Genomic DNA, 55548 nt, shown 5'->3' with positions numbered 1-55548 from the left:
ACCTTGAACGGGGCGCCAAGATCCGTGCCCTCCTGGGGATCGATGACCCACACCGGGGCGACGAAGCCGCTGTCCCGCACCAGCGGCTGATCCAGTTTGATCTTTCCGAAGGCCAGGTAATCGGTATGGCCGTCGACCAACAGTGAAACGTGCACCGGCTGGTTCGCGACGATCAGACCCGCATTCGCCGCGGCGGCCGTAGCGGTATACACGAGTTGAGCGAGGGCACGCCGGGCAATTCCTTCGTCCACGTTGGTGCTGAAGGCGTCGGAGGAGATGTCGACGGTGATGATGTTCTTCGCCGAAATGGCTGCGCCGAGCCTGGAAGGCTTCTTCCATGGAGTGAAGTAGTCGCCGTCCAGCGGTTTTTCGCTGGTCATGGTGAGCAGCGCGGCCTCGATCGGGTCGCCGTCGCCCGTCATGGTTAGGAACTCACGGTAGAGGTAGATTCCGGCGCCGCTATGGCCGAGCCAGTAGACAGGGAGCTTGGTCGACGTTTGGGCTGTTTCAAGCGGGGCACCGGTCACGCCGGACGTGGCGGAGCTCCCGGCGGAAGCAGGCATCGTACTGTTGGCTGGTGCCGGGGAGCTGGAGGGACTGCAGCCTGTCAGGACCAAAGCGGCGCAAAGGCCAAGGGCTGCCGGGCACCAGCGGACGCCGAAGATGAGGCGGCGCGAAAACTTCACGGCTGCGGGCAGACTGGTGGGCGCAGCTGTCCGCTCAATGGACGCAGCTGTCGGCGGATTTCTGATTTCGGGTGTCCTCTCCGCCTGTGGCCGGCCGGGATCCCGGCGTCTCCGGGCACATATTCCACCCTTACACAGCGGATGTCGCCCAACCATCAACTGCGCGGTATCCGGCGGAACTGAAACCGTATCGAAACCCTTTCGAGATCGGTCCGATACGACCTGCGTGCCGGCTGTGACCCCGTGCCGGCACTGCCCCGGTCCTCCGCAGGTCCTCGAAAGCACTGTTGCCGTAAGATGTCAGGTAGGCCATGTCAGCGGACACGGCGCAGACAATCAAGGAGAGATTCCAGGCCGGACGTGGCCTTTCGATATGACAGATTCAGCAGCAGACAGCAGCCCGTCACGGCCCTGGGCCCCCGTCGTCTCGTTTCCGCATTCGGTGGACGGAACCCGCACCGAAGTCATCTCCTTTGACTCCCCGGAACAGATGGTGCAGTCCTTGGGAACACACGATGAGGCGCTGCGGTTCGTCGAGGCCAGCTACCCGACACTGAATTTCCATGTGCGCGGCAATGAACTCTCAATTTCCGGTCCGGAGGCGGACGTGCCGCGGATCATGCGGCTCTTCGAAGAGGTCCGTGGTCTGGTGGAACGCCGGACGACGGTGACGCCGGCTGTGCTGGAGCAGTTGGTCACCATGCTGCATGCACAACCGGCCGCTTCGGCCGTGGATGTGCTGACCTATAATATTCTCTCCAGCCGCGGGCGTACCATCCGGCCAAAGACGCTGAATCAGAAGAACTATGTGGACGCCATCGACGCCAACACCGTGGTTTTTGGCATCGGCCCGGCTGGAACGGGCAAGACGTACTTGGCCATGGCCAAGGCGGTCCAGGCCCTGCAGCAAAAAGAGGTCAACCGGATCATCCTCACCAGGCCGGCCGTTGAGGCGGGTGAACGCCTGGGATTCCTGCCGGGCACGCTCAGCGACAAGATCGATCCTTATCTGCGTCCGTTGTATGACGCACTGCACGAGATGATGGATCCGGAATCCATTCCACGCCTGATGGCTGCCGGAACCATCGAGGTGGCACCCTTGGCCTATATGCGCGGGCGGACGCTCAACGATGCGTTCATCATTCTGGACGAAGCGCAGAACACGACCCCGGAACAGATGAAGATGTTCCTGACCCGGCTGGGGTTCGGCTCGAAGATGGTGGTGACCGGAGACGTGACCCAGGTGGATCTTCCCGCCGGCGCCAGCTCCGGACTGCGCATAGTGGAACAGATCCTGACTGGCATTGACGACGTGCATTTCTCCATCCTTGATGCCGCGGACGTGGTGCGGCACAAGTTGGTCGGCGACATCGTCCGGGCCTACAGCCGGTGGGATGATACGCAGCGGCTTCACAGCTCCAGCGGGGGCGGCCGGAACAATAGCGGATTTACTGATAACGCGCACACCAGGAACGGGCGGGCATGAGCATCGAGGTCAACAACGAATCAGGAGTCTCCGTGCAGGAGACCGAACTGGTCCGGCTGGCACGGTTCGTCCTGGAACGGCTGTACGTGCATCCGCAGGCCGAGCTGTCCATCATTCTGGCCGACACGGAGGCCATGGAGAAGCTGCACATCGAGTGGATGGATGAACCCGGGCCAACCGATGTGCTGTCCTTCCCGATGGATGAGCTGCGCCCGGGCACCCCCGACCGGCCGGCACCCGCGGGTCTGCTGGGCGACATTGTGATCTGCCCGCAGGTCGCTGCGGAGCAGGCAACGAGCGCGGGCCACTCCACGGCGGAGGAGCTGCTGCTGTTGACCACCCACGGCGTGCTGCATCTGCTCGGTTACGACCATGCCGAGCCGGAGGAGAAGGAAGAAATGTTCGCGCTGCAGCGTGATCTCCTCGCCGGCTTTCTGGGCAAGGAAGCCCCGCGGGAGACCATGCAGTGATCACCCTGGCGTTGACCGCTATGGGACTTGTTTTTCTGACCTTCGCGGCCGTGCTGACCGCGGCGGATGCGGCCTTTAACTATTTCCCCCGGCACGATGCGGAAACCGTAGCGGCGCACAGCCGCGGCGGTTCGCTGCGGAAAATTCTCGCCGCCCCGGTGGCGCACATGAATGCGCTGCGGTTCTGGCGCGTTTTCTTCGAAATGGCAGTCTCGGTCGCCGTCGCCGTTCTCTTTTTGAACCTGATGGAGAGCATCTGGCTCGCCGGACTCGTTGCCACGGCGGTCATGACCGTCATCGCATTCGTCTTGGTGGGTGTGTCGCCGCGACAGCTGGGCCGGCTCCACTCCGCTGCCGTAGTGGGCGGCACCGCCGGACTGGTGCGGTTTCTCTGCTGGCTGCTCGGGCCCGTGCCGGGTTGGCTGGTGCGGCTGGGGAACGTCGTCGCTCCGGGTGCCCCGATTGGCGATGATGCCTTCGTCAGCGAGGAAGAATTCCGCGAGTTCGTTGACCGCGCGAGCGATTCGGAAATGATTGAGGACAACGAAGCGGAACTGATCCAGAGCGTTTTTGACCTCGGTGATACGGTGGTCCGCTCGGTGATGGTGCCGCGGACCGACATCGTCGGCATCGACAGGGGATCCTCGCTGGCGGCGGCGATGACGCTGTTTCTGCGCTCGGGCTACTCCCGGATCCCTGTCATCGGCGAGAACACCGATCAGATTCTGGGCATCCTGTACCTCAAGGACGTGGTCGCCACCCAGCACCGGCTCCGCGAACCGGAAATCGCCCCGCCGGTGGAAGCGATCGCCCGCGGAGTGCGCTATGTGCCCGATTCCAAGCTGGTCGGCGAACTGCTCAAGGAACTGCAGGTCGAGTCGACCCACGTGGCCATCGTGGTTGACGAGTACGGCGGCACGGCCGGTCTGGTCACCCTCGAGGACCTGATCGAGGAGATCGTCGGGGAGATTGTTGACGAATATGATTCCGAAACACCCGAGGTGGATGATCTGGGAGATGGCGGGTACCTCGTCAGCGCCAGACTCGGAGTCGATGACCTGGGTGAACTTTTCGGGCTTGACTTGGACGACGACGAAGTGGACACCGTCGGCGGTCTGCTCGCCAAACATTTGGGCCGGGTCCCGATCGTGGGCAGCGAGGTCGAAGTCTCCGGTATCCGTCTCTACGCCGAGCGCTTGGAAGGCCGGCGCAACCGTGTCAGCCATATCATTGCCACGGCCTCCGTACCGGCGGACACTGACTTAGACCCACTTCTGCACGACGATGACAACAGCGCAACAGGGAGCAAAGCATGAACAAGCCGAGGAACAAGGGCCACGACGGGTCCGAAGAGCAGTACGGCGGATTCCGTGCGGGCTTTGCCGTCCTGGTGGGCCGCCCGAACGCGGGAAAATCGACCCTCACGAACGCCCTGGTCGGGCAGAAGGTGGCCATCACATCGGCCAAACCGCAGACCACCCGGCACACGATCCGCGGGATTGTGCACCGGGAGGATTTTCAGCTGATTCTGGTGGACACCCCCGGGCTGCACCGTCCGCGCACGCTGCTGGGCCAGCGGCTCAACGATTTGGTCGCGGCGACACTTTCGGAGGTGGATGCGATCGGTTTCTGCCTGCCCGCCAATGAGAAGATCGGACCGGGAGATAAGTTCATTGCCAAGCAGTTGGCCAATGTCGGAAATAAGCCGATCATAGCGTTGGTCACGAAAACGGACCTGGTCGACCGGCAGGCCCTGACCGAACAGCTGATGGCCGTCGCACAGCTGGGCCGGGAGGTGCTGGGCGGAGACGGTTGGGCCGACGTCGTTCCGGTCTCCGCCGCGGACGGGTTCCAGGTGGACACCGTCTCCACGGTGCTGGCCGGATTCATGCCGCCGTCGCCGCCGCTGTACCCGGACGGTGAACTCACCGACGAGCCGGTAGCGGTCATGGTGGCCGAGCTGGTTCGGGAGGCTGCGCTGGAAGGGGTCCGCGATGAACTCCCGCACTCGCTGGCCGTGGTGGTCGACGAGATCGTCCCGCGTGAGGGACGGGCAGAGGACAACCAGTTCCTGGATGTTCGGGTGAACCTCTATGTCGAGCGTCCTTCGCAGAAGGCCATTATCATTGGCCGGGCAGGCTCCCGGCTGCAGGAAGTCGGCAGCAACGCCCGCAAGGGCATCGAGGCACTGCTTGGAACACGGATTTACCTCGACCTGCACGTCAAGGTGGCCAAGGACTGGCAGCGTGACCCGAAGCAACTGGTCAAACTCGGCTTCTAAAGCCAGTGACGCAGGGCACCGCAGGGAAGGGCACAGACCGGGGCACCGCAAGGAAGGGCACAGACCGGTCAAAGGTAGCTTACAGCCAGTGCCCTTAGACTTATCGGAGTCTTTATCGTCTACGGAAGGTTTATCAATGGCGCGACGTCGTACCCAGAAGGGTGCTGATGCCGGCCGTCAGGGGACTCCCCGGACCGCTGCCGCCGGTGGGGCGGTCGCTGTCACCGGGACCGGCCGGCACTTCCGGGCCCACCGGCGGGCGACGCTCTGGATGAAAATAACGGCCGTCGCCGTCGCCGTCGTCATGGTGGGCGTCGTGTCCGTCGCCGGCATTCTGGTGATGCGCCTGCAGAATAATGTCCAGGTCGCGGAGCTGAATCTGGGTCCGGGCGCCAGCACGGCCGCCGCCGCTGACAACAACAAGGACGATCTGCAGATCCTGATTCTGGGCACGGACACCCGCGATGGCGCGAATGGCGGGTACGGGACGACCGCCGACGCCACCGGCTACGGCCATTCCGACGTCATGATGCTGATGAACATCTCCAAGGGCAACCGAGAGGTCAGCGTGGTCAGCTTTCCACGTGACCTCATGGTGCCGATTCCTGCCTGCAAAGATCCCAAAACCGGAGAGCAATACCCTGCGCAGGAGCTGGGACAGCTGAACAGCGCGCTGAGCCAGGGCGGCCCGGGCTGCACAGTCGCGGCGATCAACCAACTCACGGGCCTGAACATTGACCACTTCATGCTGGCCGATTTCACCGCGGTAAAGGATCTGTCCAATGTGATTGGCGGCGTCGAGGTCTGCGTTGATCATTCGGTGAACGACGTCAACGGTTCCGGGCTGGTTCTTCCGGCCGGAAAAAGCCTGGTGCAGGGGGAGCAAGCCCTGGCCTTCCTGCGGACCAGACATTCGTTCGGCGACGCCAGCGACATTGCCCGGATCCAGGCCCAGCAGTACTTCCTGGGTTCCATGATCCGCAAGATCAAGAGCGACGGTACGCTGAGCGATCTGCCGAAGGTCTACAACATTGCGGACGCGATCACGAAAAACCTCACCATTGACAGTGGCCTGGCCAACATCCCCTCGATGGTCGCCATCGCCAATCGGCTCAAGAACATCGATCTGACCAAGGTGGCCTTTGTCACGGCACCGTGGGTACCTTTCCCTGCGGACGAAAATCGGAATATCCTATCGCAGCCGGCGGCCAGTGACCTGTTCACCGCACTGCGGAAAGGAACCGACCTGACCGGCGGCTCAAGCCCCAGCACCAGTGCGCCGCCGGCCCAGCCCACCACCGCGCCGGCGACGGCGGCCGCCCCGGTTCCGGCATACGACAAGACCATCCAGCCGGTCACGGTTGTCAATGCCAGCGGAGCGGCTGACCGCAACACCGAACTGCTGGCCGCGCTGACCGCGGCCGGCTATACCGATCTGGGCCAAAGCACGGCGGCCACCGCCGCGGCCACGACCATCAGCTACGGAAACGGGTTCCAGGACGTGGCCACGGACGTTGCCGCGTTGTTCCGGATTCCCGCCAGCGCATTGGTGGCTTCCCCCGGAGTCAGCGGTGTCCGGCTCAATGCCGGGTCTGATTTTGCTTCCGGAACGGCATATGGTCAATCGGCTCTCCCACCGGATATCGTGGCCAGCACGGCGGATCAGTCCGGGAAGTGCCTGACGGTCAACCCGGATATGTACCCGCAGGACTGACTGCCGGGGCCGCCGGCAGTTGCTACCAGATACTTACGCGGTCTGCGGGATCCAGCCACAGCAGGTCCGCTCCGGTAACGTCGAACGCATCATAAAACGCATCCAGATTGCGCACCACGGCGTTGCAGCGTAGCTCCGCGGGGGAATGCGGATCGATGGCCAGCCGCCGCAGGGCTTCTTCGGGTCGGATTTTGCTGCGCCAGCATTCGGCCCAGGAGAAGAAGAAGCGCTGCGCTCCTGTCATGCCTTCCAGCACCGGTGGTTCAGTGCCGTCCAAGCTCAGCAGATAGGCCTTGTGTCCGATCGTCAGGCCACCCAGATCGCCAATGTTTTCACCCAGCGTCAGTTCACCGTTGACAAATTGACCCGGCGCGGCGTCGGGACTGAGCACGCTGTACTGGTCCACCAGCTTTGACGTCAGCAGATCAAAGGCCTTCCGGTCGTCGTCGCTCCACCAGTTACGCAAGGCGCCGGCGCCGTCAAACTGTGAACCCTTGTCGTCAAAGCCGTGTCCTATTTCATGGCCAATGACGGCTCCGATGCCTCCGTAATTGGCGGCATCGTCCGCGGCCGCGTCAAAGAACGGGGGCTGCAGGATTGCGGCCGGGAACACCACCTCATTCATGGTGGGATTGTAGTAGGCGTTCACCGTCTGCGGGGTCATCAACCATTCGCTGCGGTCGATGGGGGCGCCGATCTTCGCCAACTGGCGTTCCAGCTCAAACTCGTTGCTGCGTTCCAGGTTGCCGGTCAAATCACCGGCATCGATGGCCAAAGCGGAATAGTCGCGCCACTTGTCCGGATATCCGATCTTGGGCGTGAACGCGGCAAGCTTCTCCAGCGCGCGCGCTTTGGTTTCCGCACTCATCCAGCCGAGGGCCGTGATGCTCTGCCGGTATGCCTCAATCAGATTGGCCACCAGCACCTCCATCCGAACCTTGTGGGTTTCCGGGAAATGTTGTGCCACATAGATCTGGCCGACGGCCTCACCCAATGACCCCTCCACCAACGCGACCCCACGCTTCCAGCGCTCCCGTATCTCCTCGGTGCCGCTGATGGTGGTGCCGTAGAATGCGAAGTTGGCGTCCACGAATCCGCTGGAGAGATAAGGAGCGGCTCCGGAGATGACGCGCATGGCCAGCCATTCCTGCCAGTCGCCCAACCTGTCCTCCACCAGCAGCCCGGACGCCCCGGCAAAAAATCCGGGAGTGAGGATGACGAGTTCGCCCGTTTTGTCCGCCGGCAGCTGCATCCCGGCGAACCACACCTCCAGGGCCGGAAACAGTGCCAGAGCCTCGGCGCGGGTCGTCAGGTTGTAGGTCTTCTGCGGGTCCCGCATGGTCACCTTGTCCCAGTGCGCCGCGGCGATCTCCGTCTCCAGCGCCATCACCCGCCCGGCCGCGGCGGCGGCATCCGGGACACCCGCCAATGTGAACATTCTCTGGATGTGCGGTACGTAGGCGGCCCGGATGGCGGCGTACTTCTCCTCGCGGTAATACGATTCGTCCGGCAGCCCGAGGCCACTCTGGTACAGATGCAGCAGGCAGCGCTGCGGATTCCCGGCGTCATTGCTGACATGGCCACCGAAAAGACCGGCATTGCCGGTGCGGTCGAGCCGGCCCATGACGGCAATCAGCTCATCCGTGCTGCCGGTGCCAAAAACGGACGCCAGCCGGGGCGACAGCGGAGCGGCACCCGCGGACTCAATGGCATCGAAGTCCATGAAACTGGCGTACAGGCCGCCGATCTTGTCCTGGAGCGGCTGGGCCCCGGCCGGGGCGGGATCGGCGGCAGCCTCGCGCACCGCGGCCGCTTCTTCGATAATGCCGCGGACGGCGGCTTCCGCGTCGTCCCGCAGCGAAACAAAGGAACCCGTCTGGGCACGGTCCGCGGGTATGGTCTCCCGGTCCAGCCACCCGCCGTTCACCCTCCGGTAGAGATCGTCCTGCGGCCGTACCGTCGGGTCTATGTTCCCGAGGTTGATCCCGCTTCGGCTGGTGCCGGCTTGCTGTGTTCCCGGAATGGTCATCGGCCATCTGCCTTCTGTACTGGGTGGATCCGCCGCTGGAGTGTTCCCAAGTGCTCACGGATTGCAGCGGGCGGGCTGGTTCACCATCATCCCATGCACCGTGTTAGGGTAAAAATGTGCGCACTGGAAAGCTCCTTCTTAGTTGCCGCGGCGAGGCCACATACCCGTTGTCCTGAACGTCTGTTCCCAAGGCGTCCGGTCGGCAGTTCGGGCGGCCGATCCCTCGCTGCGGTGTTTGCGTTGCCCCGGTCGACCTCCCTTCAGAGCGAACAGAATAGGCGACACCGATGCGAAACGCACAAAAGCCCTCCGGAATGCCGGTCCACCGTTACATTCCCTTTCAGCGGCAGATCAACGTCGATCTGCCGGACCGGACGTGGCCGGACAAGATCATCAGCAAGGCCCCGCGCTGGTGCGCTGTGGATCTGCGTGACGGGAACCAGGCCCTGATTGATCCGATGAGTCCGGCCCGCAAGCTGAAGATGTTCCAGCTGCTGGTCAGCATGGGATACAAAGAGATTGAGGTTGGCTTCCCCTCGGCCTCCCAGACGGACTTTGACTTTGTCCGCCAGCTCATTGAGGGCGGTCACATTCCCGACGATGTCACCATCCAGGTCCTGACCCAGGCGCGCGAGCACCTGATCGAGCGGACCTATGAGTCCCTGATCGGCGCGCGGGCGGCCATCGTTCACCTGTACAACTCAACCTCGGTCCTGCAGCGCCGCGTGGTTTTCAACCAGGATCAGGACGGCATACTGGACATTGCCCTGCAGGGGGCCAGGCTGTGCAGGAAATACGAAGAATCCCTCACGGACACGCTGATCACTTACGAATACTCGCCCGAGTCTTTTACCGGCACCGAGCCGGAGTATGCCGTACGGGTCTGCAACGCCATCGCGGATGTCTTCGAAGCATCCGCAGACAGCCAGGTTATTATCAATCTGCCGGCCACGGTCGAGATGGCTACTCCCAACGTCTACGCGGATTCCATTGAGTGGATGAGCCGCAATCTGCATCCCCGCGAGGGCATCATCCTGTCCCTGCATCCGCATAACGACCGCGGCACCGGCGTGGCGGCGGCCGAGCTGGGCTATCTGGCCGGCGCTGACCGGATCGAGGGTTGCCTGTTCGGCAATGGAGAGCGCACCGGCAACGTTGACCTGGTGACGCTGGGCCTGAACATGTTCAGCCAGGGCGTCGATCCGATGATCGATTTCTCCAACATCGATGAAATCCGCCGCACTGTCGAGTACTGCAACCAGCTGCCCGTGGGCGAACGGGTGCCCTACGGCGGAGATCTGGTCTTTACCGCCTTCTCGGGCTCGCATCAGGATGCCATAAAAAAGGGTTTCGAAGCGCTGGAGCACGACGCCATGGCAGCAGGCAAAGATGTGCAGGATGTGACGTGGGAGGTGCCGTACCTCCCGGTGGATCCAAAGGACCTGGGCCGCAGCTACGAAGCCGTGATCCGGGTGAACTCCCAGTCCGGCAAGGGCGGAGTGGCCTATCTGCTGAAAAATGAGCACAGCCTGGACCTGCCTCGTCGTGCGCAGATCGAGTTTTCCGGGGTCATCCAGAAGCGGACCGATACCGTGGGGGGGGAAGTCAGCGCCGCGCAGCTGTGGGCTACCTTTATGGACGAGTACCTGCCGGCCGACGACGGCGGCGCGAACCAGTGGGGGCGCTACACGCTGGGGCCGCTGACCACCCGGACCGACGACGACTCACAGATCACCCTGACCGCGAATATGACCATAGACGGCGTGCCGCACCGCCGCTCGGGTACCGGCAACGGTCCGATCGCCGCACTGCTGTCCATCCTGCATGATGACGGTGTGGATGTCCGGGTGCTGGACTACTCCGAACACGCGCTCAGCGAAGGCGGCAATGCCCGAGCCGCGGCCTACGTTGAGTGCGCCGTGGGAGAGCGGGTGTTGTGGGGCGTCGGAATCGATTCCAACACCTCCCTGTCGTCCCTGAAGGCCGTGATCTCCGCCGTCAACCGCGCCATCCGGGACAGCCAGGGCTGAGCCGCCGGCCGGGGGCCCGCCATTGCCACCGCCCCCGGCTGATCAGCATCCCATAGAGCGTGTCCTGCGTAACGTGCCCGTAGGGCATGCCCCGCCGGCTCCGCCTGCACGCCGGACAGGCGCACCGGTGGGACAATGGCTGAGTGTCCAGAAACTCTTTTGCCGCGCGCACCTACCGGGACGACGCCGTCGTGCTCCGGACACACAAACTCGGCGAGGCGGACCGCATCATCACCTTGCTAACCCGGCACCATGGTCAGGTCCGGGCGGTGGCCAAGGGCGTCCGCCGGACCAACAGTAAATTCGGCGCCCGGCTGGAGCCGTTCATGGTGGCCGATCTGCAGCTCGTTTCCGGCCGCAGCCTGGACATCGTCACGCAGGCCGTGTCCAAGGGCTCCTACGGGAGCGGGATTGTTGCAGACTACGACCGGTACACGGTGGCCGCCGTGATGGCCGAAACGGCCGAGCGGCTGACCGACGTGGACTCAGAGGCAGCCACCGCGCAGTACCTGCTGCTTGTCGGGGCCCTGGCCACACTGAGCCGCGGGGACCATGCCCCGGCGCTGATTCTGGATTCATACCTGCTGCGCGCGCTGGCTACCGGCGGCTGGGCACCGAGTTTCACCGACTGTGCGCGCTGCGGTGCCGCCGGCCCGCATGGGGCCTTTTCCGCCGGATTGGGCGGGGCGGTCTGTCACGACTGCCGCCCGCCCGGCTCGCCGTCGCCGGCCCCGGAGACAATGCTGCTGCTGGCGGCGCTGCTGTCGGGCCAATGGCCGACGGCGGATGCCTCGGCGCCGCAGCACCGGCGGGAAGCAGCCGGGCTGGTGGCGGTCTATTTGCAATGGCATCTGGAGCGCACCGTGCGCTCCCTCAAACTCGTGGAGCGTGCGTAACCTTGGCCCAGCCTTCCTCCCACAGGACCCGAAGCTCCAGGAACCCGGCTAAGCCCGCCGTCGTCGCACCGTGGCCGCATCCCTCCGGTGCGGCCATGCCGGCGGTGCCGGCGGAGTTGGTGCCCGCCCACGTGGCCATCGTGATGGACGGGAACGGGCGCTGGGCCAATCAGCGCGGGCTGCCCCGCATTGAAGGACATAAGGCGGGGGAGCCGGCCCTGTTGGATGTGATGGCCGGGGCCATTGAAATGGGCATCAAGTACGTCAGCGTGTATGCGTTTTCCACCGAAAACTGGAAGCGTTCGCCGGAGGAAGTCCGGTTCCTGATGGGATTCAACAAAGATGTGCTGCGCCGGCAACGCGACCAGCTGGACGCTTGGGGAGTGCGGGTGCGCTGGGCGGGCCGGAAACCACGGCTGTGGGGCTCGGTGATTAAGGAACTCGAGGTGGCCCAGGAGCGGACCCGGGACAATGACACGGTGACGCTGACCATGTGCGTCAACTATGGTGGCCGGGCGGAGATCGCCGACGCCGTGACAGCCATCGCCGAGCAGGTGTCGGCCGGGAAACTCAGTCCGCGCTCGATCACTGAAAAGACCATCCAACGCTTCATGTACGCCCCCGATGTGCCCGACGTTGATCTGTTCCTGCGCTCGAGCGGGGAACAACGGCTGTCCAATTTCATGCTTTGGCAGTCCGCCTACGCAGAGTTCGTTTTCATGGACAAGCTCTGGCCGGACGTGGACCGGCTCACGCTCTGGGAGGCGGTGGACGAGTACGCCCGCCGGGACCGCCGGTACGGCGGCGCAGCGGATGCGGCCGCAACAAACACCGGTTAGACGCCCACAACCGGTAGATCAAACGGCGCACCGGTTGGATGGGAGACTACACCGCGCATCAGTTTGCCGCAAGACCCCTACCAACGACCAGAATGGTTGGCCGAGGAGAAAATAGACGAAATACCTGCGGAATGGGGGACTGCTCCGGGCGATTCCGCGATTCGGAGCCACAGGCCGGAAGGTGAGTTTTTGGATTGGGGTTTCACATGTTCGACGTGATCATTAGCGGCGGTGGCCCGACGGGGATGATGCTGGCCAGCGAGTTGCGGCTGCACGACGTGGCCGTGCTCGTGCTGGAGAAGGACGAGGAGCCGAGCAAGGCGGTCCGCTCGCTCGGCCTGCACCCGCGCAGCATCGAGATCATGGACCAGCGCGGGCTGCTGGACCGGTTCCTCGCACACGGGCAGCAGTATCCCGGCGGCGCCGGCCGCTTCGCCGCGATCGACAAACCCCGGCCGGCGAACCTGGACACCGCACACGGCTACGTCCTCGGCATCCCCCAGCCGGTCACAGATCGCCTGCTGGCCGAGCGTGCCGGCGAGCTCGGCGCACAGATCCGCCGCGGGTGCGAGGTGACAGGTGTCGAGCAGGACGAGGACGGGGTGAGCGTCGAGCTCGCCGACGGCACACGGCTGCGCTCACGCTGGCTGGTCGGCTGCGACGGCGGACGCAGCCTGGTGCGCAGACTGCTCGGGGTCGGCTTCCCCGGCGAGGCCGCCAAGACCGAGTGGCTCCTCGGCGAGGTGGAGTTGACCGCCCCGCCGGACGAGCTGGCCGAGGTGGTGGACGAGGTGCGCAAGACCCACAAGGGGTTCGGCCTCGGCCCCGCCGGAAGCGGCCTGTACCGCGCCGTCGTGCCCGCGGCGGCCGTGGCCGAAGATCGCTCCGTCCCGCCGACCCTGGAGGAGTTCCGGACGCAGCTGCGGGTCTACGCGGGCACCGACTTCGGCGTCCACTCACCGCGCTCGCTGTCCCGTTTCAGCGACGCCACCCGGCTTGCCGAACGATACCGGGTAGGCCGGGTTCTCCTCGCCGGCGACGCGGCGCACGTCCACCCGCCGCTGGGAGGGCAGGGTTTGAACCTCGGCATCCAGGACGCCTTCAACCTCGGCTGGAAGCTCGCCGCCGAGGTCAACGGGTGGGCACCGGACGGGCTGCTGGACAGCTATTACGCCGAGCGTCACCCGGTCGCCGAAGACGTGCTGACCAACACCCGCGCCCAGAGCGAGCTGCTCTCCCCCGAGCCCGGCCCGCAGGCCGTGCGCCGGCTGCTGACCGAGCTGATGGACTTCGAGGACGTCAGCCGTTTCCTGGCCGAGAAGATCACCGCGATAGGGGTCCGCTACGACTTCGGCGAAGGACCCGAGCTGCTCGGCAGACGACTGCGCGACATCCCTCTGTCGCGGGGCCGTCTCTACGAGCTCACTCGCGAAGGCCGCGGGCTCTTGCTGGACCAGACCGGTGAACTCTCCGTGACAGGATGGAGGGATCGGATCGACCACGTCGCGGACGTCAGCGGGGAACTGGACGCGCCCGCGGTCCTGCTCCGACCGGACGGCCACGTCGCATGGATCGGCGATAACCAGAACGACCTGCTCCGCCACCTGCCGACATGGTTCGGAGCCGCCTCCGAGTGCGCCGGAGACGTTCACGATCGCCATGTCTGACGTGCCGCGCCCTGGTTGGCGGGCAGGGCCGGATCAGCGTGGCGCTGATCCGGCCCTCCTCATCAGTCCCCAGCACCAGCTTGAGCTGTTGGAATTCCGGTCCAAGGAAGTCCTCGATCCAGCCCCCGTGCCATTTCCGGTCCGTTCCTCCGTGAGGGCGCCCGCTACAGCCGGCCCTGCTTTCCTCACTGGGCGCCTCCCTTCGCTGGCGGCTCTCCGACGCCCCCGCCCTGGGCGATCACATAGCCGAGGATCCAGCGCCGCAGGCGATCGTAAGCCAGGTCCCGCACCGGTTGTCCGGACAGCAGCACGTCATGGAGACCGCCGTCGATCTTTTCCACGCTCACGCTCGCTCCCAGTCCCAGTGCACGGGCCGCCATGGTCCGCGTATCCAGCACCACGTCGGCTGAGTACATGCGTTCGTTCCAGAACGGACCGTTCATGCTGCGGGCGGACATCAGGACCAGGACCGGCACTTCGATTCGCAGCCCCTTGGCCACCTGAGCGTGACCGGCGAGGATGGCGTGCATCCAGCCAACGCGGATCGGAAAGGCCTTGGGCGGCCGCATGTCCTGGTCCAGGTCCCACTCGCCGCCTGCGGCGGAGCTGATGCTGCGCCAGTAGAAATTCCGCTCCGGCAGCCGCATCCGGTGCTCCGGCCAACGGCGCGCGAACGGTGCCACCATGGCATACAACACGTGCCTCGCCAGGGGGCCGCCGTGCAGCTCCAACCAGGGGCTGTTCAGGATGAGGTGGCTCACGGTCCCCGGAAAACGGCTGGCCCAGAGGGCCGCGACCAAGCCGCCGTGGAATGCCCCATCAGGGCAATCCGCGGGCCGGCAGAGGTACCGGTGGATCCCTGCTTTTCTGCGGGGGCGTCGTCTGTTTCGCCGGTCGTGCCACCTGATTCCCCCGTCGCGCCGTGGCTTTTCGTATCCGCGGCGACGGCTGACAGGGCAAGCCGCAGCTCGGGATCGTAATCGCGCAGGTCGCTGACGAACCCTCCGAGGTCGCCGCTTCGCAGGCTCCGGCCGTGGTTGTGCATGTCGAGGGCATAAAAGGCAATACCGAGACCGCTGAAGAATCTGGCAAGGTCCGTGTTGAAAAAATAGTCGCTCCAGCCGTGCAGAAACAACAGCGAGGTGCCTGTCCCCCCAACAGTCGACGACGAGCCGGTCGAAGACACGCCGTCGGACGGCGGCAGGTAACGGATCAATGTGGCGATCCTCGGTCCGGCGCACGGACGGCCGCCGGCCACAGCAATGGCGGAAGCTTCCAGCACGGTCGATTCGAATCCCTCGCCCAGGATGCCGTCCGGTCGCCAGCGTTGTTCTACCGCCATTGGTCAGCTCGCTCCCGCGGCAGCGGTGCGTCCTGCACTGCGGCCGGAGAAGAGGCAGCCGCCCAGGAACGTCCCTTCCAACGCGCGGTAGCCGTGCACGCCGCCGCCGCCGAATCCGGCGGCCTCGCCGGCGGCGAAGAGGCCTGGGACGGGCGTGCCCGCCGCCGTCAGAACCCGGGACTGCAGATCCGTCTGGATCCCGCCCAAGCTCTTGCGCGTCAAAACGGAGAGCCTGACGGCGATGAGCGGGCCGTGTTCGGAAGCCAGCAGCTCGTGCGGTGGCACCACCCGCATGAGCTTGTCCGTTGCAAACCGGCGCGCCTCGCGGATCGCGTTGAGCTGGCTGTCCTTACCGAGACCACTGTGCACCTGCAGGTCCCGGGCTGCGATCAGGTCATGAAGCTTCTGGCCGTCGATCAGGTCTTCGCCGGTCAGTGTGTTCATTTTCGCGGCCAGTTCCTGCGCGTTCCCGGCCTGGACGAAGTCCACACCTTGATCCAGGAATTTCTGCACGGGGCCGACCGATCCCGGCAGAGCCCGCTTGGCGAGCAGCATGAGGTCACGGCCCGTGAGGTCTGGGTTCTGCTCCGAACCGGAGAGCGCAAATTCCTTATTGATGATGGTCTTGTTCAGGACGAACCAGGAGTGTGAGAAACCCGTATCCACAATGTGGCGCAGGGCGCCGAGCGAATCGAAGCCGGGGAACAGCGGCACCGGCAAGCGTTTGCCGGTGGCATCGAGCCACAGGGGGGATGGGCCGGACAATATGCGGATACCGTGCCGCGGCCAGACCGGGTCGTAGTTGTGGATTCCTTCGGGGTAATGCCACATCCGGTCCGTATTGATGATCGAGCCACCGGCATCCGCAACCGCGTCCTGGAATGCGCCGTCCACCGAGTCTGGGACGCCGGCGATCATGTATGCGGGAGCCCTGCCGCCTGGCCATTGCCGCCGGACCAAGTCATGGTTGCCGCCGATTCCACCGGTGCTGACGATCACTGACCGGCCGGTGGCGGTAAAAGTTCCGATGACTCTGCGCGAACTTTTCCCGCCGCGGTCCGCGGGCGAGGTCTCCAGCACTTCGCCGCGGACGCCGGTGACCGTCCCCGCCGTCGTGCCCGCCGGCGTCGTGCCCGTTGTTATCAGAGCGGTAGCGCGATGCCGGAACGCATAGCGCACCCGTCCCTCGGTGACTCCCTCGGCAAGTTTGCTGAGGAACGGTTCCACCAGGCCCGGACCGGTGCCCCAGACCACATGAAAGCGGGGAACGGAGTTTCCGTGACCCTGCGCATCGTAGCCGCCGCGCTCGGCCCACTGGACCAAGGGGAAGAACCGGACACCAAGGGAATGCAGCCACGCCCGTTTCTCCCCTGCGGCAAAGTCGACGTAGGCCTTGGCCCATTCGCGCGCCCAATGGTCCTCCGGTCGATTGAAGGCAGCGGAACCCATCCAATCATTCAGCGCGAGCTCCCTACTGTCCTTTACCCCCAGGTGCCGCTGCTCGGGGGAGTCGACCAGGAATATTCCGCCGAAGGACCAATGCACCTGGCCGCCCAGCGAAGCCTCCGGCTCCTGATCCAGAATGAGCACCGACCGGCCTGCGTTGTAAGCCTCTGCCGCCGCGACAAGTCCGGACAGCCCTGCGCCGAGAACTATGACATCGGCACGCAGACCGCCCGCATCTTCGGTGATACCCATGGGGCAATGCTAATGCCCGTTCCTGCAGCCCGTTCCTGCAGCACGCGGCAGCAAGCGGCGCAGCAGCAAGGACGCCGCGGCGGCGAGCGGTTTGGAGTTGACGTCCGGAGACGGAAAACTGGTAACCATGCGCCTCTACCCGACCTTTTTCCGCGTCTGCTTCTCCTGGATGGACGCCGAACGCGCCCACAGAATCGGATTTTCCCTGATCAAAGCCGCCCATACGGCGGGTACGGGGACGGTGCTGCGCGCCCTGACCCGGCCGCCGCTTGCCCTGCAGACGGAGGCCATGGGGCTGACCTTTCCGTCGCCGTTTGGGCTGGCTGCCGGATTCGACAAGGAAGGGCTCGGGATCGAGGCCCTCGCGGATCTGGGGTTCGGCCACATCGAGGTCGGAACCATCACCGGGGCCGCGCAGCCCGGGAACCCCCGGCCGCGGCTTTTCCGCCTGGTTGAGGACCGTGCGGTGATCAACAGGATGGGCTTTAATAACGACGGCGCCGCGGCCGTCGCGCCGCGGCTGAAGACCGCGCGGCGCCGGCTGGAACGACGGTACCCCACACGGCGGCCGTTGATCGGCGTCAATATCGGTAAGACAAAGAACGTTGATCTCGCCGACGCGCTGCAGGATTACCTGATCAGCGCACGCGCCATGGCGCCGTCGGCGGATTATCTGGTGGTTAACGTCAGCTCACCGAATACGCCCGGGCTTCGGCTGTTGCAGAATGTTGAATCGCTGCGGCCGTTGCTGGTGGGCGTGCGGGAGGCGGCGGACGGAGCGGCCGGCCGGCATGTGCCGCTGCTGGTGAAGATTGCCCCGGACCTCTCCGATGAGGACATTGACGACGTGGCGCGGTTGGCGCTTGATCTGCAGCTCGACGGCATCATCTGCACCAACACCACGATAGCCCGCGCCGGCCTGATCTCCGGCTCGGCGAAGGTTGCCGACTGCGGGGCCGGCGGCCTCTCCGGAGCGCCGCTTAAACAGCGCTCACTGGGCGTGCTTAAACGTGTGAAGGCAGCGGCGGGGGAACGCCTGACCCTGATTTCGGTGGGGGGAGTGGAGAACGCCCACGAGGTGCAGGAGCGGCTGGATGCCGGCGCTTCACTGGTTCAGGGCTATACGGCGTTTCTCTACGAGGGTCCGTTCTGGGCGGCCAGGATCAACAAGCAGCTTGCCGCACGGAAGCGGAGATTTTAAGCCACGCGCGTCCCGGGGCTTTGGGTCTTGGCCGGATCCCGCTCCACGCTGGTGCCGAGGGCGTCGTCGATGCGGGACATCTGCTCCGCAGGGATCTTCACCCCGGAGGCCCTTACATTCTCGGCCACCTGCTCCGGACGCGACGCCCCGACCAGTGCCGTTGCGACATTCGGATTCGCCAGCACCCAGGCAATGGCAAGCTGGGACATCTTCAGCCCCAGTTCATCGGCGATCGGCCGCAGCTTCTGCACCCGGGTGAGCACATCGTCGGCCATGAATCCGGAGATCGTGTTTTGGCCGCCCTTTTCATCGGTGGCCCGGGACCCCTCCGGAGCCGGCTGGCCCGGCAGATACTTTCCGGATAGCACTCCCTGTGCCATCGGCGACCAGACGACCTGTGAGATGCCCAGCTCCTTCGACGCCGGAACCACCTCGGCCTCGATCACCCTCCACAGCGCAGAGTACTGCGGCTGATTGGACACGATGGCGAATCCTGCCTCTTTGGCGAGTGCCTGGCCATGGCGCAGCTGCTGTGCGGACCATTCGGATACGCCGATGTACAGCGCCTTGCCGGCACGGACGACGTCGGCAAAGGCCTGGATGGTCTCTTCCAAGGGTGTCTCATGGTCATAGCGGTGGGCCTGATAGAGATCCACGTAGTCCATCTGGAGGCGGCGCAGAGAGCCATTGATGCCCTCCATAATGTGCTTCCGGGACAGCCCGGTGTCGTTCGGGCCCTTAGGCCACACCGGCCAGTAGACCTTCGTGAAGACTTCCAGTGATTCCCGCCGCTGGCCTTTCAACGCTGTGCCGAGGACTTCCTCGGCGGCGCCGTTGGCGTAAGCATCGGCGGTATCAAACGTGCTGATGCCGGCATCCAGTGCCGCCTGCACACACGAGGCCGCGACGTCGTTCTCGATCTGGGAACCGTGCGTGAGCCAGTTGCCGTACGTGATTTCGGTGATTTTCAGGCCGGACCGGCCAAGGTATCGGTATTCCATCCGGCAAGCCTAGCGGCTAGCGCATCCTCCGGCGACGATACCGGCGAACAGTACGATTGCGCCGCATGATGGGGCGCTGATGCTGCGCCTATTCCAGTGACCCAGCCAGCCCCGGGAGGACCGGGCCCACGGCCGAAAGGAACACGGACATACCGCCCCTGGCTTTTCTCCGCGTTGAGTGCCCACGGACAGGACCTCGTTGTTCATTTTGGACCCGGCGCTGGAGTCGGCGGCGTAACGTCGACCCATGACCGCCACCGATGCCGACCCTTCGCCACGGTTTCCGCGATGCAACCGCCCGGGCCAACCCGACTGGTCTTCAACCAGCCGCCGCCGCGGGTGGACAATCAACGAGTTTACGGCGAACGTCCCGCTGACCGAGTACAGCAAATACGGGCGGCGGATTGACGAAGTGGAGCACCACTCGTCCTACCAGCGCATCATCGCCAGGCCGTGGCCGCCGGCGCGCATACGTCGGCGTGGGCCGACCCCGGCGCGGCCGCGACGACCGCACGGGCCGCGGCGTGGCGCTGGAGTCAGAGGCCGCTAGGGCCGTGGTAAGCATGCGCCTGATGCGGGCCCTTATCGACGACGGCGGCCCCACCGAACGCGCGTTCCGTCGCCTTGCGACGGCGGTCGCCAAGTTCTGGGTCTGCAAACGCGGGCCGAACCACCCGCATGAGGCCGCGGGATGCCTGGGCGGGAATGGGTATACCGAAGATTTCCCGCTGGCCATCCGCTACCGGGAACGGCGGGTCATTCTCGCCGGGATTTTGTCGCCGACGTGACAGCGGACCGTTACAAGTTACTCGGACGATACGTGTCGGATAGGGACAGCCGCCGGAGTATCGGGCCCCTTTAGGCGGAACCTAATTTAACCTCTTGACCCTATTTAACCGCTTGGCCGCGCTTGACCAGTGGTTTGGGCAGCCGCAGCCGCCGGAACTGCAATGAGCGCATGGTGCCATACCAGGTGACCCCGGAATCAACGGAACCGAACTTCTCGCGGAGCCGCCGCTTGAGTTTGCGGGAGAGGAACACCGAATCGACGGCCACGGCAAGCACCATGACCCAGAAGATGCCGAACACGATGATCTGCGTATTGCTGGTCACCGGAATCACCAGGGACAAGATCACAATGGCAAGCGCCGCGAACATCACATATTCACCGAGGCTGAAACGTGAATCCACGAAATCGCGCGCAAAGCGCTTCTGCGGGCCCTTGTCGCGGACCGGCAGGAAACGCTCTTCACCGGTGTCCAGGGCGCGGCGCATCCGGGCTTGATCTTCCCTGCGGGCGTCGCGCTGGGCCACCTTCGCCGCCCCGCGGTCGTTGGGAACGAGCGGACGCTGGTTGGCGGCTTCCCTTTCCCTACGGGTCGGAGTGGGCGTGCCTTTGGCCGCCTGCGGGTTGGTCGGCCGGGCGGCTGCCTGCGCAGCGAGTTCATCGGCGACGGACTGGGCTGAGGGGGCATCTTTTTTACGTCCAAACACCACCTTAGAATACCCTGCTTACGCCCCGGGGGTTGACGGCCAGGCGGACGACGCCCGGCTGCGCCCATCTTGGCCGCCCTATCGGGCCCGGGTAGGGTGGCGCTCATGAATGAAGATCCCGAAACGACCGATTCGAATATCCCGACCGAAGCAGTGGCGGCCACCGCAAGCCGCCCTGGGGTCGACGTCGACGCCCTGCGCGGCAGCGTCAAGCGGGACTTCCGGGCCACCGTGGCGAAGCTGGTGGATCTGGTCGGCATCCCCGGCATCGCCTGGGATGCCTTTGATCCCGCGGAACTTGACCGCAGTGCCGCGGCCGTCGCCGCCCTGATCCGTTCGTCCGGCCTGGAGGACGTCCGCGTTCTGCGCGTTCCCAAGGCGGACGGGACCGCCGGTGGACCCGCCGTCGTCGCCCGCCGCCCACCGCTGCCGGGCAAAGCAACCATCCTGCTGTACGCCCATCACGATGTGCAGCCGCCCGGCGAGGCCGCGCTGTGGGACTCCCCGCCGTTTACCGCCGTGGAGCGGGACGGCCGGCTCTTTGGCCGGGGAAGCGCGGATGACAAGGCCGGAATTCTGGCGCACATCGGCGCGCTTCGGGCAGTGAGCGAGGTCCTGGGGGATGATTTCGGGCTGGGTGTCACCTTGTTCATCGAGGGCGAGGAAGAGGCGGGTTCGCCCACGTTCCGGACCTTCCTGGAGACCTATCAGGACGAGCTCCGGGCCGATGTGATCGTCGTGGCGGATTCTGGGAACTGGGCGGTGGGCGTCCCGTCCCTGACAACCAGTCTGCGCGGGCTGGTGGACGGGACCATCGAGGTCCGCGTGCTCGAACACGCCGTACATTCGGGCATGTTCGGCGGTCCGGTGCTGGATGCGCCCACCCTGCTGTCACGGTTGATTGCCACCTTGCACGACGACGACGGCTCGGTCGCGATTGCGGGCCTTGTCGCCGTGGACCACACCGACGTCGATTATCCGGAGGAAACGTTCCGGGCGGACGCTTCCGTACTAAAGGGCGTGCGGCTCGCCGGGACGGGTTCGCTAACGTCCCGGCTGTGGACGAAACCCGCTTTGTCGATCATCGGCATGGACGTGCCGTCCGTGGCCCTGAGTTCGAATACGCTGCTGCCGTGGGCGCGGGCGAAGTTCAGTTTGCGGCTGGCGCCGGGGCAGGACACCGGGGAAGCCATGGAGTCCGTCCGCCGTCATCTGGACCAGCATGCACCCTTCGGTGCGCAGGTGACCTTCACCCCGGGGGAGCAGGGCCAGGCCTTCGCCGCCGACACCGAGGGGTCCGCGGCCCGGGACGCACTGTGGGTGCTGGGCACATCTTGGGGGGTCCGCCCGGTGCAGAGCGGAATGGGCGGCTCCATCCCGTTCATTCCTGACCTGCAGGAGTTGTTTCCTGCCGCCCAGATCCTGATCACCGGCGTCGAGGACCCGGATTCCAGGGCGCACAGCGCGAACGAGTCGCTTCACCTTGGGGATTTTGAACACGCCATTCTGGCCGAGGCGCTGCTGCTGGCGACGCTAAACGGCGAATCTTAATGGCGAAGCGGTGAGCGGCGCGGAGCAAGGAATCGCCGGGCCGGAGCGGTAAAGCGATCCGCGCCCGGCGCTGCAAGGGGGGTGCGGTCCCGCGGGACAGGGCGCCACGGGAACAGATTGCGCAGAAAACAGGTTTCAACGGTTACGGGCGGTGTAGCGCCGGACGTAGCATGTAATAGTCACCCACGTTAGGAATAACCATGAGCACCACGACCCCCGAAGAGACCACCACCTCAGATTTGTCCACGGAGCCGCAGGTACACGGTGTGAACCTCACCGATGTCGCCGCCGGCAAAGTCCGCAGCCTGCTCGAGCAGGAAGGGCGCACCGATCTGCGTCTGCGGGTAGCCGTGCAGCCCGGTGGATGCTCCGGGCTGATCTATCAGCTGTACTTCGATGAGCGGCTGCTCGACGGCGACGCCGTCCGCGACTTTGACGGAGTGGAAGTTGTCATCGACAAAATGAGCGTGCCCTATTTGGACGGCGCCGCCATTGACTTCGAGGACACCATCTCGAAGCAGGGCTTTACCATTGATAACCCGAATGCGGGCGGTTCCTGCGCCTGCGGGGATTCATTCCACTAATGTCCCGCCCGGCCCGGCAGAACCACAGTGCTCCGCAAAAACTACTAGGCTCAAGAGCGTCGCGGCATAACGTTGGCCGAACCGCGCCGACCCACGGGGGACATATGCACATTTTCCTGTGCGTGGGCGGTAAGCTCTACAACGAGTAGTAAACCAAGATTCGCACCTGCGGCCGGATGCCGCTTGGAGCACCAAGAGGAAGGGCCGTCTGTGAGTTCGCAGGACCGTACCGGCAGCCGACGTGCAAAGTTCATTCCGATAACCGGATTGCTCATCATTGGCGCGTTGGCTTTGACTGGATGTACCGCAGAGTCGAAAAACGGCTGGTTGCCGTCCCAGCGTAATGTCACGAACCACACCGGCCGGGTTATAGACCTGTGGGTCAATTCGTGGATCACGGTCATGATTGTCGGTCTCATTACTTGGGGCCTGATGATTTGGTGCATTATTGCGTATCGCCGGCGGAAGAATACCGTGGGTTTCCCGCGACAGATCAGTTATAACCTGCCGCTGGAAATCTTCTACGTGGTCATTCCGCTGTTCATGGTGATGGTGTTCTTCTATTTCACGGACGTGGACCAGCAGTCGCTTGACGCCCGCGATCCCGCCCCGGCCGTTACCATCGATGTGCGCGGCAAGCAGTGGTCCTGGGACTTCAACTACGTTTCACGCCCCGACATCTCGGGCAACGACATCAAGGAAAGCGTCTACGAGGGCGGTACCCAGATCCATCTGGACGGATCCCCGGTAGACCAAAACACGTTGCCCACGCTGTACCTGCCGGTGAACAAATCGGTGGAACTGCAGTTGAATTCGCGCGACGTGATCCACTCGTTCTGGGTTCCGGCCTTCCTGCGCAAGCTGGATATCATTCCCGGCAAAACGAACTATCTGACCCTTACACCCACGGCGATCGGCACCTACGACGGCAAGTGCGCCGAACTCTGCGGTGAATACCACTCCGAAATGCTGTTCCGCGTCAAGGTGGTCTCCGAAACGGACTTCCAGCAGCACTTAGCGAGCCTGAAAACGGCCGGCTTCACCGGTACGCTTGATAATAAGTACGACCGCAATCCAAATCTGAACCAAAAGTAAGGGGGCGGAAAATGTCGACCTACGAGTATTCCGCGACCGAGGCCGCAACGCTGGCACCGCGCGTGGTACCGGTTTCCAAAGGACGCATCGTCGTCAACTGGATCACCTCAACTGACCACAAGACCATCGGGTACATGTACCTGATCGCATCATTCGTCTTCTTCTGCCTGGGCGGCGTGATGGCCCTGCTGATCCGTGCCGAGCTGTTTGAGCCGGGCATGCAGATTCTGCAGACCAAAGAGCAGTACAACCAGCTGTTCACCATGCACGGCACCGTGATGCTGCTGATGTTCGCCACACCCCTCTTCGCCGGTTTCGCGAATGTGATCATGCCGCTGCAGATTGGGGCGCCGGACGTTGCCTTCCCGCGCCTCAACGCCTTGGCCTTCTGGTTTTTCCTCTTCGGCAGCACCATTGCGGTGTCGGGCTTTATCACGCCGCAGGGTGCTGCGTCCTTCGGCTGGTTCGCCTACGCGCCGCTGTCCAATACGACGTTCAGCCCGGGCGTCGGCGGTGACTTGTGGGTTTTCGGGCTCGCCCTTTCCGGGTTCGGCACCATCCTCGGCTCCGTCAACTTCATTACGACCATCATCTGCATGCGTGCCCCAGGTATGACCATGTGGCGGATGCCCATCTTCACCTGGAATACGCTGATCACCGCCATCCTGGTCATGATGGCCTTCCCGCCCCTGGCGGCAGCTCTCTTCGCACTCGGCGCGGACAGGCGGTTCGGTGCCCATATCTTTGATCCGGAAAACGGCGGAGCCGTGCTCTGGCAGCACCTGTTCTGGTTCTTTGGGCACCCTGAGGTCTATATCATCGCCCTGCCGTTCTTCGGGATCGTGTCGGAAATCTTCCCCGTCTTCAGCCGTAAACCGATCTTCGGCTATAAGGGCATTGTCTATGCGACCATTGCCATTGCCGCGCTATCCGTGACGGTGTGGGCACACCACATGTACGTGACTGGGTCGGTTCTGCTGCCCTTCTTCTCGTTCATGACCATGCTGATTGCGGTCCCAACAGGTGTGAAGTTCTTCAACTGGATAGGCACGCTCTGGCGCGGTTCGCTGACGTTCGAAACGCCGATGCTGTGGAGCCTTGGTTTCCTGGTGACATTCCTGTTCGGCGGTCTGACGGGTATCATTCTGGCCTCTCCGCCGCTGGACTTCCATGTGTCGGACACATACTTCGTGGTGGCGCATTTCCACTACGTTGTATTCGGCACCGTGGTCTTCGCGATGTTCGCTGGATTCTACTTCTGGTGGCCCAAGTGGACGGGCAAGATGCTCAACGAGCGGCTCGGCAAGATCCACTTCTGGATGCTCTTCATGGGTTTCCATGGCACCTTCCTGATCCAACACTGGCTGGGCGTGATTGGCATGCCGCGCCGGTACGCGGACTACATGCCGGAGGATAACTTCACCTGGATGAATCAGTTCTCCACGATCTCCTCCTTCGTCCTCGGCGCCTCCATGATCCCCTTCTTCTGGAATGTCTACATCACCTGGCGCAGCAGCAAGCGGGTTGAAGTGGACGATCCGTGGGGCTTTGGTGCCTCCTTGGAGTGGGCGACGTCCTGCCCTCCGCCGCGCCACAACTTCACGTCCCTGCCACGCATCCGGTCGGAGCGTCCGGCTCTCGATCTGCATCACCCGGAACTGGCGCAGCAGCACACACCCTCGTCCCCCGGCCCCTTAGCCGCAGTGCTGGGTTCGGCTGATCAGAAGGATACGGAGCAGTGAAGGTAGAAGCATGGCTCTTCGGAGCACTCGGTTACTTTTTCGCCCTCGTCGGTGTCGTCTACGGCTTCTTGGTCAAGTGGCAGGAGCCGGTCGGCTTCCTGGCCCTCATCCTGGTTGGCGGTCTGGCTTGGATGATCGGTTCCTATCTCCGCTTCACCGCCAAACGAGTTGGGATGCGGCCCGAGGACCGAAATGACGCCGAGATTCACGAAGGCTCCGGCGAACAGGGGCACTTCAGCCCCTGGAGCTGGTGGCCCCTGGTGCTTGGCTTGGCGTGTGCGGCCGGATTCCTCGGCATGGCCGTGGGGTTCTGGATCGTCTTCATCGGCGGCGGTCTTGCGGTCATCGCGCTGGTCGGCTGGGTCTTCGAATACAGCCGCGGAGACCACGCGCACTAGGCGCGACGGATCAGGAGCGTCACCGGGTCCAGGCGTTGACAAAAAGGCGGGTTCCACCGGAAGGTTGGGGCCCGCCTTGCGCGTGTCCTGCGCTATCGGGGTTTCAGGTCCTTTCCGTGCGGCTTCTGGTGCCCCGGCCCGGTGACGGGACCGGGTACCTCCGGCTCCCGTCCCTGAAGCAACCGATCCCGCTGAAGCCGCAGTGCCGGCCGTGGCGGGATCGACCGCCTACGATCAGTCGGGACCATGGACGAGGTCGGTGGAGAGCAGATCCGCCAGGGCGTCCAGAGCGGTTCTGACGGCGAGGTCGTCATGCCCGATGTCCGGCACGGACAGGACAACCTCACAGCCGCAGCCAAAATCCGCCGTCATGACCTGCAGCAATGACGTTGCGTCCACGGCCGGCTGTCCCGGCTTGGCCAGGGTGACCGGCAGGCCGGTCCGCGTCACGGCACGGACGAAAACCGCCGCCGGGCGGGCGTGTAGTCCGATGGCGGCGGTAACGGTGGCATTCCGGATGTACATCAAGGCTCCTTGCATAGTGGCAGTGCTGTAAAAACACTAGCCGCCATCTAGAGGCTAGGACGGCGACGGCGGATTTTCGGGTCAAGTTTCCGGCTGCCAGTTCAGATTCTTCCGCGAGGTTGTCGAGGATCGTTGGTAGTTGCGGCTGGCCTCTTGCAGTGGGCCAGATTCTGGGGTGGTGAGTTGAGCGAGTCCGATGCATAGGAGGCGGTCGTGGGCGCGGGTTTGGCTCAAGGAGAATGCCGCTTGCAGGATCGCGATGTCATAACGGTAACCCGCGGCGGAGACGTAGAAGTGATTGAAAACCCCCGTGGTCCTCAGGATCCACTGATACGCGCGGCCGTCACCGGAGTGGCGTTTCTCATGCGGAACGGGTTCGTCTTCTCCTGCGCGGCTGATGAACAGAATCCCTTCATCACCGGTGAAATTGGCCAGGTGCTGATGCATCACGTCGGCCTACGTTCAGATACATTCAATCTATGCTTTCCACTTCAACACGACATGCTCGGAAACGACATCGGACACAGTGCGCGGTATGGTCCTGACAGGCTCCTGTCAGGGGCAGCTACCACAACTAGCCAACCACCGTGCTCACACGGTTACAACACGGGTCCGAGGACACCGTCACGCGCCGACCGGAGCCGCCCCACAAACTGACACCCGCCGCACGGCTCGTCGGGCCGGGGTGTAACCCCGTTAGTGTTAGGGCAGACAATTGAACGGAGGAACAGCAGATTGGCCTATCCCGCAGCAAAGATACCCGGTGAAATTGTCCGGAACTCCGGTACGGCGATTCACGTACAGCTGCGCGAACTGCTGCGCAGCTTCATAGCCGCGACGCTGGCCCCCGGCGCGGCCTTCCCGTCAGAACGCGACCTCGCCCTTCGGTTCTCGCTGGCGAGGATGACCGTACGGCAGGCCATCGATTCGCTGGTGGACGAGGAAGTGCTCGACCGGGTCGTCGGACTGGGCACCTTCGTGACCCGGCCAAAGTTTGACCTTCAGGTCAAACTGACCTCCTACAGCGAGGAAATGGAGCGCCGCGGCATGGTTCCCGCGGCCAAGGTCCTGAGCTTTGAGCAGATCGGTGCCACGGCGCTGCTGGCCCGCGAGCTGCAGCTGGAGGAAGGACAGCCGGTGATCCGCTTCCGCCGCCTTCTGCTGGCCGACGGCGAGCCCATGAGCGTTGACGAGAACTTCATTCCAGCGCACCGGGTTCGGGGAATTCTCGACGACCCGCCGCCGTCGTCCTTGTACAACGTGCTCAGCGAACGGTACGGGCTGGTTATGGAGTGGGGGGAGGACACCATCGAGGCGACGGCCGCCTCGCCGTCCATCGCCCGGCTGCTCAAGGTGGATGTAGGCGACCCGCTGCTGAAGCTTCAGCGCCATGCATTCGTTTCACGGGCCATGGTCGACTTCTCCGTGTCGTTTTACCGCGCCGACCGATATAAGCTCTGGGTGCCCCTGCAACGGCCCGGTGGCCGGAGCCGGAGGGCGTATTCGGCCCGGTCCCATAACGGCTAAGAGGGGGACGTCAGGGGCCCGTGCAAGCGTAAGGGCTGAACAGCAGCGCGCTGCCCCGTAAGCGGGTCATCCGCGCAACAAACGCACAATAAGAAGGAGCGGTGTCCGGACATCCCGGGCACCGCTCCTTTCGGCGTTGATAACCGCCGTCTTAGCGGGTTTCTAGTGTGAAACCTCTTTGAGCCTTTCCGGTTCCTCGATCTGCTCATGGACGGGTGCATGAGCGTGAGCGGCCTCCAGCTCAGCGGGTGTGGCCGGCGCAACACGGTCTTCGAAGAATAGCCGGCTGATAATGGCACGTCGGCGTTCCTGCTTCGTGACAACGCCGTTTCCGTTCGGAACGCCGTCGCTGGGCTCGGGGGATTCGTAACCCACGAGCTTGTAGCGCTTGTAGTCATCCAACTGCGCATGGACTTCCTGGTACTCGCCGTGCGGGAGCCGGACAATCCGGCCCGTCTCGCGGCCGTGCAGGGCGATCTCGCGGTCCTTCCGCTGCAGCGCCAAAGCGATGCGCTTGGTGACCGTGAACGCAATAATCGGGCCAATGAAAAACAGCGCCCGGAGCCAATAGATGACGTCGTTCAGTGACACGTGGAAGTGCGTGGCGATCAGATCCGAGGACGCCGCGGCCCACAGGACGCAATAGAATGTGAAGCCTGCCATGCCGATGGCGGTACGGGTCGGGGCGTTGCGCGGGCGGTCCAGAACGTGGTGTTCGCGGTCGTCCTTGGTGACCCAGCGTTCGATCCAAGGGTAGGCGAAGAGCACGGTGAAGACAATGCCCGCCGGAACCAGTGCCGGGAGCAGCACATTGAGCGACAGCGTATTGACGCCCCACGGCAGAGGAATATTCCATTCCAGCGGGATGCCCAGCAGCCAGCCCGGCATCAGTCGCAGCGCGCCGTCGACCCAGCCGATGTACCAGTCAGGTTGGGTCCCGGCCGAAATCGGGGACGGGTCGTACGGTCCGTAGTTCCAGATCGGGTTGATTGTGAAGAACGCAGCCATTAGGGCGATGACGCCGAAGATGATGAAGAAGAATCCGCCTGCCTTGGCAGCGTAAACCGGACCCAGCGGGTAACCAACCACGTTGCGGTCATTGCGGCCCGGGCCGGGGTACTGAGTGTGCTTGTGAACCACCACCATAAAGAGGTGGATGGCGATCATCAGAAGGATCATGGCCGGAACCAGGAGGATGTGGAGCACATACAGCCGGCCGATGATTGCCGTTCCGGGAAACTCGCCACCGAAGAGGAAGAAGGAGATGTAGGTGCCGATTACCGGGATGGAGGAGATGACGCCCTGAATAATGCGAAGTCCGTTACCGGACAGCAGATCGTCGGGGAGCGAGTAGCCTGTGAACCCGTCCGCCAGAGACAGGATCAGCAGCACGCCGCCCACCACCCAGTTGAGCTCGCGAGGCTTGCGGAAGGCTCCGGTGAAGAATACGCGCAGCATATGCACGGCGATCGAGGCCGTGAACAGCAGAGCGGACCAGTGGTGCACCTGGCGCATGAAAAGCCCACCGCGGACATCAAAGGAGATGTTCAGTGTGGAATTCATTGCCACGGACATGTCCACGCCCTTGAGCGGAACGTAGCTGCCGTTGTAAGTTGACTCCGCCATGGACGGATCGAAGAAGAACGTCAGGAAGGTGCCCGAAAGCAGCAGGATGACGAAAGTGTACAGGGCAACTTCCCCGAACATGAAGGACCAGTGGTCTGGGAAGACCTTGCGTCCGAATTCGCGGAGAATGCCGGAGCCGCCGACGCGTTCGTCGACGAAATTGGTGATGCGGCCGGTCGCGGTCGCCGGGGTGTAGGTTGATTCGGTTGCGGCGCTCATTTTTAGCCACGCTCCCAGAAGCTAGGTCCGACAGGTTCGTGAAAGTCGCTCTGGGCCACCAGGTAGCCTTCAGAGTCAACGGCAATAGGCAACTGCGGCAGCGGACGTTTGGCCGGACCGAAGATGACTTTGCATTCCTGCGTCAGGTCGAAGGTCGACTGGTGGCAGGGGCACAAAAGATGGTGCGTCTGCTGCTCATAAAGGGCTACAGGGCAACCGACGTGGGTGCAGATCTTGGAGTACGCGACGATGCCGTTGTAGCTCCAGTCCTCGCGGCCTTTGGACGGATTAAGCAGCGATGGATCCAAGCGCATCAGCAGGACCACGGCCTTGGCCTTTTCCTCCAGCTTGCCCTCGTGCAGATTATTGAGGCCGTCAGGAATTACATGGAAGGCCGAGCCGAGGGTCACATCGGAGGCCTTGATCGGCGTGCCTGTGGGGTCCCGGACCAGTCTTGTCCCCTTGTCCCACATGGTGTGGCGCAGGGCGTCCGCCGGCAGCGGACCCAGGTCGCGGAACATCACGATCGCAGGAAAGGGTGCCAGTGCCACAGCGCCCAGGAGCGTATTACGGATCAGTGGACGGCGCTTGATGCCGGTTTCCTCGATGATGTCGCCGACGATCTTCTCCGCTGCGACACGGTCCGCTTCGCTGCGGAGCTCGTGGCGCTCCTCGGAAACCTCGTGGTCAGGCATAAGTGCCCTGGCCCAGTGCACAATGCCGGTGCCGATGCCGAGCATGGCAAACGCCGTGCCCAGCCCCAGGAGCATGTTCTGGATCCGAAGTGTGCCGATGGTGTCATCCAGACGGATGAAAAAGTAGCCGAAGAAGAATAGCAAAGTTCCTACGACGGAGATACCGAAGAGTATGGCCACCTGGCGCTCAGCCCTTTTGGCCGCCCAGGGATCCGTATCGGCCAGTCTCAAACGGTGCGGGGGGAGCCCAGGATCCTGGAACTTCTCCACATCGTGTAGACCAGCCTTAGCTACGGCGTCCGAGCCTGCCGGAATGCCGTCACTATGGTCGCCCATGATCCCCTCATCCTTCTCTTATCCCGATGTTCCCGGGTTCGTAATGTATGTTTCATCCGGCCACTCGCGCGACCGTAATTTGTCGGGACTAGGAAGTCCGGGAGGTCAGCCAGATGGTAAAGGCAATGACGACGCCGAGGCCGGCGATCCAGATGAAGAGTCCCTCAGAGACCGGGCCCAACGAGCCCAGATCCGCGCCACCCGGTGAACCATTGGCTTCAATGGTGTCCAGGAAGGTGATGATGTCCCGCTTGCCCTCGGGGGTGATGTTCGAGTCGTTGAAGACGGGCATGTTCTGCGGGCCTGTGATCATGGCCTCGTAGACGTGCGAATTGGCGACCCCAGCCAGCGCCGGAGCGAACTTTCCCCGCGTGAGGGCGCCGCCGGCTGCGGCGGCGTTGTGGCACATGGCGCAGTTGACGCGGAACAGTACGCCGCCGTTGGCGGCGTCGCCCTGGCCGTCGAGGTACTTCTCTTCCGGCACAGCGGGTCCGGCACCGAGGGAGGCTACATACGCCGCGAGCTGGCGGGTCTGCTCATCATTGAACTGCTTAGGCTTCTGCTGGGCCTGCGGCCCCTGGAGCTGCATCGGCATGCGCCCGGTACCGACCTGGAAGTCCACGGCTGCCGCCCCGACACCCACCAGAGACGGTCCGTCGGGGGAACCGCTGGCACCCATGCCGTGGCACGTCGCGCAGTTGGCCACAAAGAGCTTCCCGCCCTCGTGCGCATCATCGGCCGAGTAGGTCGTGTCAGCCTTGGCCTTATTGACGGTGGTGGCAACGGCGTAGAGCCCACCGGTCAGCATGAGCCCCATCAGCAGCAAAGCCACGGCTGCTAGTGGATGACGTCGCCTCTGCGAAAGTGCCTTCACTTGGTGGTTCCTTTGTGTCGATCGTGCGGCGGTGCGATTCAGCCGCCAATTCAATTTCTGCTTCGTGTAGAAGAGGTCTGAAATTCAGCTTACTTCAGGATGTAAATGACCAGGAACAGGCCGATCCAGACGACGTCAACGAAGTGCCAGTAGTAGGAGACGACGATGGCCGACGTCGCCTCAAAATGGCCAAACTTCTTCGCGGCAAAGGCGCGTCCCATAATGAGGAGGAAGGCAATGAGGCCACCGATGACGTGAAGTCCATGGAAACCCGTGGTGATGTAAAAGGCCGAACCGTACGCGTTCGATGACAGCGAGACGTGCTCCGAAACCAGGGTCGCGTACTCCGCGGCCTGCCCTGCCACGAAGACGGCGCCGAGAACGAACGTCACCATGAACCACTCGGTCATGCCCCACCGGACGAAACCGAAGAGGCCGCCGGTACGGCGTGCCTGCAGCCTTTCCGCAGCGAAGACACCCATCTGACAAGTGAACGAGCTGGAGACAAGAATGAGCGTGTTCACCAGGGCATACGGAACATTGTGCTTGGCGGTTTCGTCGGCCCACAACCCGGCGGACGTGGAACGGAGCGTGAAGTACATGGCAAAGAGTCCGGCGAAGAACATAAGCTCGCTCGATAGCCACACCACCGTTCCGACCGAAACCATGTTGGGGCGGTTCAGCGTGGGGTGCGCCGAGATACTGGGGGAATGAGTCGCAGTTGTCACATAGACATTATGTCCATAAAACTCCGTGCTGCCCAACGCAAAATGCGTTTTGCCGATTCTTTTTCTACAAAGCCGCGAAATCCGGGCATTGTGGCCGTTCAGGCGCCGGGGACGCCGCGGCGTGTCCACGGAAGCGGCGGAACTTATTCGTTCATCGGTGTCTTGGCTCGCTAGCATCAGTAGGTGACCTCAACAGCATCAGCGCCCGAACAGAAACCCACCTGGCCCGCCCTTCTTTCCACGCTCATCGCGGGAAGTGACCTTTCGGCCGCGGAGACCCGTTGGGCGATGAACACCATTATGGAAGGTGCCGCGACTCCTTCTCAGATAGCCGGTTTCCTGGTGGCGCTGCGGGCCAAAGGGGAAACCGTGGCTGAGGTCGTCGGGCTGGTCGATGCAATGCTGGACAACGGGCGCCCGCTGATGGTGGAGGGGGATGCCCTGGACATCGTCGGGACCGGCGGTGATCGGCTGAATACCGTCAATATTTCGACGATGGCGGCCCTTGTCTGTGCGGGGGCGGGCACCAAGGTCGTCAAGCATGGAAACCGTGCCTCGTCCTCCGCCGCCGGGTCCGCCGATGTCCTGGAGGCACTGGGGGTGCGGCTGGACATGGACGTGGATCGGGTGGCGTCGGCGGCCACGAGCGTGGGCATTACGTTCTGCTTTGCCCAGGTATTCCACCCGTCCATGCGCCACGCTGCCGTGCCGCGGCGTGAAATGGGTATCCCCACTGCCTTCAACTTCCTGGGCCCGCTGACCAATCCGGCGCGGGTTTCCGCCTCCGCGGTCGGCGTGGCAGATGCGGCCATGGCACCGCTGGTCGCCGGAGTGTTCGCCGCCCGCGGTACGCGCGCGCTGGTGTTCCGCGGCAGCGACGGGCTGGACGAATTAACGACGACGGGGCCTTCCACAATCTGGGAGGTCCGGGATGGCGCCATTACGGTCTCGGAACTTGAGCCGGCCGATCTGGGCCTTGCGCGCGCCACCATTGCCGATCTCCGCGGCCTGAATGCGGTGTACAACGCCGAAGTCGTCCACCGGGTTTTGGCGGGCGAAAAAGGTCCGGTGCGTGACGCCGTCGTACTTAACGCGGCAGCGGGTCTGGTGGCCGTCAACCGTTCGGCGCAGGGTTCACTGCTGGAGCGCCTGCGGGCGGGCCTGCGGACAGCGGAAGCGGCAATCGACAGCGGGCGCGCCGCCGACGTGCTGGCCAAATGGATCCGCCATTCAACGGGCGTAGCGGACTGACTGCACCGCAGACTGACTTCTCCACAGGCCGCCTTCAAGGATTCCTGGTCAGGGAACCGATGACTCAACCCGCGGGACGTTTCCCGGGCAGTTAGTGGTCGAAGCCGAGGGAGAACGCGGCGTCGAGGTCATGCTGCGAATACGCCCGGAAGGAAATCTGCGTCGTCGTTGACACAACGCCCTCGACCTTGGACAACCGGTCGGCAATCACGTCCGCCAGGTCGTCATGGCGGGTCACCCGGGCGACGGCGATCAGATCCCATTCTCCGGTGACCGAATACACCTCGCTGATGCCATCGAGCTCGGAAATTTCCTGTGCGGCTTCCGGAATCCGGGAAGCATCGGTCTTTATCAGGACAAAAGCGGTGATCACAGAAGGAATCCAATCATTTTGCACTGTCGCAGCCGGCTCGTCGGACCCGGCAGGCACATCCGGCCGTATTGCCGGCTCTGCTGAAATTTTTTGACTGACTTCGAGGTTAGCGCAAAACAGCGTGGCCCGAGTCGTGGTTCACGCGCCGCCGCACCAGGCCGGCTAGGGCCCGGTGCCCGAGCAGAAATACCGCCAACACGACAAGGGCGACGACGACGAAGGGAAGTTGGGCGGTCTGGCCGGACAGCAGGCGGAGCACCATGCCGGCTGCCACCGTAACCGCCCAGACGGCGACGCCGTGTGGCCAGAGCCGCAGCGGCGCTCTCCACGCCCGGCTGGTGGCCCAGCCGACGACGAGACCGGCAAGGAAGGGCCACGCCGTGGTGAGGACGCCCAGCACCGGGTGGGTCTCCGCATGACTCGCCCTGCCGGTGGCCGCGAAGACCAGCACCACAATGAGATCGGCGGCTGCGGCGTAGATCACGATGCCGCGGGTGACCGGGGGATTGCTGGTTTTCCGCGTTTCTGTCACCACATCAGCTTACCGGCCCCGCCGCCGTCGACCACCCCACCACCCCACCACCTCACCCAACTAGTGTAGCGTGTCGTTGATTCCTTTGGGTCTGATTGTTTGTCAGACTTGATCCATGGTTTATCTGGCAAAGGCACTTCAGTTGCGCGACGGGGACCGGGGCGCCCTGGAAGCGTTGACTCGTGGGAATTCTTCCACTGCGACGTTGGCGTTGCGGGCGCGCACGGTTTTGTTGGCTGCTGACGGGATGCCGAATGTCCAGATTGAGAAGATCACCGGGTTTTCGGCGCCCACGGTTTTGAAGTGGCGCAACCGCTATGCCGAGGGCGGGATCGAGGCCCTGTCCGATGTCCAGCGCCCGGGCCGGGAGCGGGAGATCGACGAACTCGCCCTGATTGCCGACACCCTGACCAATGACGGGAACCCGCCGGCGGAGCTGGGGATCTCGCACTGGTCCGCGCGCATCATGGCCGAACGCCACGGAATCTCTTTTTCGTCCGTGGCCCGAATCTGGCGCCGTTGGAAGATCCAGCCGCATCGGATCGAGACGTTTAAATTCTCCACCGACCCGGCCCTGGAGTCCAAGCTCCGGGACGTGGTGGGCCTGTACATGTCCCCGCCGGAAAACGCGGTGGTGGTGAGCATTGATGAGAAGACCCAAATCCAGGCACTGTCCCGCACCGGCCCGGACCAGCCGCTGTCCCCGACCCACCCGCTGCAGCAGACGCACGACTACAAGCGCAACGGCACCACCACCTTGTTCGCCGCCTTGGAGGTTCTCACCGGCAAACTCAGCGCGAACGCCTTCTACCCAAAGCACACCAACATCGAGTTCGTCGATTTCCTGGGCCGGGTCGCCCACGCCCACCCCGGGGTTGAGCTGCATGTCATCTGCGACAACTATGCGACCCATAAGCACCAGAACGTGAAGGACTGGCTGGCCGAAAACCCGCGCGTGAGCCTGCATTTCACCCCGACCAGCTGTTCCTGGCTGAACATGGTGGAGATCTTCTTCGGGATCATCACCCGCCAGTGCCTCAAACGCGGAGCATTCAGCTCCGTGAAAGAGCTGGAGGAAACCATGGAACGCTACATCGAGAACTACAACCAGGACGCCAAACCATTCACCTGGACCAAGTCAGCGGAGTATCTCCTGGGCAAGATGAAACGCAAACAAACCATTAACACGGAACACTAGATAGCAGATATGGCACCCAAACACGGTTTTGAGTGCCATATCTGCTACCTACTTGGGTGGCGCGGGCCGGATAACGGGTGGGAGGCGCGGGGGTTCGAGGCCGCCGTTGGTAGCATGGAAGCGGCAACCGTTTCAGCAGCTGTTTCGGGTGGCCAGGCATTCCGTTGGCAGCCGCCCGAACCACCGTATCTAAGCCAGGAGCCGTCATCGTACTGTCCAGTGGAAACGAGCCGGAGGGTGTAGCGGCCGTAAGCCCCGAAGAACGGATCGCGATGGAAATGACCTGGGAAGAATCGGACGGCGCGGACCGGGGCAGCGCGGACCGGGGCAGTGGCGATGCGAACGGGGCCGCCCCGGAAGTCCGTGAGCCGGGGACCATCCGCTGGAAGGAAGACGGCGTGGAACATCACGCCTTGTGGCATTCCCAGAGCCGGCGCGCCGCGCCCGAGCAGCTCGTGGTGGCCGACGATCGGATGAGCGCGGACGCGGCTTACCGGTACGCGGACAAGGGAACCGGAATTCTCTGGCGTGGTGATTTTCAGAACGCCCGGCAGATGCTCAGCGCCCTGACGCGGCGCGTCGGCAAACAGCGGCAGACACCGGCGAAGACCCCGGCAGCGGCCTTCCGGCAGCATCGTCAGAACCGCTCCTGTCTTGCCCAGGTCTTGGGAATGTTGCTGGTCCCGCTTGAGCCGGATTACAGCATTCCGCTCCGCCGGGCACCCGATGTGGCGCTGGCCTGCACGGAAGCCTTTGGAGTGCCCACCCGGCCCGCGGTCATTGCCTTGCGGGAGCTCCTGGGTGTCATCGGGGCGCATGAGTGGCGACACAAGGGCGTGGACGTTCCAGCGCTGGGGAAGCGCATCTACCCGCATTACGGCGTTTTTTCCCCGGTACGGGGCGAATATCTGGATTTGGTCGCCACCGCAACGCTGCCTGCCGGTGCCCTCGCGTTCGACGTCGGCACCGGCACGGGCGTCCTGGCCGCGATTCTTGGCCGTCGGGGGATGAGCCACATCGTCGCGACCGATCAGGACCGGCGTGCGGTTGCCTGCGCCCGGGAAAACCTGGCCAACCTGGGACTTGCGGACCGGGTGGACGTAATCGAAACGGATCTGTTTCCCGCCGGACGGGCTTCCCTGGTGGTGTGCAACCCGCCCTGGATCCCGGCTCAGCCGGCCTCAACGCTGGACTACGCGGTCTACGATCCCGACAGCAACATGCTGCGCCGGTTCCTGCAGGGACTTATGGACCATCTGGAACCGGACGGGGAGGGCTGGCTGGTGCTGTCCGATCTGGCGGAGCACCTGGGATTGCGCTCCCGCGCGGACCTGCTGGCCATGTTCGAGGCCTCCGGACTGACGGTCGTCGGACGTATGGAAACAAAACCCACGCACCGCCGCGCCTCCGACAGCACCGACCCGCTGCATGCGGCGAGGTCGGCGGAGGTCAGTTCCCTGTGGCGGCTGAAGGCGCGCTGACCGCGCTCCTGCGTCACCAAATAGACGGCCGACGGCGGCTGGCCGGTGACGCCGTCGGGCTTCAGTTGGAATTGTCCCCTCCGCTGACCGCAGGCGCTGCCCCCGGCCGGGGACCAAGCCACCGCTGACCGGAGCGCTCCCCGCATCTGCGCCCGTTGCGGGAATACGTCCCGGCAGCACTCCACCTCGGACCGGGGCGTAACTGTTACGCGTTGGACGGCAACACTAACTGTGCTCAATCTCTGGATGGCCGCCGAGAATCCTCGTGCCCGCGAGTTTTATCGGCGAAAGGGCTTTGAGGCCGACGGCGTCGGTAGGACAGAGCCGCTCGCGGGAACGCCGATCGAAGTTGTCCGGCTCGTGCGCTCACGTTGGAGAGGGGCGTTGGATGATGAATCCGCGGCCGTGGGACCGGAGGGCTCGGTTGTCCGTTGGGCCTGGAGCGGGGCGTCGTGGGGTGGTGGAAGGGTGCTGCCGTTTCGGAGGATCACCGGGGATACCGGATTTGAGGCGGCTGGCGGAGCTGCGGGTGTCGGGGCCGGGCGGGGCCGCGGGGACGGTGGGGGCGGCATGATAATCGGGGAGCCGTAGGGTGGTGGTGCGGGCCGGTGCAGGGCAGGGTCGATCAGGTCCGCAAGGCCGGCGTCGCCGTCGACCCTGTCGACGCCGAGGGGAGGCAGGCCCAGAAGCTGCAGGACCGACTTCCCGATCCCGACGTGGGACGACCAACGGCTATCGATGCCGGGCCGCACGGCTCCGCCGAACATGATGAGCGGCACCCTGGGACCGTAGGCCAGCTGTACGCCGTCGGGGGTGTGTTCGATGTTAGGCGTGACGACGTGATCATCCCAGCCACCCCAGTCGTCCCAGGTCAGAAGGAAAACGGTGTCGTCCCAATCTCCGGCCCGCACGACGGCGTCCACCGCCTGCCAGACGGTATCCATTCCCGCCGTCACGCTGTCCGTGGGATGCTCATTTCCTGCCCGGTTATGCCACACATAGGACAGGGCGGGCAGAGACCCTGATTCGGCGTCGGTCCGGAAGGCGGAGCTGGCCAGCAGGTTGGGGGAGTTTTTGAGTTGGCTGTAATAGCGGGCCGGGTAGTGATTGCCCGCGGTGTAGCAGCGCCAGCTGACGCCTGTCTCTTGAGCCAGGGCGGGAATGGAGGGCATGTCCCAGTCCGGGACCGGGGTACTGCCGGGATTGCGCAGAGTGGGGCTTTGTCCTCCCAAGAGCAGCAGGTGGTTGGGCGTGGAATCGGTGCCGAACCCGCTGCAGTGATTTTCCAAGAATGCTCCGGTTACCGCCAGATACGCGTAGTAAGGAATTACGGAGAGGGTATCGAACTGGGTGTGGGTGCCCGTGCCGTCATCCAGCCATCGGGCGTAGGCCTTCCGGTCGTGCGGCTGGTCGGTCGCAGGAGGGTTGGGCTGAACCGGCCAGTTCGTAGCAACGTTGGCCCCATAAGGTGCCAGGCCACCGAAATAGTTATCCGTGGTGTGGTTTTCCTGCACCAGGACCACTACGTGTTTGACCCGGCGCCGGATGGCTGCCTCGTTGGCAAGCGCGGAAGCGCCCGCGCCCCGCGCACCTGTGCCGGATGGGGCAATGCGGTTGAAAATCATCCATGAAGCGGCAGCCGTCACGGTCAGAAGGAACGCCGACCGTGACATCCAGACAGCGACGTGCGCCCGGTCCGCCCGGGCGACGCGGCTGTTGACATTTTGCCGGCTGCGGTCCGCTGGTGTTTTCCCGACGGTGAGCGGCAGCGTCCGCGCTGAAAGGGCCGCTGCAGCCAGGCATAAACCGCCGAGGAAGCCGTCGACAGCAAAGAGCCAAGGCAGCGGAACGAACGTGTCATTCGGAACACGTGGTTGCCATGGCCAGAAAATGAGGCCGACGCCAAACAGCAAGGAGGTGCCGACCACGCGCAGGATGAAATTCCCTCTACACCGCGGGGCAATCGATATCCAGCGCCGACGCTTCGTCCTGATCGCCAGGCCGAGGATTGTCATCCATCCAAGGCAGAATGAAAACATCGCTAGGCCCACCAGAGTCATAAGCAACGACCTCGTTCGCGGGAACGGACGAGCAGCAGTACTCGGAGGCGGCAGCACTCGCGGGTCGCGGTACCTCGGGCCGGCCGGTTCACTTCACTCCCGGTGGCCGGCACGAGTAGACGGGATGAATGAGTTTCGAAGCACCTTGAGCACTTCCTTCCACGCGGTGACTGTATCGATAGTCTTTAGGCGAAAGCATTCACGCACTGGCTGGAAGTGACCTGTGGCCTGGCTGGAAGCCGCAGCAAAGCTGCCTCCTAGGTGTCCTTCGAGTTGTCCTCGCGCGCTTTACCGTCGGGTTCCCCGAGCTGGAGGGCGTTCGGCAGGACCGTCGATCGGCTGGCACGAATGACCTGCTGTTCATGCGGGAGTGGAGGCGCCATTCCCAGACTCGTCCTCCGCCCGCCATCGGTCGAGGTTATGGGGGATCGGGAGACTTCGGGCCACGGCAGGATGACAACCTGGACGAACGGGCACAGCACATCGAAAGCCGCGCTGGCGAAGTCCTCGCTGACCGTGCCGTCGATATAGGAAAAGCTGACTGCCAGGGCCCAGCGATGATGAGGTACTGGCCGGGCGGGACAATGACCTGCTCGGAGCGCAGATCGAACCCCGGTTCGGACGCGCCCACGAGAGGCGGTCAGATGCCGGTGCGGCCGTCGATCCGTTCGCGGATAAGATCGGCGTGGCCGTCGTGCCGGGCGTGAAACCTACAAGCCAGACCAAGCAGTGCCCGTCGCTTGACGGCGTGCGTCGAGTGAGTCCTCCAGGCGTACGGGGCCGGTCGTTGCCTGTCCGGCAGGTCCCGCTGTGGCTACGTGGCCATGTCGGGACTGACGGGCACGAGCCCGATGGCGTTTCGTCGGTGGATATTCGGGGACGTCCGGTCAAAGCCCTTGGCGTCGAGGTTGTTCCCCAGGCGGTAGGCGGCCAAGGCCTGGTCGTAAAGCTCATTGAGGCGGGCTCCTGAAAATTGTCCCTGCGTGCCGTCGATGAACGTGATGGCGATGGACATTTTGTTGGGGAAGTGCCGGCTCATGTGGATGAAGCCGTCCGAGTCCTGCCGGAGGTTGAGCACGTGGTTGCCGCCTTTACATGGAGAACTTCAAGTGTCTCGCATTTGGGTGCAGGGTGTGCACACACGCGATTGCCGCCGCCGGCCCGGACGCCTGCGGGCATTACGGCGTCGACCGTGCAATCGCCGCCCGGTGGTACGGCCGCGGAGCATAGGGCGCGCATCGGTGACCCCGGGGCTGCCGCAGCGCGCAATGATCCGGTCAGGCAGATCTCGAGACCACCGGCGGGCAGTTCCATGGCCGCTAACAGTGAACGACAGGGTCGACAGGTCCGGGAGGAGCAGCCGGTCTTAGGAAAGGGCCCGGCGTCGGCTCAGGTCTCCAAGCGCATGGTCGTGTCCAGGATTCCGTTGCGGCGCGATATACAACAGGGCCGGGAAGGCGACCGCGGCCAGGGCAAGGTGCATGGCCACCAGGACCAAAACAGCCTCGGCAGGGGTGCCCCGATACAGGATCCAGGCAACCGGGGCCATCCCGCCAAGCATCACCAGCACGGTGAGCCAGGCAAAAAGACGCCTTGCCCGCGATGAGAACAGCGTGACCACGGGCCAGGCCAGAGCAACCGCCGCAACCCCCGGCACCGTCAGTTTCGCGTAGTACAAAAACCGGAAATGGTCGTAACCGGACGTTGCGGGGAAGATGGTCGTGCCGATGGCCACGATAGCGGCGAAGGCAGCCAGCGAACCGATGATGGATACGATGGCGGCAACGAGGAAACGGCCCGCAGCGGGCTGCCGCCTCCCCCAGGGGAAATCGAGGCTGAAGTAAGCGGCGACGTTTTGTGCCAAGGACGGATGGGCTGTTGCCGCGACACTTTGCGGGCATGACCAATCTGGCATGCGGCGAACTCCTTTCTCCATGGACGGTGACGGTGCAGCGAAACTCCACGGGAGCACCGGAAACGTGCCCCTGCCACCTAGGCTAGGAGGCTATTCTTAGAGGATTCTTCGGTGCCTCACCCGAACCGTGGGGTTGTTCGTGACGCCTATACTTCAGATCATGTCGGACGAACGTTGTGTGCTGGTGGTCGAGGATGACGTTGGGCTGGCCTCGATGCTGCAGGAACTTCTTGAAAGCGAGGGGTATCCGGTGGTGGTGGTGCACGATGGCCAGCGTGCCCTGCACGAGGGGTTGAGCCGGCGCTTCGACGTTCTCTTCTGCTGGACCGCGGGCTTCCGGCGATCGACGGACTGGATGTCTTGGGGAGGCTGCGGGCCAAGGGTGTCACCACACCGGCCTTGATCCTTTCGGCACTGAGCAACCCTGCGGACAGGGTCGAGGGGCCTGCGGACAGGGTCGAGGGGCCTGCGGACAGGGTCGAGGGGCTGGACCGGGGTGCCGAGGATTATTTGGGCAAGCCGTTTGACATCGACGAGCTGCTGGCCCGGCTGAGGTCCTTGCTGCGCCGGCATGCGGCAGTCTCGGACACGGTGCGTGTGCCCGGCGGATTGCTGGAGAGCACGAGCCGCACCGTCACGCTGGACGGGGGCGACGCCGTCGTGCTCTCCGAGCAGGAAAGCGAATTGCTGCTGCACCTGGCGCGCCGGCCGCGGCAGATTTTCACCCGCGATGCCCTGATTGACAGTGTCTTCACCGAAGCCGACGACGAAGGCGTGGTGGATACCTATGTGCACTACCTGCGCAAAAAGTTGGGGAGGCCCGTTGTAATGACGGTGCGCGGTGTAGGTTACCGCCTGGGGCCGATAGCTTGACCGCCCGGGACGCCTCTGAGCTTGGGCGCGCCGTTCGTCGGCTTGCCCTGCAATTCACGGTCGTGATCGTCGTTCTTTTCGTCCTGGTCGGCACTCTCGTCTACTCAATTGTGGCGGCCGGTGTTCAGGAGTCGGCCACCAGGTCGTTGGCGGATGCAATGCATGTCGACTCACCGACCGATGCTCCCTTGGGGGTCTTCGTAGCGATCAGCACGGGAGGGAACGTGCTGCGCTCCCGGGAGGAGCCGGGTGGGTTGCCCGACATCGCGGCGATCCAGCGGGTGGCCCAGACACAGCAGGATGAGCAGGAAAACGTCAGGATCGGTGGCAGGTCCTACACGATTTTGACCACCTACCGAAACGGAAGTGTTATCCAAGCAGCCGTCGATCGCCATGAAGGCCAGGAAGAGCTCACCCGTTTGCTGCTGGCATGACCATCGCTGCGGTCGTCTCGGCTGTGCTGGCTGCGGCCCTGTCGGTCCTGATGGCCAGGCGGGCGATGCGGGCGATGGCTGAGAGCTTGGCATTGCAACGCCGGTTCGTCGCGGACGCCAGCCATGAATTACGGACCCCGCTGACGTTGATCAGCACCCGCGCCCAGCTCTTGCACCGAAAGTTGGACAGCGATGGGACCAAGCTGTCCCAGAATGACGTGACGGCCGCAGTGGCCAAGCTGGTGGAGGACTCAAGGAGGCTCACCGGGATCCTGGATGACCTGCTGCTCTCGGCGGATCCACGCGAAACAGTGACCTACACCGTGGTGAACCTTGTCAGCCTGGCCCGGGAGGCAGTGTCGCAGGCCGAACCGGAAGCCCAACAACGAGCCATCCGGGTCACGCGTTCCGGTTCCGCCGAAGCGGTCAGCGTCCGCGGCTCGGATGTGGCATTGCAGCGCGTCTTCACCGCCCTGCTCGCCAACGCCCTTGACCACGCCGAAACAAGCGTTGAGGTTGCGGTGGCCCGGCAGGGGCGCGACGCCGTCATCCGCGTCCTCGACGACGGGCCCGGCTTTGACTCCGAAACCTCCGCACGGGTGTTCGAGCGCTTTGCATCGGCCAGGCCCGTCCCGAGTGACCCAGGCATGGCCCGTCACTACGGACTCGGACTTGCCCTGGTCGCGGAGATTGTTGCACGGCACAACGGCACGATCGCGGTGGAACGCGCTGCGAGGGGCGGGGGCGCCAGCGTCAACGTGACGTTGCCGCTGGCCGAACAATAAAGCCTCCGTTTATCCCTGTCTAAGAAAGCGCAAAGAAACCGCGCGCATGATGAATGTAGACAGTTCGTCATTGCGAAGACAGGAGAGGACCATGGGCACACAAATCAGCGGCAAGCAGTGGGCCGCTCGCATCACCACGGCAGTCACGGCCGGAAGCTTGGCCACTGCCGGCATCGCCGCCGTGGGGGTTGATATGGCCACAACGAGCCATGCAGCCGCGACGACCTCCGTCACCAGCCAGAACGGCGGGTCGTCGCAGAGCCCGGCCGGGGGCCAGGGCGCGGGCGATTCCGGCGGCAGCGCCGTCCAGCCCGGCACGGGCGGGGCTGTCCATGGCCGCTCCTCAGGGTCCTGAGATGACAGGGGAAGCGTCGTGGACGGTGTGGGGGTTAGACGCATCCATCGCAGTCACCGATTCCGCCCTCGCCGGCGAGGCAAGCAGCCTGGTCCGTGCCGTGATTGCGGGCGTCGATGCCGCTTGCAGCCGGTTCCGCGCGGATTCGGAATTGGCCGTGCTGGTCGCGAGCGCACTTGACGCGGCACGTTGGACCGGCGGTGACGTGGACCCGACTCTCGGCAATGAGCTCGACGCCCTCGGCTACGATCGCGACCTTGCCGTGGTGCGGCTCCGGCCATCCGGCCCCGCCACGCCGGGCACCCCGTCGCCGGCCCGCGAGACCGGATGGTCCCGGGTGCACCTCGAAGGGGACGTCCTGACGGTGCCTGACGGCCTTCGACTGGACCTGGGGGCAAGCGCCAAGGCTGTCGCTGCCGACCATGCCGCGGCCCGCGCGTCCGCCGAACTGGGATGTGGGGTGTTGGTCTGCCTGGGCGGTGATATCGCCACGGCGGGCCCCGCACCGGAGGGTGGCTGGCAGGTCCTCGTCCAGGATCTCCCCGACGATCCCGCGCAGCAGGTCACCGCGGCTGCCGGTCATGCCGTGGCCACCTCGAGTACCCAAAAACGCCGGTGGCTGCATGCGGGCAGATCCGTCCACCATATTCTTGACCCCCGCTTTGGGCTCCCCGCCGAACCCGTCTGGCGGTCCGTCACGGTGGCGGGGCCCTCCTGCCTGCGGGCCAATGTATACAGCACCGCCGGCGTGGTCCGTGGCTTCGCTGCCGTGGACTGGTTCCGGCGCGGTGGTGTTGCTGCACACCTTGTCGACCAGCAGGGAAGGGTTGTCACCACCGGCGGCTGGCCCAGGGAAGAACGTCGGGGCACCATGGCCGAGGCGGGAGCGCAATCCCATGGATAACGCGCTATGGGCCTTTGGCCGGGTGAGTGGCATTGTCTCCCTGGTTCTATTCACGGGTACCGTCCTCGTGGGGGTCCTGGCCCGCTCCGGCAGGCCGTTGCTGGGCGTTCCCCGGTTCTCGGTTACCCTGATCCATCGCAATATCGCCTTGCTGGCCACGGTGTTTCTTGCCCTGCACGTCGGGTCCCTGATGCTGGACTCGTACGCGAAACTGAACGTGACCGACGTCGTCGTGCCCTTCTTGGGATCCTTCAGGCCGTTCTGGCAGGGACTCGGCACGGTGGCTTTTGACCTGGTGCTGGCTGTTGTAGCCACTAGTCTCCTTCGGCACCGCATCGGACCGCGGACCTTTCGTGCGGTCCACTGGTTCAGCTACGCGATGTGGCCCATCGCGCTGGCCCATGCGATCGGCAACGGCACCAACGGGACCAGCAGGTGGTTCCTTCTGCTGGCCGTCGGTTCTGCCGCGGTCGTCGTTGGTGCGCTGGCGTGGCGTGTCTCGTCCAACTTTCTGGAAACCGCCAAAACCCACCAAGGAAGCCTGTCATGACACCCGTGACCGCCGAACTGCCCACGGTCGTGGATCGCCGGGGCCCCTCCGGCACGCACCGCCTGTTTGCCGCCGGAAACGATGCCGGGCTTGCCGCGCATGGTCAGGCTTTTGGGGCGTTGCCCTCGCACGGCATCGACGCGTGCGCCTCATCGACGTTGTGGAAGCCTCCAGGTTGACCGGACGTGGAGGGGCGGCTTTCGCCTCATGGCGAAAGATCGCCGCCACGGCGGATGCCCGCTCCGGAGCGCCCCTTGCACGCAAGCCGGTGGTGATCGCCAATGGTGCCGAGGGTGAGCCGCTGAGTTTCAAGGACAAGGCGCTGCTGGCCCATGCCCCGCACCTGGTGATCGACGGTCTGCTCATGGCAGCGCGGGCGGTCTCCGGCGGCCAACTTTTCATCTACGCGACAGAGGCCGGTATTCCTGCCGTGAAGCGGGCCTTGGCGCAACGCCACGACGCCCGCAGCATCTGGCTGGTGGAAGCTCCAAGCGGGACGAGGAATGTGCCACCCGGCAACGTGTGGCCGCCCTCCTGGCCATCGGACATGTCCTCCAAATCCGAGAGATAGGAACGCGCCGCCCGGGACCGCCGTCAGACCTCTACCACTTTCTCCGATACTCCGATGAACAACCCGGACGGCAATTGCTTCGGCCGCGGAGCACGTTCTTCAAGAGTTAGCGGGAGATTTGTTGCAGGGCCCAGGAGTTGCCGTCGGGGTCGTTGAAGTATGCGTACCGGACGCCTCCGCCCATGTCGCTCACATCGGAGACGTCAATGCCCTTCCCGAGCAATGTTCGCCGGACGTCATCGAGGTCTTCCACCACTAGATGCAGTCCGTGGACGGGTGCGGCGTGGGGGTCACTGATTCCCATGCCAATAACAATCGAGCAGGCTGATCCCGGTGGTGTTAGCTGGACTACTCGCATGCCGTTGCCCGGCTCAATGTCGTGGTCGAGGTTGAAACCGACTTGGTCCAGGTAGAAGGCTTTGCTTCGGTCAACATCGGTCGACCGTAGCGGAATCAATTCCAATCGCATGTCCAAGGGACTCCTTCTTCCCGCACTGTTCGCGGATAATGGCAGGCCGGCGACCTGCACAACTGCCATGTTACTCACGATCAGGTAAGCCGATGAGTCGGAATTCCCCCGTTACCCCCACGCAATCGCTGCCCGTTTCAAGGTCGTCGTCTTGACCTCGCCGCCGGATGGATACACGCTAGAGTATTTTCATCTGATCCATCGGCACGACTGTCAGGACCCGGCTCCCTGACACCGCAGCTCGCCAAATGGGACCACGAATTGGCCCACCAGGGCTGCTTTTAGCTAGCCGTCTTCCTGTCCATTTGGAAACAACGTGATCGACGGAATGAATCGGGGAAGGAGGCGACTACGAACATCAGGGCAAAAACAACGGTTCTCTCCGTGCCGGCAGGAAATCAAGGAGTCCAAGGCCGGGCACGACGACGTATGCACTCGACTCCGGGGGTCATGCTCGTGGTGCGACCCTGGCCAAGCCGTCGAGGATGGTCTGCCAGTTGGCGGAGGAATGTTCCGCTGCTTCGTCGCTCGCATTGTGATCTTGCGTGATGGTGACCTTTGAACCCTGGTCTGCGGCCTCGATCCGGTAGGTCACGTGCTGGTAGTACTCCGGCACATCAGGCAGCCCGCTCATCGGGCTGAAGAAGCTGGTGCGCAACAGGCGGGGCTCATCAACTTCGAGAACCGCCCCCTTGTCCTCGTAGGCTTTGCCTTCGTATTCCCCCGTGTAGGTGATCGCGCTGCCTTGTTTCCAGCCCGTGGCAACTTCCGTGCCGAAGAAGTACTCCTTCACCAGCGACGGCTCGGTGAGCGAGCGCCACACCTGTTGGGGAGTCGCCGAAACCACCGCGCTGGCCATCGCCAACCTGTCCTCTGCGTTTGCGTCATCCGACATGGCCGTCTGTCCCTTTCCTCTGCGCTTGCGTATTTCTACAACACGATACCCATGGGCACGGGCTATGAACACACCCCGGACGACGGCGGCAATCCGCCCCATTCGCTGACCGCACGCTGGTGCAGCATCTGACGATTGTCCTTGGCATCCCAGCGGACGATGGCAGGATGGGGACATGATTCCTGCTCACGGTTTTTCCGGCTTCTCCCGGCGTCCACAGCCCATTAAACCTAAGGCTGGTCAAGAATCGGTGTGGGATTACCCGCGGCCGCCAAGGGTCGAGCCGCGGTCGGAACGGGTCATCGTGCGGCTAGCCGGCCAGGTGATTACTGACACCACCGATGCAGTGCGCGTCCTGGAGACGAGTCATCCGCCTGTCTACTACTTGCCGTTGGACTCATTCCCTGCCGGAGTACTCGTCCCGGTCCAGGGCACCAGCTTCTGCGAGTTCAAGGGAGAAGCGCACTACTTCGACGTCGTTGCCGGCGGAGTCGTCGTTCCCCGCGCCGGGTGGACCTACCCAGAACCCACCCTGGGTTTCGAGGCGCTCAGTACCAGCGTGGCCCTCTATCCGGGTCACATGGACTCCTGCGAGGTCAGCGGGGAGCAGGTGACCTTCCAGGATGGTGACTTCTACGGCGGTTGGATCACTACGCAGATCGTTGGTCCATATAAGGGTGGTCCGGGCACGGCCGGGTGGTGAGCACATCGCTTCTGCGCGCTGGCATCGACCACCGGGACCAAGCGCATCCGTTGGGTGCCCAGGTGCGGATCCCGAAGTTGCCCGGCCCGCTTAATGATGGGGTGAAGCTCACCCGCGCGCGGTTGGTGTCGTTCCGTGGTGCGACGGTGCCCGATCTCATCGCTGCCGGTATGCCACTGCTGTTCGTCGGCATCATTCCGCGCGGCATTGCACGAGCTGGCCAAACTATTGGCTGCGGATCTCTCGAAGTGACAGCCGAACGTCGTCGGGATTCTCGGAGTTGGACCCGTACCGCCAAGAGTTCGACGCGGCATCGATTTCGGATGTCATGTGCGATATCTCCCAACCCGGGTGCCAGCAGGAGTGACGGTATAACCGTCGCTGGTCAGCTGATCCAGTACCCCGGCGCTCAACCCGATGTGGAAGGAGGAACCCCTGGTTGAGCTGCGAAGTACCGGCCGAAGGAGCTGTCATTTTCTCTAAGTCGTGGACACGAATTTCAGCACTCGTCTACACAGCCCGTCCGTACCCGTAAGTGGCTGCGGATTCGGGCAGGCACAGTATCGCCAAGCAGTTGCATTCAAGAATGATGACGTTGTGGATGTGGGGACGGGGGCACATGTCGTTGTTGGGGCTGGCCCGATCGGTGTGGCCATCTCGGCTCAACCTCGTCGAGCGCTGGTTCCGGGAGCTGACAGACAAAGCACTGCGCCGCGGAGCCTTTCATTCCGTGTCCGACCTGAGCACCAAGATCGAGGAATACCTCACCGCCCACAACACGGAACCCAAACCCCCGGTCTGGACCGCGACCGCAGCCTCAATCCTCAAGAAAGTAGCCCGCGGCCGCGTAGCCCTCGAAACCCATCAAACAAAACCGAGACACACCACTACTACTTGGCCGATTCCACAATCCCCAAGCCGTCCCGCACATGATGCAGAAGGTGTTCCCGTGCTTGGTCAACGCTGATACGGGCCTTCCGTGAATAACACTGGATGGCGAGCCCGTCGACGATCGAACTAACGGAGACAGCGAAGCCCTGGGAGTCCGGACACGTAAATTCACCGCCCTCCACGCCTGCCTCAATGAGGTCCCGCAGGGCGTGCCACCACGCCTCATAGTGGGTGTTCATCCATTCCCCATACGCATCGTCCCGGGCCGCCGCGGACCAAAAGTCCATCCAGATTAACCAGTGGCGCCGCGTGTCAGAATCAGACCTGAACATTCCGCGCAAAAAATCAAGTAGCTTGGTGGACTTGTTCGTTTCACTGTTGGACACAGCTTCGCGCAGCGGCTCATAGAATTCCATCGTTTCAGCCTTGACCACTTCCCACAGCACTTCCTCCAAACTACGGAAGTGGTAGGTTATGGTCCCTGGCGAGACCCCGCAGGCCCTTGAGATGTCCCGGATCTGGACGTTAAAAAGTCCCTTGTCCGCAATGAGGTCGCGTCCGGATTCAATGACCAGCCGCCGGCGGACTTCTGTCGGATGCCGCCGCCGTTCATCCGCCGACTTTGCCCGGGGCCTTGCCCCCTGTTTCATGTCCGTCACGGTTCCGTCTCCCATCCTCAGCCTATGCTGAGGTCCGTTCAATTTGCTTCTCAAATGTCTTTTCGAAATGAACCATTCCGTTCAAGAACGTCTTGACCTTGTTGAAGAGCTGAAAATGAGTGGCGGTTGAACTGATCCGTGATTCCGTCTCGATCCGCACGTTCCAGTCGTCCCTGCCCATCTCAATGACCCAGTTTGCCTCAGCCACGGCGGTCAGCGGGTCATTGCCGGATATCGTGTATCTTTCCACGGCCTGTTCACCATAGTTCATTCCGTTGGGGTAGACACGGTAGCCGCCGTACTTGGGGTCAACCGTAAGGGTCCAGCTGTCGGAGTCAGGTTCATAGCGGACTTCGCGCTCAGGAATTGACGGTGGCGCTGGCTGTGCAACCACGGCCAGCGGCGCGGCCTGCTCGGGTTCGGCAAATGAGGGGTGCGTGCCCGCCAGTACGGCGGGATCCAGATGACCAAGCCGGAGCTCGGAAGAGTCCAGGTCCACCGTGACGGCGCCGAGTTCGGCATGCGGCCACAACCAGGGCCAATAAGTGTTGGACAGAGCGACCCGGAGTTTGTGGCCGGCTGGTACTGTCCAAGAAATCGCTGTCATCTCAATCTCGACGTCAACCCAAGCTCCCGGGGTGAGATCCTGGGCGTGGTTCATTCCCGCGCGCTTGGACAAGTTCAGGGCCCCGCGTGTTATGAGCGTGGACGAGTTATCTGGTGCAACATCGGTTAGGCGAGCCATGATATTGGCACGTATCGTTGTGGCAGCTACGCGCAAACGAAGCGACGGGAAGCCCATGATGTTCAAGTCTTCTTTTTGTGTCACCGTGTCAAAAACAACAGACCGGCCATCCTCCGAACGCTGGTCCGGGGGCAGGTCAGCATCATTGCCAAAGGGGAACCAGCGCCCTGCATCGACGCCGGTGTGCTGCGGGGTGTTCAGGAGAACCTTGTTTTCTGAGTCGGCCGACAAGGTTCGCAGGTCGTGCATGAAATTCAGGGTCACCGGGTGGACTTGCGGCGTCGGCCATGAATCCAGTCCCACCCAGGTCCCTTCACGAACGGGGTATTTGGTGGCAGGCCTCACGGAATCCTGGTGGTAGACCTGCAACGCTGGTTCTTCCATGACGCCGGTGTCCCGGTCCTTGAGCCAGTGGTCCCACCAGCGCAGCGTCTCCTGCAAGAATCCAATGTTTGGCCCGGGAGTCCTGGCGATGTCCGGGTACTGGTGCGACCACGGTCCGATAATCCCACGGCAGGGGGCGTCAAGCTTGTCAACCAGCCGCAACACGGCATTGCGGTAGGGATCGGCCCAACCTCCCACGGCCAGGACGGCCGCCTGGATGTCGGAATAGTCCTCACAGACGGAGCCGTGACGCCAATAATCGTCCCTTTCCTGGTGGGACATCCAGATCTCGCTGAACGGTTGCAGGCCTTCGAGTCGTTCCTGCCACATCCGTTCCCATTTGTCACCGACGTTCCATGGTGCAGGCGGCCTGCTTTGGAAGGCAAACATGGTGGCTGACCAGGCAGACATGTCAATGCCCAACAGTGCGCCACCGTAGTAGTGGACGTCGTCGGCGTACCTATCGTCAGTGGAACACACCGTAACGATGGCCTTGAGCGCCTCGGGACGTCGAGCAGCAATTTGCAGGCCGTTGAAGCCTCCCCATGAAATACCGAACATGCCGACTTTTCCCGTCGACCAGGGCTGGCTGGCAAGCCACGCGATGACCTCCAGACCATCCGATTGTTCCTGGGCGTGGTATTCATCCAGCATGACACCGCTGGAATCGCCGCAGCCCCTGATGTCCACCCGGACCGACGCGTAACCGTGCCCCGCATACCAAGGATGCCGCTGGGCGTCCCGTGATGCGGTCCAGTCGCCCCGCCTGTACGGCAGGTATTCCAGGAGGACCGGGACCGGGTTCTCCGCGGCATCCTCCGGCAGCCATATGGTGGCGGCAAGCTGCGTGCCGTCGTCCATGGGGATGAAAACGTTGTCCAGGACGGTGACCCTTCGGGGAAATTCAGTGGTGATCTTCAAGCTGCGCGTCCAATCATCGTGGTTGAGGTCTGGAGCTGGCTGATACAGCCGGCCGTTAGAGGTGTTCGAGCTTTTCCAGGGGGGCGTGGCAGCGGATGCTGTGCGTGCCGCTCACCTCGATGGCGGGTGGACGCACCGAGCGGCAAATATCCATCACGAGCGGGCATCGACTGGCAAACGGGCAGCCCTGTGCCGGTGGACCTGCAGGAACCTCATCCTGTCCGGGGGCGATCGCCGCCGAATGGTCGTCCCCCACCTCAATTACGGAGGCCATCAGCAAACTGGTGTAGGGATGGGAGACGGAGCCGAAGATTTCGGACACCGTTCCCTCCTCCACGATGCGTCCCAGGTATAGCACCACCACCCGGTCCGCAACGCTGCGGACGACGGCAAGATCATGGGTGATGAACAGGAACCCAATGTTATTTTCCTTGGCCAACCGGTCCATGAGTCGAAGGATGGACGATTGCACGGACACATCCAACGCGGAGACGATTTCGTCCGCCAGCACCAACGAGGGCCCGGCGGAGACTGCCCTGGCGATGCCCACACGCTGCCGCTGTCCGCCGGACAGCTGTCCTGGCAAGCGTTCCGTAAAATTGACGGGCAGGCCCACTTCGGCAAGGGCCTGCTCAGCCGTGAGCCCCTTGACATTGAACAACCGCAGCGGGCGGGTGATGGCATCACGGACGGTTCTCCGCGGATTCAGCGACGTGTCGGCATTTTGGAAAATGATCTGGACCGCCCGGCGCACCGCCTTAGCCCGGTGAGCAACTCTCGGGGCGAGTTCGGTCTGTGCGTTCAGCGTCAGCTGCCCAGCTTGGCGGCCCTGGAGGCCCGCGACAACGTTGGCGATGGTGGATTTTCCCGAACCGGATTCGCCCACCAGGGCAACGATTTCACCCGCATGCACATCCAGGTCAACGTCCAACACTGTGGGTGCACTGCCTGGCTTGGGCTTGCGGTTGTAGTCAACACTCAGCCCGCGGATGGTTAGGACGGGCGCCGTTCCCTGAGGTGCCAACCTCTCGTAGAGCGCACCGTCCACCGGGTGCATCTCCGCACCGTTTTCAAAGGCGTCGATTGCGGCGTCGTCCAGACTGGGCGGGATGCCCGGCACCGTGACGCGGGGGACGCTGGCCAGCAGGCCCTTGGTGTAGGGATGGCTCGGATTGCGCAGGACCGTGCTGGTGTCGCCTGACTCCACCACTTTTCCGCGTCGAAGGACGGCAACATGGCTACACATCTTGTCAATGACGCCCAAGTCGTGACTGACCAGGACCATGGCCATGCCGAGCTCCTTGTGCAGTCGGGTCAGGGTGTCCAAGATCGCCGCCTGGGTGACAACATCCAGGCCCGTGGTCGGTTCGTCAAGAACCAGGAGCCTTGGCCGGGCGGCGAGTGCCATGGCGATGCCGATGCGCTGCTGCTGTCCACCGGAAAATTGGTGTGGGTATTTTTCCAGGGCGGCGGCAGCATCGGGAAGCCTGACTAGTTTAAGGAGCTCAATTGCCCGGGCTCGCCGGGATTCGCGCGTTTCACTGGCTGCGGAGTCAAGGCGAAAGCCTTCGGTCAATTGTTCTCCGATGCGCATGGTCGGCGTCAACGCGGCACCGGCATTTTGGGGCACTAGTGCAACATGGCCGGCCCTAAACGCGCGTAGTTCCTTTCCCGCGAGCTTGAACACGTCGACGCCGTCGAGATGGACCGTGCCGCTGGACACAAACGACGACGTCCGCAGTGAAGCCAGCAGGACCTCGGCCATGGTGGACTTACCGGAGCCGGACTCCCCGACCAGTCCCAGAACCTCACCCTGTCGCAACTGCAGGCTGACGCCACTTAGTACATTGACGCGGCGGCTTCCGGACATGTAGGAAATGCCGAGACCATGGACATCGATTGCCAAGTCTTCCTTTGTCGCAGTAATCATCCCAAAATCTCCTTCATGCGGTCTACACCCAGACTCTTGGCGAGCCCATCGGCGGCTAGGTTCAAACCCACGATCAAGGTTGCCAAGAAGACGATGGGGGCCAGTGTTGCCAGTGGGACCACAGCCATCAGGCTCCTGTTTTCGGCCACCATCAGACCCCAATCTGGGGTGGGTGGGTTGGCGCCAAACCCGAGGAAGGACAGGGAACTGACGAGCAGCACCACCCAGGATGCGCGCATTGCGAACTCAACCAACACAACGTCCAGAATGTTGGGGAAAACCTCCCTGCTCAGGATGTAAAAAACCCCTTCGCCCCGAGCGCGGGCGGCCACAATGTAGTCCTTGGGCATGATGTCCATGGCCGCTGCACGCACAACGCGTGTGACCCCTCCCGTGTAGACGACCACCACTGCGAGCACGATGATCTCAGGTCCGGAACCGAACACGGTGACCAGCACCAGCATGGCCAGAATGGCAGGGACGGCAAGCACCGAATCCAGCAGACGTGTGATGACTTGGTCGAGCCAGCCACCATAAAACGCGGCCAGACCGGCGATTATGGTTCCCAGCAGGACGGCCAGTGCCGTAGACGCGAAACTGACGGTAAGGGCATATTGGCCACCGTAGAGCGTGCGGGAAAGAATGTCTCGGCCCAGAGTGTCCGTGCCAAGAGGGTATGCGCCACCGGGGAACTGCAACACGGCAGCCGGGTTATTCGACGTTGGGTTTCCGGGGGCGATCAGCGGGGCGAACACGGCAAGGAGAACGTGCAGTGTGACCAGCGCAAACCCCAAGGTGGCCGATTTGGAACGAAGGATGGAGCGGATAACCCTGGAAAGGTCGGTCCAAAAACCACGGCCAACCAGGGTGCTTTCGACGACAATAGTGGGTGAAGTCATTTCGAGTTCCTTGGATACCGCAAGCGTGGGTTGAGGAGCGTCGCAGCCAGGTCCGCGAGCAAGTTGCAGATGACGAACGTCATGGCGCCGATCACCGTGATCAACAAGATGGTTGGAAGATCCCTGCTCTGAACGGATTGGATCATCAAGGACCCCATCCCGGGGTAGTTGAAGATGCTTTCCACTACGACCACGCCGCCGATCAGCCAGGCAACGTTCATGGCCACAACGTTCAGGGTGGGCAGGATGGCGCTGGGCACCACGTGCTTGACGACCAGCCTGGCCATGGAGATTCCCTTGAGCCGGGCGGTGTGCACGTAGTCGGTTTCCATCACATCGATGACAGACGTGCGCATCATGCGAATGATGTACGCGGAGGCAACGAACATCAAGGACAAGGCCGGCAGAGGCATGGACGGCGCTAGTTCTGCTATCGTCGCATTCTGCCCAGCCACAACAACCGCAGGGAAGATGGGGATCGTGATGGAGAACATCAACACGAGCAGCGTAGCTACGATGAATTCAGGGATGCTCATCCCGACAAGTGCCACGGTGGATATCAACGAGTCGGGCCACCGGTCGCGGAACAATCCGGCCACAAGGCCAAGGACGAGCGCGAGTGTAAACCCGACAACGATCGTGATGCCTGCCAAAAATGACGTGTTCAGCAAAGCACGTCCGACTTCCGGACCCACTGGCTGACCACTGACCAGTGAGGTGCCGAAGTTGCCGGTAAGCGCATGGCCCAGCCATGTGATGAAACGCTCTAGTGGTGCCTGGTCCAGTCCAAGCTGCCGCCTGAGCGTGAAAACTGCTTCTGGTGTTGCGTTCTGTCCCAGAATCTGGGTGGCCGCGTCTCCGGGCAGGGCCTGCATGGCGCCAAAGACAAGCATGGTGGCCAGCATGATGGTCACCAACGCCCAGCCGAGCCGCGGAAGCACGAAACGAGTGAGCATGATTATCCGGCCAACCCGATGTTGATGTAATCGAACTCAAAGCCGTGCTCGTTGTAGCCGGCGACCTTCTTGCTTAGACC

Annotated in this window: 57 protein-coding genes and 2 pseudogenes (2 of these 59 only partly in view); 31 read left to right on the top strand and 28 right to left on the bottom strand. The window is 63.4% G+C overall.

Annotated features, from left to right (window positions below; genetic code table 11):
* Positions 1 to 563 carry the 5' portion of a Gmad2 immunoglobulin-like domain-containing protein gene (locus tag ACLLJI_RS10715; protein ID WP_434612174.1) on the bottom strand. The gene continues 247 nt to the left of window position 1, outside the view, so 563 of the gene's 810 nt are visible here — the first part of the coding sequence; the start codon lies at positions 561 to 563; its stop codon lies off the left edge, out of view.
* A gap of 496 nt (positions 564 to 1059) precedes the next feature.
* Here ACLLJI_RS10715 and ACLLJI_RS10710 point away from each other — a divergent pair, with 496 nt between their 5' ends.
* The 5 genes and pseudogenes from ACLLJI_RS10710 (at position 1060) to ACLLJI_RS10690 (ending at position 6637) form a co-directional block, all read left to right on the top strand.
* Complete coding sequence (locus tag ACLLJI_RS10710; RefSeq protein ID WP_434612172.1) at positions 1060 to 2172, top strand: PhoH family protein; 1113 nt, start codon at positions 1060 to 1062, stop codon at positions 2170 to 2172.
* Positions 2169 to 2642: an rRNA maturation RNase YbeY gene (gene ybeY, locus ACLLJI_RS10705; RefSeq protein ID WP_434612170.1), complete on the top strand. Its 474-nt coding sequence runs from the start codon at positions 2169 to 2171 to the stop codon at positions 2640 to 2642. The genes ACLLJI_RS10710 and ybeY overlap by 4 nt, the downstream gene beginning before the upstream one ends.
* Positions 2639 to 3968 (top strand): annotated as a pseudogene (locus ACLLJI_RS10700) (hemolysin family protein); the annotation flags it as partial. The gene ybeY and the pseudogene ACLLJI_RS10700, both read left to right, overlap by 4 nt.
* Positions 3955 to 4923, top strand: a complete 969-nt coding sequence (gene era / locus ACLLJI_RS10695; protein WP_283561342.1) for a GTPase Era — start codon at positions 3955 to 3957, stop codon at positions 4921 to 4923. The pseudogene ACLLJI_RS10700 and the gene era, both read left to right, overlap by 14 nt.
* A gap of 136 nt (positions 4924 to 5059) precedes the next feature.
* Positions 5060 to 6637 (top strand): LCP family protein, encoded by a 1578-nt coding sequence (locus ACLLJI_RS10690; protein WP_434612168.1) that lies wholly within the window; start codon positions 5060 to 5062, stop codon positions 6635 to 6637.
* Between the two features lie 22 nt (positions 6638 to 6659).
* Here the strand turns inward: ACLLJI_RS10690 and ACLLJI_RS10685 are convergent, their stop codons facing one another.
* On the bottom strand, positions 6660 to 8666 hold the full coding sequence (locus tag ACLLJI_RS10685) for a M13 family metallopeptidase (RefSeq protein ID WP_434612166.1): 2007 nt from the start codon (positions 8664 to 8666) through the stop codon (positions 6660 to 6662).
* 287 nt (positions 8667 to 8953) lie between these two features.
* Here ACLLJI_RS10685 and leuA point away from each other — a divergent pair, with 287 nt between their 5' ends.
* The 4 genes from leuA (at position 8954) to rox (ending at position 14098) form a co-directional block, all read left to right on the top strand.
* Positions 8954 to 10696 (top strand): 2-isopropylmalate synthase, encoded by a 1743-nt coding sequence (leuA, locus tag ACLLJI_RS10680; protein WP_434612164.1) that lies wholly within the window; start codon positions 8954 to 8956, stop codon positions 10694 to 10696.
* A 143-nt stretch (positions 10697 to 10839) separates the two neighbouring features.
* On the top strand, positions 10840 to 11592 hold the full coding sequence (gene recO / locus ACLLJI_RS10675) for a DNA repair protein RecO (RefSeq protein ID WP_434612162.1): 753 nt from the start codon (positions 10840 to 10842) through the stop codon (positions 11590 to 11592).
* 2 nt (positions 11593 to 11594) lie between these two features.
* Complete coding sequence (locus ACLLJI_RS10670; protein WP_434612160.1) at positions 11595 to 12431, top strand: isoprenyl transferase; 837 nt, start codon at positions 11595 to 11597, stop codon at positions 12429 to 12431.
* Positions 12432 to 12637: 206 nt separating this feature from the next.
* Entirely contained in the window at positions 12638 to 14098 is a 1461-nt protein-coding gene (gene rox, locus ACLLJI_RS10665; protein WP_434612158.1) for a rifampin monooxygenase, read from the top strand.
* 185 nt (positions 14099 to 14283) lie between these two features.
* Here rox and ACLLJI_RS10660 read toward each other — a convergent pair whose 3' ends face one another.
* From ACLLJI_RS10660 to ACLLJI_RS10650, 3 genes are read right to left on the bottom strand one after another with little or no spacing between them, the layout of a single operon-like run.
* On the bottom strand, positions 14284 to 14859 hold the full coding sequence (locus ACLLJI_RS10660; RefSeq protein ID WP_434612156.1) for a hypothetical protein: 576 nt from the start codon (positions 14857 to 14859) through the stop codon (positions 14284 to 14286).
* Positions 14856 to 15440, bottom strand: coding sequence for a hypothetical protein (locus tag ACLLJI_RS10655; RefSeq protein ID WP_434612154.1), 585 nt, complete (start codon positions 15438 to 15440; stop codon positions 14856 to 14858). Before ACLLJI_RS10655 ends, ACLLJI_RS10660 begins: the two co-directional genes overlap by 4 nt.
* 3 nt (positions 15441 to 15443) lie before the next feature.
* Positions 15444 to 17138, bottom strand: coding sequence for an FAD-binding dehydrogenase (locus tag ACLLJI_RS10650; RefSeq protein WP_434612151.1), 1695 nt, complete (start codon positions 17136 to 17138; stop codon positions 15444 to 15446).
* 127 nt (positions 17139 to 17265) lie between these two features.
* On the opposite strand from ACLLJI_RS10650, the gene ACLLJI_RS10645 reads away from it, so the two are divergent.
* Positions 17266 to 18339, top strand: coding sequence for a quinone-dependent dihydroorotate dehydrogenase (locus tag ACLLJI_RS10645; RefSeq protein ID WP_434612149.1), 1074 nt, complete (start codon positions 17266 to 17268; stop codon positions 18337 to 18339).
* On the opposite strand, the gene ACLLJI_RS10640 is transcribed toward ACLLJI_RS10645, so the two are convergent.
* Positions 18336 to 19340 carry an aldo/keto reductase family protein gene (locus ACLLJI_RS10640; protein WP_434612147.1) on the bottom strand — a complete coding sequence of 335 codons (1005 nt, stop codon included), beginning with the start codon at positions 19338 to 19340 and terminating at the stop codon, positions 18336 to 18338. The genes ACLLJI_RS10645 and ACLLJI_RS10640 overlap by 4 nt on opposite strands.
* A gap of 572 nt (positions 19341 to 19912) precedes the next feature.
* On the opposite strand from ACLLJI_RS10640, the gene ACLLJI_RS10635 reads away from it, so the two are divergent.
* On the top strand, positions 19913 to 20128 hold the full coding sequence (locus tag ACLLJI_RS10635; RefSeq protein WP_283561330.1) for a hypothetical protein: 216 nt from the start codon (positions 19913 to 19915) through the stop codon (positions 20126 to 20128).
* A gap of 100 nt (positions 20129 to 20228) precedes the next feature.
* Here the strand turns inward: ACLLJI_RS10635 and ACLLJI_RS10630 are convergent, their stop codons facing one another.
* Positions 20229 to 20834, bottom strand: a complete 606-nt coding sequence (locus ACLLJI_RS10630; RefSeq protein ID WP_434621419.1) for a DUF3043 domain-containing protein — start codon at positions 20832 to 20834, stop codon at positions 20229 to 20231.
* Between the two features lie 105 nt (positions 20835 to 20939).
* Between ACLLJI_RS10630 and ACLLJI_RS10625 the strand changes: the two genes are divergently transcribed.
* The 5 genes from ACLLJI_RS10625 (at position 20940) to ACLLJI_RS10605 (ending at position 26204) form a co-directional block, all read left to right on the top strand.
* Positions 20940 to 22385, top strand: coding sequence for a dipeptidase (locus ACLLJI_RS10625; RefSeq protein ID WP_434612145.1), 1446 nt, complete (start codon positions 20940 to 20942; stop codon positions 22383 to 22385).
* Between the two features lie 200 nt (positions 22386 to 22585).
* Entirely contained in the window at positions 22586 to 22969 is a 384-nt protein-coding gene (locus tag ACLLJI_RS10620) for a HesB/IscA family protein (RefSeq protein WP_283561328.1), read from the top strand.
* A gap of 210 nt (positions 22970 to 23179) precedes the next feature.
* The gene (gene ctaC, locus ACLLJI_RS10615; RefSeq protein ID WP_434612142.1) at positions 23180 to 24064 is read left to right on the top strand and encodes an aa3-type cytochrome oxidase subunit II; all 885 of its coding nucleotides are present in this window, start codon (positions 23180 to 23182) and stop codon (positions 24062 to 24064) included.
* Between the two features lie 11 nt (positions 24065 to 24075).
* Positions 24076 to 25806 (top strand): aa3-type cytochrome oxidase subunit I, encoded by a 1731-nt coding sequence (gene ctaD / locus ACLLJI_RS10610; protein WP_283561326.1) that lies wholly within the window; start codon positions 24076 to 24078, stop codon positions 25804 to 25806.
* Complete coding sequence (locus tag ACLLJI_RS10605; RefSeq protein ID WP_283561325.1) at positions 25803 to 26204, top strand: cytochrome c oxidase subunit 4; 402 nt, start codon at positions 25803 to 25805, stop codon at positions 26202 to 26204. The genes ctaD and ACLLJI_RS10605 overlap by 4 nt, the downstream gene beginning before the upstream one ends.
* 234 nt (positions 26205 to 26438) lie before the next feature.
* On the opposite strand, the gene ACLLJI_RS10600 is transcribed toward ACLLJI_RS10605, so the two are convergent.
* Both ACLLJI_RS10600 and ACLLJI_RS10595 read right to left on the bottom strand, forming a co-directional pair.
* Entirely contained in the window at positions 26439 to 26729 is a 291-nt protein-coding gene (locus tag ACLLJI_RS10600; protein ID WP_283561323.1) for an HPr family phosphocarrier protein, read from the bottom strand.
* An 81-nt stretch (positions 26730 to 26810) separates the two neighbouring features.
* A complete protein-coding gene (locus ACLLJI_RS10595) occupies positions 26811 to 27176 on the bottom strand; it encodes a hypothetical protein (RefSeq protein ID WP_434612138.1) in 366 nt (121 codons plus the stop codon).
* Between the two features lie 288 nt (positions 27177 to 27464).
* On the opposite strand from ACLLJI_RS10595, the gene ACLLJI_RS10590 reads away from it, so the two are divergent.
* Positions 27465 to 28256, top strand: a complete 792-nt coding sequence (locus ACLLJI_RS10590) for a GntR family transcriptional regulator (protein WP_283561321.1) — start codon at positions 27465 to 27467, stop codon at positions 28254 to 28256.
* A gap of 162 nt (positions 28257 to 28418) precedes the next feature.
* Here ACLLJI_RS10590 and qcrB read toward each other — a convergent pair whose 3' ends face one another.
* The 4 genes from qcrB to ctaE form a co-directional block, all read right to left on the bottom strand.
* A complete protein-coding gene (gene qcrB, locus ACLLJI_RS10585; RefSeq protein WP_434612135.1) occupies positions 28419 to 30101 on the bottom strand; it encodes a cytochrome bc1 complex cytochrome b subunit in 1683 nt (560 codons plus the stop codon).
* A gap of 2 nt (positions 30102 to 30103) precedes the next feature.
* On the bottom strand, positions 30104 to 31132 hold the full coding sequence (gene qcrA / locus ACLLJI_RS10580; protein ID WP_434612133.1) for a cytochrome bc1 complex Rieske iron-sulfur subunit: 1029 nt from the start codon (positions 31130 to 31132) through the stop codon (positions 30104 to 30106).
* A gap of 88 nt (positions 31133 to 31220) precedes the next feature.
* Positions 31221 to 32006 carry a cytochrome bc1 complex diheme cytochrome c subunit gene (gene qcrC, locus ACLLJI_RS10575; protein WP_434612131.1) on the bottom strand — a complete coding sequence of 262 codons (786 nt, stop codon included), beginning with the start codon at positions 32004 to 32006 and terminating at the stop codon, positions 31221 to 31223.
* 89 nt (positions 32007 to 32095) lie between these two features.
* Entirely contained in the window at positions 32096 to 32734 is a 639-nt protein-coding gene (gene ctaE, locus ACLLJI_RS10570) for an aa3-type cytochrome oxidase subunit III (RefSeq protein ID WP_283561317.1), read from the bottom strand.
* Between the two features lie 183 nt (positions 32735 to 32917).
* Here ctaE and trpD point away from each other — a divergent pair, with 183 nt between their 5' ends.
* Positions 32918 to 33985, top strand: a complete 1068-nt coding sequence (gene trpD, locus ACLLJI_RS10565) for an anthranilate phosphoribosyltransferase (RefSeq protein ID WP_434612129.1) — start codon at positions 32918 to 32920, stop codon at positions 33983 to 33985.
* Positions 33986 to 34076: 91 nt separating this feature from the next.
* Here the strand turns inward: trpD and ACLLJI_RS10560 are convergent, their stop codons facing one another.
* On the bottom strand, positions 34077 to 34358 hold the full coding sequence (locus tag ACLLJI_RS10560) for an Lrp/AsnC family transcriptional regulator (protein WP_283561315.1): 282 nt from the start codon (positions 34356 to 34358) through the stop codon (positions 34077 to 34079).
* Positions 34359 to 34464: 106 nt separating this feature from the next.
* Complete coding sequence (locus ACLLJI_RS10555; RefSeq protein WP_434612126.1) at positions 34465 to 34893, bottom strand: DUF3054 domain-containing protein; 429 nt, start codon at positions 34891 to 34893, stop codon at positions 34465 to 34467.
* Between the two features lie 112 nt (positions 34894 to 35005).
* Between ACLLJI_RS10555 and ACLLJI_RS10550 the strand changes: the two genes are divergently transcribed.
* Together ACLLJI_RS10550 and ACLLJI_RS10545 are read left to right on the top strand one after the other, a co-directional pair.
* The gene (locus ACLLJI_RS10550) at positions 35006 to 36088 is read left to right on the top strand and encodes an IS630 family transposase (protein ID WP_434612124.1); all 1083 of its coding nucleotides are present in this window, start codon (positions 35006 to 35008) and stop codon (positions 36086 to 36088) included.
* Between the two features lie 278 nt (positions 36089 to 36366).
* A complete protein-coding gene (locus tag ACLLJI_RS10545; protein ID WP_434612122.1) occupies positions 36367 to 37569 on the top strand; it encodes a methyltransferase in 1203 nt (400 codons plus the stop codon).
* Between the two features lie 278 nt (positions 37570 to 37847).
* Here the strand turns inward: ACLLJI_RS10545 and ACLLJI_RS10540 are convergent, their stop codons facing one another.
* The 5 genes from ACLLJI_RS10540 to ACLLJI_RS10520 all read right to left on the bottom strand — a co-directional run bounded on the left by ACLLJI_RS10540 (position 37848) and on the right by ACLLJI_RS10520 (position 41544).
* Entirely contained in the window at positions 37848 to 39584 is a 1737-nt protein-coding gene (locus ACLLJI_RS10540; protein WP_434612120.1) for an alkaline phosphatase family protein, read from the bottom strand.
* A gap of 302 nt (positions 39585 to 39886) precedes the next feature.
* The gene (locus ACLLJI_RS10535; protein WP_434612118.1) at positions 39887 to 40012 is read right to left on the bottom strand and encodes a hypothetical protein; all 126 of its coding nucleotides are present in this window, start codon (positions 40010 to 40012) and stop codon (positions 39887 to 39889) included.
* Positions 40013 to 40269: 257 nt separating this feature from the next.
* Positions 40270 to 40431 (bottom strand): DUF664 domain-containing protein, encoded by a 162-nt coding sequence (locus tag ACLLJI_RS10530; RefSeq protein ID WP_434621416.1) that lies wholly within the window; start codon positions 40429 to 40431, stop codon positions 40270 to 40272.
* Between the two features lie 12 nt (positions 40432 to 40443).
* On the bottom strand, positions 40444 to 40707 hold the full coding sequence (locus tag ACLLJI_RS10525; RefSeq protein WP_434612116.1) for a hypothetical protein: 264 nt from the start codon (positions 40705 to 40707) through the stop codon (positions 40444 to 40446).
* A gap of 288 nt (positions 40708 to 40995) precedes the next feature.
* Positions 40996 to 41544: a hypothetical protein gene (locus ACLLJI_RS10520; protein WP_434612114.1), complete on the bottom strand. Its 549-nt coding sequence runs from the start codon at positions 41542 to 41544 to the stop codon at positions 40996 to 40998.
* 160 nt (positions 41545 to 41704) lie between these two features.
* Between ACLLJI_RS10520 and ACLLJI_RS10515 the strand changes: the two genes are divergently transcribed.
* The 9 genes from ACLLJI_RS10515 to ACLLJI_RS10475 all read left to right on the top strand — a co-directional run bounded on the left by ACLLJI_RS10515 (position 41705) and on the right by ACLLJI_RS10475 (position 46016).
* Positions 41705 to 41947: a hypothetical protein gene (locus ACLLJI_RS10515; protein ID WP_434612112.1), complete on the top strand. Its 243-nt coding sequence runs from the start codon at positions 41705 to 41707 to the stop codon at positions 41945 to 41947.
* Complete coding sequence (locus ACLLJI_RS10510) at positions 41905 to 42417, top strand: response regulator transcription factor (RefSeq protein WP_434612110.1); 513 nt, start codon at positions 41905 to 41907, stop codon at positions 42415 to 42417. Before ACLLJI_RS10515 ends, ACLLJI_RS10510 begins: the two co-directional genes overlap by 43 nt.
* Positions 42414 to 42851: a hypothetical protein gene (locus ACLLJI_RS10505; protein WP_434612108.1), complete on the top strand. Its 438-nt coding sequence runs from the start codon at positions 42414 to 42416 to the stop codon at positions 42849 to 42851. Before ACLLJI_RS10510 ends, ACLLJI_RS10505 begins: the two co-directional genes overlap by 4 nt.
* Positions 42848 to 43636: a sensor histidine kinase gene (locus ACLLJI_RS10500; protein WP_434612106.1), complete on the top strand. Its 789-nt coding sequence runs from the start codon at positions 42848 to 42850 to the stop codon at positions 43634 to 43636. Before ACLLJI_RS10505 ends, ACLLJI_RS10500 begins: the two co-directional genes overlap by 4 nt.
* 91 nt (positions 43637 to 43727) lie before the next feature.
* Positions 43728 to 43991, top strand: coding sequence for a hypothetical protein (locus tag ACLLJI_RS10495; protein WP_434612104.1), 264 nt, complete (start codon positions 43728 to 43730; stop codon positions 43989 to 43991).
* A gap of 1 nt (position 43992) precedes the next feature.
* On the top strand, positions 43993 to 44895 hold the full coding sequence (locus ACLLJI_RS10490) for an FAD:protein FMN transferase (RefSeq protein ID WP_434612102.1): 903 nt from the start codon (positions 43993 to 43995) through the stop codon (positions 44893 to 44895).
* A complete protein-coding gene (locus ACLLJI_RS10485; RefSeq protein ID WP_434612100.1) occupies positions 44888 to 45445 on the top strand; it encodes a ferric reductase-like transmembrane domain-containing protein in 558 nt (185 codons plus the stop codon). Before ACLLJI_RS10490 ends, ACLLJI_RS10485 begins: the two co-directional genes overlap by 8 nt.
* Positions 45442 to 45624 (top strand): hypothetical protein, encoded by a 183-nt coding sequence (locus ACLLJI_RS10480; RefSeq protein ID WP_434612098.1) that lies wholly within the window; start codon positions 45442 to 45444, stop codon positions 45622 to 45624. Before ACLLJI_RS10485 ends, ACLLJI_RS10480 begins: the two co-directional genes overlap by 4 nt.
* Entirely contained in the window at positions 45621 to 46016 is a 396-nt protein-coding gene (locus ACLLJI_RS10475; protein WP_434612096.1) for a hypothetical protein, read from the top strand. The genes ACLLJI_RS10480 and ACLLJI_RS10475 overlap by 4 nt, the downstream gene beginning before the upstream one ends.
* Before the next feature lie 106 nt (positions 46017 to 46122).
* Here ACLLJI_RS10475 and ACLLJI_RS10470 read toward each other — a convergent pair whose 3' ends face one another.
* Positions 46123 to 46485, bottom strand: a complete 363-nt coding sequence (locus tag ACLLJI_RS10470) for a VOC family protein (RefSeq protein WP_434612094.1) — start codon at positions 46483 to 46485, stop codon at positions 46123 to 46125.
* A 448-nt stretch (positions 46486 to 46933) separates the two neighbouring features.
* Complete coding sequence (locus ACLLJI_RS10465; protein ID WP_434612092.1) at positions 46934 to 47380, bottom strand: SRPBCC family protein; 447 nt, start codon at positions 47378 to 47380, stop codon at positions 46934 to 46936.
* Between the two features lie 175 nt (positions 47381 to 47555).
* Between ACLLJI_RS10465 and ACLLJI_RS10460 the strand changes: the two genes are divergently transcribed.
* Both ACLLJI_RS10460 and ACLLJI_RS10455 read left to right on the top strand, forming a co-directional pair.
* Complete coding sequence (locus tag ACLLJI_RS10460; RefSeq protein WP_434612090.1) at positions 47556 to 48083, top strand: DUF427 domain-containing protein; 528 nt, start codon at positions 47556 to 47558, stop codon at positions 48081 to 48083.
* Positions 48084 to 48738: 655 nt separating this feature from the next.
* Positions 48739 to 48942: pseudogene (locus tag ACLLJI_RS10455) on the top strand (IS630 family transposase); the annotation flags it as partial.
* Positions 48943 to 48973: 31 nt separating this feature from the next.
* Here ACLLJI_RS10455 and ACLLJI_RS10450 read toward each other — a convergent pair.
* The 6 genes in view from ACLLJI_RS10450 to ACLLJI_RS10425 are tightly spaced (at most 55 nt apart) and all read right to left on the bottom strand, a layout consistent with a single transcriptional unit that may run on beyond the window.
* Positions 48974 to 49624, bottom strand: a complete 651-nt coding sequence (locus ACLLJI_RS10450) for a TetR/AcrR family transcriptional regulator (RefSeq protein ID WP_434621413.1) — start codon at positions 49622 to 49624, stop codon at positions 48974 to 48976.
* 31 nt (positions 49625 to 49655) lie between these two features.
* Positions 49656 to 51683 carry a CocE/NonD family hydrolase gene (locus ACLLJI_RS10445; RefSeq protein ID WP_434612088.1) on the bottom strand — a complete coding sequence of 676 codons (2028 nt, stop codon included), beginning with the start codon at positions 51681 to 51683 and terminating at the stop codon, positions 49656 to 49658.
* Between the two features lie 55 nt (positions 51684 to 51738).
* Entirely contained in the window at positions 51739 to 53613 is a 1875-nt protein-coding gene (locus tag ACLLJI_RS10440) for a dipeptide ABC transporter ATP-binding protein (protein WP_434612086.1), read from the bottom strand.
* Positions 53610 to 54512, bottom strand: coding sequence for an ABC transporter permease (locus ACLLJI_RS10435; protein ID WP_434612084.1), 903 nt, complete (start codon positions 54510 to 54512; stop codon positions 53610 to 53612). The genes ACLLJI_RS10440 and ACLLJI_RS10435 overlap by 4 nt, the downstream gene beginning before the upstream one ends.
* Entirely contained in the window at positions 54509 to 55468 is a 960-nt protein-coding gene (locus tag ACLLJI_RS10430; RefSeq protein WP_434612082.1) for an ABC transporter permease, read from the bottom strand. Before ACLLJI_RS10430 ends, ACLLJI_RS10435 begins: the two co-directional genes overlap by 4 nt.
* 2 nt (positions 55469 to 55470) lie before the next feature.
* Positions 55471 to 55548, bottom strand: the end of a protein-coding gene (locus ACLLJI_RS10425) for an ABC transporter substrate-binding protein (protein WP_434612080.1). The gene runs 1515 nt beyond the window's last position; 78 of the gene's 1593 nt are visible here — the last part of the coding sequence; its start codon lies beyond the right edge, outside the window — the gene reads right to left on this strand; the stop codon is at positions 55471 to 55473.

Origin of the sequence: Arthrobacter sp. A5 (genome assembly GCF_051131705.1) — a bacterium.
GTDB lineage: Bacteria > Actinomycetota > Actinomycetes > Actinomycetales > Micrococcaceae > Arthrobacter_M.
Note: the sequence above shows the minus strand (reverse complement) of the source record. Positions and strands in the feature narration are given on the sequence as shown.

Excerpts from the sequence above, each read along its gene's own strand:
- ACLLJI_RS10710 (WP_434612172.1), top strand. The coding sequence starts at position 1,060 with ATGACAGATTCAGCAGCAGACAGCAGCCCGTCACGGCCCTGGGCCCCC.
- ybeY (WP_434612170.1), top strand. The coding sequence starts at position 2,169 with ATGAGCATCGAGGTCAACAACGAATCAGGAGTCTCCGTGCAGGAGACC.
- era (WP_283561342.1), top strand. The coding sequence starts at position 3,955 with ATGAACAAGCCGAGGAACAAGGGCCACGACGGGTCCGAAGAGCAGTAC.
- ACLLJI_RS10690 (WP_434612168.1), top strand. The coding sequence starts at position 5,060 with ATGGCGCGACGTCGTACCCAGAAGGGTGCTGATGCCGGCCGTCAGGGG.
- ACLLJI_RS10685 (WP_434612166.1), bottom strand. The coding sequence starts at position 8,666 with ATGACCATTCCGGGAACACAGCAAGCCGGCACCAGCCGAAGCGGGATC.
- leuA (WP_434612164.1), top strand. The coding sequence starts at position 8,954 with ATGCGAAACGCACAAAAGCCCTCCGGAATGCCGGTCCACCGTTACATT.
- rox (WP_434612158.1), top strand. The coding sequence starts at position 12,638 with ATGTTCGACGTGATCATTAGCGGCGGTGGCCCGACGGGGATGATGCTG.
- ACLLJI_RS10655 (WP_434612154.1), bottom strand. The coding sequence starts at position 15,440 with ATGGCGGTAGAACAACGCTGGCGACCGGACGGCATCCTGGGCGAGGGA.
- ACLLJI_RS10650 (WP_434612151.1), bottom strand. The coding sequence starts at position 17,138 with ATGGGTATCACCGAAGATGCGGGCGGTCTGCGTGCCGATGTCATAGTT.
- ACLLJI_RS10645 (WP_434612149.1), top strand. The coding sequence starts at position 17,266 with ATGCGCCTCTACCCGACCTTTTTCCGCGTCTGCTTCTCCTGGATGGAC.
- ACLLJI_RS10640 (WP_434612147.1), bottom strand. The coding sequence starts at position 19,340 with ATGGAATACCGATACCTTGGCCGGTCCGGCCTGAAAATCACCGAAATC.
- ACLLJI_RS10635 (WP_283561330.1), top strand. The coding sequence starts at position 19,913 with ATGCGGGCCCTTATCGACGACGGCGGCCCCACCGAACGCGCGTTCCGT.
- ACLLJI_RS10625 (WP_434612145.1), top strand. The coding sequence starts at position 20,940 with ATGAATGAAGATCCCGAAACGACCGATTCGAATATCCCGACCGAAGCA.
- ACLLJI_RS10620 (WP_283561328.1), top strand. The coding sequence starts at position 22,586 with ATGAGCACCACGACCCCCGAAGAGACCACCACCTCAGATTTGTCCACG.
- ctaD (WP_283561326.1), top strand. The coding sequence starts at position 24,076 with ATGTCGACCTACGAGTATTCCGCGACCGAGGCCGCAACGCTGGCACCG.
- ACLLJI_RS10600 (WP_283561323.1), bottom strand. The coding sequence starts at position 26,729 with ATGTACATCCGGAATGCCACCGTTACCGCCGCCATCGGACTACACGCC.
- ACLLJI_RS10595 (WP_434612138.1), bottom strand. The coding sequence starts at position 27,176 with ATGCATCAGCACCTGGCCAATTTCACCGGTGATGAAGGGATTCTGTTC.
- qcrB (WP_434612135.1), bottom strand. The coding sequence starts at position 30,101 with ATGAGCGCCGCAACCGAATCAACCTACACCCCGGCGACCGCGACCGGC.
- qcrA (WP_434612133.1), bottom strand. The coding sequence starts at position 31,132 with ATGGGCGACCATAGTGACGGCATTCCGGCAGGCTCGGACGCCGTAGCT.
- ACLLJI_RS10550 (WP_434612124.1), top strand. The coding sequence starts at position 35,006 with ATGGTTTATCTGGCAAAGGCACTTCAGTTGCGCGACGGGGACCGGGGC.
- ACLLJI_RS10545 (WP_434612122.1), top strand. The coding sequence starts at position 36,367 with ATGACCTGGGAAGAATCGGACGGCGCGGACCGGGGCAGCGCGGACCGG.
- ACLLJI_RS10540 (WP_434612120.1), bottom strand. The coding sequence starts at position 39,584 with ATGACAATCCTCGGCCTGGCGATCAGGACGAAGCGTCGGCGCTGGATA.
- ACLLJI_RS10535 (WP_434612118.1), bottom strand. The coding sequence starts at position 40,012 with ATGGCGCCTCCACTCCCGCATGAACAGCAGGTCATTCGTGCCAGCCGA.
- ACLLJI_RS10520 (WP_434612114.1), bottom strand. The coding sequence starts at position 41,544 with ATGCCAGATTGGTCATGCCCGCAAAGTGTCGCGGCAACAGCCCATCCG.
- ACLLJI_RS10515 (WP_434612112.1), top strand. The coding sequence starts at position 41,705 with ATGTCGGACGAACGTTGTGTGCTGGTGGTCGAGGATGACGTTGGGCTG.
- ACLLJI_RS10500 (WP_434612106.1), top strand. The coding sequence starts at position 42,848 with ATGACCATCGCTGCGGTCGTCTCGGCTGTGCTGGCTGCGGCCCTGTCG.
- ACLLJI_RS10495 (WP_434612104.1), top strand. The coding sequence starts at position 43,728 with ATGGGCACACAAATCAGCGGCAAGCAGTGGGCCGCTCGCATCACCACG.
- ACLLJI_RS10490 (WP_434612102.1), top strand. The coding sequence starts at position 43,993 with ATGACAGGGGAAGCGTCGTGGACGGTGTGGGGGTTAGACGCATCCATC.
- ACLLJI_RS10485 (WP_434612100.1), top strand. The coding sequence starts at position 44,888 with ATGGATAACGCGCTATGGGCCTTTGGCCGGGTGAGTGGCATTGTCTCC.
- ACLLJI_RS10480 (WP_434612098.1), top strand. The coding sequence starts at position 45,442 with ATGACACCCGTGACCGCCGAACTGCCCACGGTCGTGGATCGCCGGGGC.
- ACLLJI_RS10470 (WP_434612094.1), bottom strand. The coding sequence starts at position 46,485 with ATGCGATTGGAATTGATTCCGCTACGGTCGACCGATGTTGACCGAAGC.
- ACLLJI_RS10465 (WP_434612092.1), bottom strand. The coding sequence starts at position 47,380 with ATGTCGGATGACGCAAACGCAGAGGACAGGTTGGCGATGGCCAGCGCG.
- ACLLJI_RS10460 (WP_434612090.1), top strand. The coding sequence starts at position 47,556 with ATGATTCCTGCTCACGGTTTTTCCGGCTTCTCCCGGCGTCCACAGCCC.
- ACLLJI_RS10450 (WP_434621413.1), bottom strand. The coding sequence starts at position 49,624 with ATGAAACAGGGGGCAAGGCCCCGGGCAAAGTCGGCGGATGAACGGCGG.
- ACLLJI_RS10440 (WP_434612086.1), bottom strand. The coding sequence starts at position 53,613 with ATGATTACTGCGACAAAGGAAGACTTGGCAATCGATGTCCATGGTCTC.
- ACLLJI_RS10435 (WP_434612084.1), bottom strand. The coding sequence starts at position 54,512 with ATGACTTCACCCACTATTGTCGTCGAAAGCACCCTGGTTGGCCGTGGT.
- ACLLJI_RS10430 (WP_434612082.1), bottom strand. The coding sequence starts at position 55,468 with ATGCTCACTCGTTTCGTGCTTCCGCGGCTCGGCTGGGCGTTGGTGACC.